The 57,671-nt window shown below is 68.3% G+C and carries 48 protein-coding genes (1 of these 48 running past the window's edge); 21 read left to right on the top strand and 27 right to left on the bottom strand.

Annotated features, from left to right (window positions below):
- From A8G15_RS11570 to dnaA, 7 genes are all read right to left on the bottom strand, one after another.
- Nucleotides 1-564: the beginning of a sensor histidine kinase gene (locus tag A8G15_RS11570; protein WP_068159206.1), read on the bottom strand. 2,919 nt of this gene lie to the left of the window's left edge; only the first 564 of its 3,483 coding nucleotides appear in the window; the start codon lies at nucleotides 562-564; its stop codon lies beyond the left edge, outside the window.
- A gap of 329 nt (nucleotides 565-893) precedes the next feature.
- On the bottom strand, nucleotides 894-2,930 hold the full coding sequence (gyrB, locus tag A8G15_RS11565) for a DNA topoisomerase (ATP-hydrolyzing) subunit B (RefSeq protein WP_068159285.1): 2,037 nt from the start codon (nucleotides 2,928-2,930) through the stop codon (nucleotides 894-896).
- Between the two features lie 158 nt (nucleotides 2,931-3,088).
- A complete protein-coding gene (locus A8G15_RS11560) occupies nucleotides 3,089-3,982 on the bottom strand; it encodes an alpha/beta fold hydrolase (RefSeq protein WP_068159204.1) in 894 nt (297 codons plus the stop codon).
- Nucleotides 3,983-4,119: 137 nt separating this feature from the next.
- The gene (locus A8G15_RS11555) at nucleotides 4,120-4,686 is read right to left on the bottom strand and encodes a DUF721 family protein (protein ID WP_068159202.1); all 567 of its coding nucleotides are present in this window, start codon (nucleotides 4,684-4,686) and stop codon (nucleotides 4,120-4,122) included.
- Nucleotides 4,683-5,900: a DNA replication/repair protein RecF gene (gene recF, locus A8G15_RS11550; RefSeq protein ID WP_068159201.1), complete on the bottom strand. Its 1,218-nt coding sequence runs from the start codon at nucleotides 5,898-5,900 to the stop codon at nucleotides 4,683-4,685. Before recF ends, A8G15_RS11555 begins: the two co-directional genes overlap by 4 nt.
- Nucleotides 5,901-5,925: 25 nt before the next feature.
- Nucleotides 5,926-7,110 (bottom strand): DNA polymerase III subunit beta, encoded by a 1,185-nt coding sequence (gene dnaN / locus A8G15_RS11545; protein ID WP_068159199.1) that lies wholly within the window; start codon nucleotides 7,108-7,110, stop codon nucleotides 5,926-5,928.
- A gap of 570 nt (nucleotides 7,111-7,680) precedes the next feature.
- On the bottom strand, nucleotides 7,681-9,285 hold the full coding sequence (gene dnaA / locus A8G15_RS11540) for a chromosomal replication initiator protein DnaA (RefSeq protein ID WP_068159284.1): 1,605 nt from the start codon (nucleotides 9,283-9,285) through the stop codon (nucleotides 7,681-7,683).
- Between the two features lie 588 nt (nucleotides 9,286-9,873).
- Here dnaA and rpmH point away from each other — a divergent pair.
- From rpmH to A8G15_RS11495, 9 genes are all read left to right on the top strand, one after another.
- A complete protein-coding gene (gene rpmH / locus A8G15_RS11535) occupies nucleotides 9,874-10,017 on the top strand; it encodes a 50S ribosomal protein L34 (protein ID WP_068159283.1) in 144 nt (47 codons plus the stop codon).
- A gap of 21 nt (nucleotides 10,018-10,038) precedes the next feature.
- Nucleotides 10,039-10,416 carry a ribonuclease P protein component gene (rnpA, locus tag A8G15_RS11530; protein ID WP_082899823.1) on the top strand — a complete coding sequence of 126 codons (378 nt, stop codon included), beginning with the start codon at nucleotides 10,039-10,041 and terminating at the stop codon, nucleotides 10,414-10,416.
- Entirely contained in the window at nucleotides 10,413-10,706 is a 294-nt protein-coding gene (gene yidD / locus A8G15_RS11525) for a membrane protein insertion efficiency factor YidD (RefSeq protein ID WP_068159197.1), read from the top strand. The genes rnpA and yidD overlap by 4 nt, the downstream gene beginning before the upstream one ends.
- Before the next feature lie 51 nt (nucleotides 10,707-10,757).
- Entirely contained in the window at nucleotides 10,758-11,855 is a 1,098-nt protein-coding gene (yidC, locus tag A8G15_RS11520; RefSeq protein ID WP_068159196.1) for a membrane protein insertase YidC, read from the top strand.
- Nucleotides 11,856-11,877: 22 nt separating this feature from the next.
- A complete protein-coding gene (locus A8G15_RS11515) occupies nucleotides 11,878-12,426 on the top strand; it encodes a Jag family protein (RefSeq protein WP_068159194.1) in 549 nt (182 codons plus the stop codon).
- A 114-nt stretch (nucleotides 12,427-12,540) separates the two neighbouring features.
- Nucleotides 12,541-13,221, top strand: a complete 681-nt coding sequence (gene rsmG / locus A8G15_RS11510) for a 16S rRNA (guanine(527)-N(7))-methyltransferase RsmG (protein ID WP_068159281.1) — start codon at nucleotides 12,541-12,543, stop codon at nucleotides 13,219-13,221.
- 674 nt (nucleotides 13,222-13,895) lie between these two features.
- The gene (locus A8G15_RS11505) at nucleotides 13,896-14,867 is read left to right on the top strand and encodes a ParA family protein (protein ID WP_068159193.1); all 972 of its coding nucleotides are present in this window, start codon (nucleotides 13,896-13,898) and stop codon (nucleotides 14,865-14,867) included.
- Nucleotides 14,864-16,054 (top strand): ParB/RepB/Spo0J family partition protein, encoded by a 1,191-nt coding sequence (locus tag A8G15_RS11500; protein ID WP_068159191.1) that lies wholly within the window; start codon nucleotides 14,864-14,866, stop codon nucleotides 16,052-16,054. Before A8G15_RS11505 ends, A8G15_RS11500 begins: the two co-directional genes overlap by 4 nt.
- A 57-nt stretch (nucleotides 16,055-16,111) precedes the next feature.
- Complete coding sequence (locus A8G15_RS11495) at nucleotides 16,112-16,807, top strand: hypothetical protein (RefSeq protein WP_068159189.1); 696 nt, start codon at nucleotides 16,112-16,114, stop codon at nucleotides 16,805-16,807.
- A gap of 97 nt (nucleotides 16,808-16,904) precedes the next feature.
- Here the strand turns inward: A8G15_RS11495 and A8G15_RS11490 are convergent, their stop codons facing one another.
- The 3 genes from A8G15_RS11490 to trxB all read right to left on the bottom strand — a co-directional run bounded on the left by A8G15_RS11490 (nucleotide 16,905) and on the right by trxB (nucleotide 19,566).
- On the bottom strand, nucleotides 16,905-18,080 hold the full coding sequence (locus A8G15_RS11490) for an N-acetylmuramoyl-L-alanine amidase (protein WP_068159187.1): 1,176 nt from the start codon (nucleotides 18,078-18,080) through the stop codon (nucleotides 16,905-16,907).
- A 153-nt stretch (nucleotides 18,081-18,233) separates the two neighbouring features.
- The gene (gene trxA / locus A8G15_RS11485) at nucleotides 18,234-18,557 is read right to left on the bottom strand and encodes a thioredoxin (protein ID WP_068159184.1); all 324 of its coding nucleotides are present in this window, start codon (nucleotides 18,555-18,557) and stop codon (nucleotides 18,234-18,236) included.
- Between the two features lie 40 nt (nucleotides 18,558-18,597).
- Nucleotides 18,598-19,566, bottom strand: a complete 969-nt coding sequence (gene trxB, locus A8G15_RS11480) for a thioredoxin-disulfide reductase (protein ID WP_068159182.1) — start codon at nucleotides 19,564-19,566, stop codon at nucleotides 18,598-18,600.
- Nucleotides 19,567-19,744: 178 nt separating this feature from the next.
- Here trxB and A8G15_RS11475 point away from each other — a divergent pair, with 178 nt between their 5' ends.
- A complete protein-coding gene (locus A8G15_RS11475) occupies nucleotides 19,745-20,437 on the top strand; it encodes a hypothetical protein (protein WP_156665345.1) in 693 nt (230 codons plus the stop codon).
- Here A8G15_RS11475 and A8G15_RS11470 read toward each other — a convergent pair.
- The 3 genes from A8G15_RS11470 to A8G15_RS11460 are packed head-to-tail and all read right to left on the bottom strand — an operon-like array spanning nucleotide 20,382 to nucleotide 24,580.
- On the bottom strand, nucleotides 20,382-23,048 hold the full coding sequence (locus A8G15_RS11470; protein ID WP_245687811.1) for an ATP-binding protein: 2,667 nt from the start codon (nucleotides 23,046-23,048) through the stop codon (nucleotides 20,382-20,384). The genes A8G15_RS11475 and A8G15_RS11470 overlap by 56 nt on opposite strands.
- Entirely contained in the window at nucleotides 23,045-23,344 is a 300-nt protein-coding gene (locus A8G15_RS31810) for an AfsR/SARP family transcriptional regulator (RefSeq protein ID WP_082899820.1), read from the bottom strand. Before A8G15_RS31810 ends, A8G15_RS11470 begins: the two co-directional genes overlap by 4 nt.
- A gap of 36 nt (nucleotides 23,345-23,380) precedes the next feature.
- A complete protein-coding gene (locus A8G15_RS11460) occupies nucleotides 23,381-24,580 on the bottom strand; it encodes an NADH:flavin oxidoreductase (RefSeq protein WP_068159175.1) in 1,200 nt (399 codons plus the stop codon).
- A gap of 105 nt (nucleotides 24,581-24,685) precedes the next feature.
- Between A8G15_RS11460 and A8G15_RS11455 the strand changes: the two genes are divergently transcribed.
- Nucleotides 24,686-25,237, top strand: a complete 552-nt coding sequence (locus A8G15_RS11455) for a TetR family transcriptional regulator (RefSeq protein ID WP_245687809.1) — start codon at nucleotides 24,686-24,688, stop codon at nucleotides 25,235-25,237.
- Between the two features lie 7 nt (nucleotides 25,238-25,244).
- On the opposite strand, the gene A8G15_RS11450 is transcribed toward A8G15_RS11455, so the two are convergent.
- The 5 genes from A8G15_RS11450 to A8G15_RS11430 are packed head-to-tail and all read right to left on the bottom strand — an operon-like array spanning nucleotide 25,245 to nucleotide 33,493.
- The gene (locus A8G15_RS11450) at nucleotides 25,245-25,931 is read right to left on the bottom strand and encodes a hypothetical protein (RefSeq protein ID WP_068159171.1); all 687 of its coding nucleotides are present in this window, start codon (nucleotides 25,929-25,931) and stop codon (nucleotides 25,245-25,247) included.
- Nucleotides 25,932-25,986: 55 nt separating this feature from the next.
- Nucleotides 25,987-26,568 carry an RNA polymerase sigma factor SigM gene (gene sigM / locus A8G15_RS11445; RefSeq protein WP_068159169.1) on the bottom strand — a complete coding sequence of 194 codons (582 nt, stop codon included), beginning with the start codon at nucleotides 26,566-26,568 and terminating at the stop codon, nucleotides 25,987-25,989.
- Between the two features lie 51 nt (nucleotides 26,569-26,619).
- Entirely contained in the window at nucleotides 26,620-30,558 is a 3,939-nt protein-coding gene (gene murJ / locus A8G15_RS11440) for a murein biosynthesis integral membrane protein MurJ (RefSeq protein WP_068159167.1), read from the bottom strand.
- A complete protein-coding gene (locus A8G15_RS11435; protein WP_068159165.1) occupies nucleotides 30,555-32,900 on the bottom strand; it encodes a DUF6049 family protein in 2,346 nt (781 codons plus the stop codon). Before A8G15_RS11435 ends, murJ begins: the two co-directional genes overlap by 4 nt.
- On the bottom strand, nucleotides 32,897-33,493 hold the full coding sequence (locus A8G15_RS11430) for an NUDIX hydrolase (protein WP_068159163.1): 597 nt from the start codon (nucleotides 33,491-33,493) through the stop codon (nucleotides 32,897-32,899). The genes A8G15_RS11435 and A8G15_RS11430 overlap by 4 nt, the downstream gene beginning before the upstream one ends.
- Nucleotides 33,494-33,568: 75 nt before the next feature.
- Here A8G15_RS11430 and A8G15_RS11425 point away from each other — a divergent pair, with 75 nt between their 5' ends.
- The 6 genes from A8G15_RS11425 (at nucleotide 33,569) to A8G15_RS11400 (ending at nucleotide 42,459) form a co-directional block, all read left to right on the top strand.
- Nucleotides 33,569-35,026: a CCA tRNA nucleotidyltransferase gene (locus A8G15_RS11425; RefSeq protein WP_068159162.1), complete on the top strand. Its 1,458-nt coding sequence runs from the start codon at nucleotides 33,569-33,571 to the stop codon at nucleotides 35,024-35,026.
- 190 nt (nucleotides 35,027-35,216) lie between these two features.
- Entirely contained in the window at nucleotides 35,217-39,302 is a 4,086-nt protein-coding gene (locus tag A8G15_RS11420; protein WP_068159160.1) for a bifunctional nitrate reductase/sulfite reductase flavoprotein subunit alpha, read from the top strand.
- Between the two features lie 88 nt (nucleotides 39,303-39,390).
- Nucleotides 39,391-39,795 (top strand): TOBE domain-containing protein, encoded by a 405-nt coding sequence (locus A8G15_RS11415; protein ID WP_068159158.1) that lies wholly within the window; start codon nucleotides 39,391-39,393, stop codon nucleotides 39,793-39,795.
- The gene (gene modA, locus A8G15_RS11410; RefSeq protein ID WP_068159157.1) at nucleotides 39,792-40,577 is read left to right on the top strand and encodes a molybdate ABC transporter substrate-binding protein; all 786 of its coding nucleotides are present in this window, start codon (nucleotides 39,792-39,794) and stop codon (nucleotides 40,575-40,577) included. The genes A8G15_RS11415 and modA overlap by 4 nt, the downstream gene beginning before the upstream one ends.
- A gap of 26 nt (nucleotides 40,578-40,603) precedes the next feature.
- Complete coding sequence (locus A8G15_RS11405; RefSeq protein ID WP_082899829.1) at nucleotides 40,604-41,404, top strand: ABC transporter permease; 801 nt, start codon at nucleotides 40,604-40,606, stop codon at nucleotides 41,402-41,404.
- A complete protein-coding gene (locus A8G15_RS11400; RefSeq protein ID WP_068159153.1) occupies nucleotides 41,401-42,459 on the top strand; it encodes a sulfate/molybdate ABC transporter ATP-binding protein in 1,059 nt (352 codons plus the stop codon). The genes A8G15_RS11405 and A8G15_RS11400 overlap by 4 nt, the downstream gene beginning before the upstream one ends.
- A gap of 42 nt (nucleotides 42,460-42,501) precedes the next feature.
- Here the strand turns inward: A8G15_RS11400 and A8G15_RS11395 are convergent, their stop codons facing one another.
- The 3 genes from A8G15_RS11395 to A8G15_RS11385 all read right to left on the bottom strand — a co-directional run bounded on the left by A8G15_RS11395 (nucleotide 42,502) and on the right by A8G15_RS11385 (nucleotide 46,332).
- Complete coding sequence (locus tag A8G15_RS11395) at nucleotides 42,502-44,001, bottom strand: glycoside hydrolase family 183 protein (protein ID WP_068159280.1); 1,500 nt, start codon at nucleotides 43,999-44,001, stop codon at nucleotides 42,502-42,504.
- A gap of 64 nt (nucleotides 44,002-44,065) precedes the next feature.
- Nucleotides 44,066-45,355 carry an MFS transporter gene (locus tag A8G15_RS11390; protein WP_068159151.1) on the bottom strand — a complete coding sequence of 430 codons (1,290 nt, stop codon included), beginning with the start codon at nucleotides 45,353-45,355 and terminating at the stop codon, nucleotides 44,066-44,068.
- A gap of 32 nt (nucleotides 45,356-45,387) precedes the next feature.
- Nucleotides 45,388-46,332 carry an NAD-dependent epimerase/dehydratase family protein gene (locus A8G15_RS11385; protein WP_068159149.1) on the bottom strand — a complete coding sequence of 315 codons (945 nt, stop codon included), beginning with the start codon at nucleotides 46,330-46,332 and terminating at the stop codon, nucleotides 45,388-45,390.
- Nucleotides 46,333-46,485: 153 nt separating this feature from the next.
- On the opposite strand from A8G15_RS11385, the gene A8G15_RS11380 reads away from it, so the two are divergent.
- Together A8G15_RS11380 and A8G15_RS11375 are read left to right on the top strand one after the other, a co-directional pair.
- Nucleotides 46,486-47,223, top strand: a complete 738-nt coding sequence (locus A8G15_RS11380) for a TetR/AcrR family transcriptional regulator (RefSeq protein WP_068159279.1) — start codon at nucleotides 46,486-46,488, stop codon at nucleotides 47,221-47,223.
- 21 nt (nucleotides 47,224-47,244) lie between these two features.
- Complete coding sequence (locus A8G15_RS11375) at nucleotides 47,245-47,853, top strand: YqgE/AlgH family protein (RefSeq protein ID WP_068159147.1); 609 nt, start codon at nucleotides 47,245-47,247, stop codon at nucleotides 47,851-47,853.
- A 63-nt stretch (nucleotides 47,854-47,916) separates the two neighbouring features.
- Here the strand turns inward: A8G15_RS11375 and gad are convergent, their stop codons facing one another.
- The 3 genes from gad to A8G15_RS11360 form a co-directional block, all read right to left on the bottom strand.
- The gene (gad, locus tag A8G15_RS11370) at nucleotides 47,917-49,272 is read right to left on the bottom strand and encodes a glutamate decarboxylase (protein ID WP_068159145.1); all 1,356 of its coding nucleotides are present in this window, start codon (nucleotides 49,270-49,272) and stop codon (nucleotides 47,917-47,919) included.
- A 143-nt stretch (nucleotides 49,273-49,415) separates the two neighbouring features.
- Nucleotides 49,416-50,378: a DUF1648 domain-containing protein gene (locus A8G15_RS11365; protein WP_068159143.1), complete on the bottom strand. Its 963-nt coding sequence runs from the start codon at nucleotides 50,376-50,378 to the stop codon at nucleotides 49,416-49,418.
- A 55-nt stretch (nucleotides 50,379-50,433) separates the two neighbouring features.
- Nucleotides 50,434-50,838: an SdpI family protein gene (locus A8G15_RS11360; RefSeq protein ID WP_068159141.1), complete on the bottom strand. Its 405-nt coding sequence runs from the start codon at nucleotides 50,836-50,838 to the stop codon at nucleotides 50,434-50,436.
- A gap of 105 nt (nucleotides 50,839-50,943) precedes the next feature.
- Here A8G15_RS11360 and leuS point away from each other — a divergent pair, with 105 nt between their 5' ends.
- A complete protein-coding gene (leuS, locus tag A8G15_RS11355; RefSeq protein WP_068159139.1) occupies nucleotides 50,944-53,793 on the top strand; it encodes a leucine--tRNA ligase in 2,850 nt (949 codons plus the stop codon).
- A gap of 177 nt (nucleotides 53,794-53,970) precedes the next feature.
- Nucleotides 53,971-54,357 (top strand): VOC family protein, encoded by a 387-nt coding sequence (locus tag A8G15_RS11350; RefSeq protein ID WP_068159137.1) that lies wholly within the window; start codon nucleotides 53,971-53,973, stop codon nucleotides 54,355-54,357.
- Between the two features lie 87 nt (nucleotides 54,358-54,444).
- Here A8G15_RS11350 and A8G15_RS11345 read toward each other — a convergent pair whose 3' ends face one another.
- The 3 genes from A8G15_RS11345 to A8G15_RS11335 all read right to left on the bottom strand — a co-directional run.
- On the bottom strand, nucleotides 54,445-55,482 hold the full coding sequence (locus tag A8G15_RS11345; RefSeq protein WP_068159135.1) for a crotonase/enoyl-CoA hydratase family protein: 1,038 nt from the start codon (nucleotides 55,480-55,482) through the stop codon (nucleotides 54,445-54,447).
- Nucleotides 55,479-57,137 (bottom strand): acyl-CoA dehydrogenase family protein, encoded by a 1,659-nt coding sequence (locus tag A8G15_RS11340; protein ID WP_068159134.1) that lies wholly within the window; start codon nucleotides 57,135-57,137, stop codon nucleotides 55,479-55,481. The genes A8G15_RS11345 and A8G15_RS11340 overlap by 4 nt, the downstream gene beginning before the upstream one ends.
- Before the next feature lie 14 nt (nucleotides 57,138-57,151).
- On the bottom strand, nucleotides 57,152-57,671 hold a 520-nt coding region (locus A8G15_RS11335), incomplete at its 5' end, for an enoyl-CoA hydratase-related protein (protein WP_245687808.1).

The raw sequence follows: 57,671 nt of genomic DNA, 5'->3' as shown, positions 1-57,671 counted from the left end.
GACCTGATCGAACAGGTAACGCTGGGTGGCCCAGGCATCGACGAGGCGGGTGCCCTCGAGCAACACCCCTTCGTCCTCGATGGGGTCGACGATCGCGCCGACGATGTTGGACATGTCGCTGCGGATCTCGGTGGTGCGCTGGTTCAGGTCGGTGATCGGGACCTGGCCGGCCTTCATCTGGTCACGGAGAGCTTCGGCGCTGGCCAGCACGCGGGTCAGATCCGCCGCGATGACCGGGTCGAGCTCGGGATTCATCGAGACGGTACGGACCTTCTCGAGTGTTTCGTCGAGTCGTGCGACTTCTTCCGGCGTGCTCAGTCCCGCCGCGGTCGTGCCCGCGAGAGTGCCGAGTGCGGTACCGAAGTCGACGAGTGCAGGGACGTGCGCGACCTGGTCGGCAGCCTGCGAGAAGTGGACAGCGTTGGACAGTTCCTCCTGGATGCGCAGACCACCGAGCACCATCGCCACCGTTACCGGGATAGCGAGTACTGCGGTGACCTTCCAGCGAAGACCCCACCCCTCGATGTTCCACCACCGCTGCCGGGGCGGCGAATCGTCACTCATGGATCAAGCTCTCCTTCCACCCCGATCACGACTCCGCACTGCATTCCACACGACACGATCGACGATCGAGCGCGAGGTACCGCGTGGATGCAGTCGAATGAGGCGTTCCTGGGTGAGGGCACCTTAGCGGGACATACAGGGAATATGGAAGAACCTCCCAACACCCCGGTCACCGCCGTCCCCCGATCGACAATCGCGAACACACGATCGCACCAGATAGTACTCACGGGTAACGTGGCCGCGCCATCGCGCCTGCCACCGACACGCTGAAATAGCAGGGTAAATGCTGTGATTTACGACACAACATCTACCCTGCTGTCACAGCAGCATCACACGTCGAGGAACCTGACGTCCTTCGCGTTACGGGTGATGAAGCTCCGGCGGGCCTCGACGTCCTCGCCCATCAGAACGCTGAAGAGCTCATCCGCCGCGGCTGCGTCGTCGAGGCTGACCTGACGCAGGATCCGCACGCTCGGGTCCATGGTGGTTTCCCACAGCTCGGTGGCATTCATCTCACCGAGACCCTTGTAGCGCTGGATACCGTCGTCCTTGTTGATCTTCTTGCCCGACTCGAGACCCGCCTTGAGCAGTCCGTCACGCTCGCGGTCCGAGTACGCGAACTCGGGCTCGGACCGCTGCCACTTGAGCTTGTACAGCGGCGGCTGCGCGAGGTAGACGTGACCGTTCTCGACCAACGGACGCATGAACCGGAAGAGCAGCGTGAGCAACAGCGTCGCGATGTGCTGACCGTCGACGTCGGCGTCGGCCATGAGCACGATCTTGTGATAGCGCAGCTTCGAGATGTCGAACTCGTCGTGGATACCCGTACCGAACGCCGTGATGATCGACTGGACCTCGGTGTTCTTCAGAACCCGGTCGATGCGGGCCTTCTCGACGTTGATGATCTTGCCGCGCAGCGGCAGGATCGCCTGGTACATCGAATCGCGGCCGGACTTGGCGGAGCCACCTGCGGAGTCGCCCTCCACGATGTAGATCTCGCACTTGCTCGGATCGTTGGAACGGCAGTCGGCGAGCTTGCCGGGCAGACCGCCGAGATCGGTGGCGCTCTTGCGGCGCACCAGCTCGCGGGCCTTGCGGGCCGCGACGCGGGCCTGCGCCGACGACACGGCCTTCGTCACGATCGTCTTCGCGTCGGCCGGATTCGACTCGAGCCAGTGCGTCAGGTGCTCGTTGCACGCCTTTTGCACGAACGACTTGACCTCGGTGTTACCGAGCTTGGTCTTGGTCTGGCCCTCGAACTGCGGTTCCGAGACCTTCACCGAGATGATCGCTGCGAGTCCCTCACGGATGTCGTCACCGGTGAGGTTCGGGTCCTTGTCCTTGAGGAGCTTCTTGTCCTTCGCGTACTTGTTGACCACGCTGGTCAGCGCCGCACGGAAACCTTCCTCGTGCGTGCCGCCCTCGTGGGTGTTGATGGTGTTGGCGAAGGTGTGGACGGACTCGGAGTACCCCGAGTTCCACTGCATCGCGATCTCGAGTTCGTGACCGGTACCGCGTGCGGTGAAGCCGACGACCGAATTGTGGATGGGCTGCTTGGTGCGGTTGATGTGACGCACGTAGTCCTCGAGCCCGCCCGGGTAGTGGTAGACGCGGGACTTGACCTTGTGCGGGGCCTCGGCCGACTTCTCCGACTCCTGCTCATCGGCGGTCTTCGGCGCCTCGGCGAGTTCACTGACGACGTCCTCGGTGACCTCCTCGGGGGCGACGCGCTCGTCGGTGAGCGTGATCGTCAGGCCCTTGTTGAGGAACGCCATCTCCTGCAGGCGGCGCGCGACGGTCTCGAAGTTGTAGGTCGTGGTCTCGAAGATCTCCGGGTCCGCCCAGAATCGGACGGTGGTGCCGGTGGCCTTCGTCTCGGCGCCCCGGACCAGTTCACCGGGCTTGGACGCGCGGTACGTCTGCTCCCAGTGGTAGCCGTCGACGTCGATCTCGACCTCGAGTTGGGTGGACAGCGCGTTGACGACCGAGATACCGACGCCGTGCAGGCCACCGGAAACTGCGTAGGCGTCCGAATCGAACTTGCCGCCCGCGTGCAGCTGGGTCAGGACGACCTCGACGGTCGGTGCACCGGAGGCGTGCATCCCGACAGGGATGCCGCGGCCGTCGTCGACGACCTGGACGCCGCCGTCCTCGAGGAGGGTCACGTCGACTCTGGTCGCGTATCCGGCCATCGCCTCGTCGACCGAGTTGTCCACGACCTCCCAGATCAGGTGGTGCAGACCACGTTCACCGGTCGAGCCGATGTACATGCCGGGGCGCTTGCGCACCGCCTCGAGACCCTCGAGGACGGTGATGGACGAAGCACCGTAGTCACTCTTGTTCTTGTTCGACTTCTGGGCAGCCACGGGTGGGTAGCTCTCCTTCTCCGCCTCGGCCTCGCGCGCGTTCGCGCCACGCATGTCCACTCATCCTACTTGCAGCAACGACAACTGCCGGGGGCGACACAGGACGGGCTTGCGGCACCGCTCATTGCCACGCAGCGGCGATCGCGCGGCTCGGCGCATCAAATTTGCCGCACCAACTCCGGCTCGACCGTCTGCCGGACGAACTCCCCGGTCAGACGGGCAAGGTCACCCGGGTGGGTCCGTGGCGACCAGTGTCCCGCATCGAGGTGTTCTCGTTGCAGATTCGGCACCCACCGGCCCGTGTCCTCGTATCCGGCGGGCCGCACCGCCCGGTCGCGGCCGGCAAGCACGAGCCGGACGGGCACGTCGGTGACGCGCTCGCGCGGCGAGGCCAGCCGACGACGAATGTTGGCGCGGTACAACTTCAGTCCGTGCACCATGTCGTCGGCGAGGGTCGGCGCCGACGAGATCACCGACGGATCGGCGCGGTCGAACAGGCCGACGAACCGCGGCCAGTTCCGGGCGAGCGCCCATCGCAGCACCGGGACCGGAACGCCGGGAAGCTGGAACGCCAGCGTGTACGCCGAGGCGACGGACTGCGCGAGCGGCCCCGCGAACCGGCCGGCGCGCACGCTTCTGCGCAACCACAGGCCCAGGTGATCCAGGTTCGGACCGGATACCGACGTGTACGAGGCGATGCGTCCGGCCGCGCCGGGGTCGCACACCGCTTCCCAGCACACCACCGCACCCCAGTCGTGGCCGAGCAGGTGCACCGGTTCGCCGGCGCCGACCGCATCGACGACCGCGAACAGGTCCTGCGCCAGTTCCTCGAGCCGATAGTCCCGCACGCGCGACGGGACACTCGAGGCCCCGGCACCGCGGTTGTCGTATCGCACGATGCGAAATTCGCCGACGAGGAGCGGCACGACGTGGTCCCACAGGGCGTGCGTGTCGGGCCAGCCGTGCACCAGCACGATCGTCGGACCGTGCGGATTACCCTCGACGACGACCTCGAGCCGGACCGAGTCGCGGGTGACGGCAAGTGTGGACACATGACCTCCCGAGTGAGATGGTCGACGAAAATTGGTGTATCACAAGATTTTTCGTCGCCGGTTGACGCCCGGCGGCCCACCACCGGCGCCGGACGATTTTTAACGTAACACTCGGTTATAGATAAATCTACGGTTCGTCAGCCGTAGGTGTCCCGCGGTCCGCGGCCGCGGATGTGCCGCTCGCCCTTGCGCCAGCTCGGCGCGGTCGGACCGGTGATCCGCAGCTCCTTGACCACCCCGTGCCCGACCGCCGCGGCGATCTTCGCGAGAATCTGGGACTGCATCATCCTCAGCTGCGTCGCCCACGCCGTGGACTCCGCCGACACGTGCAGCACACCTTCGCGCAACGTCGTCGGCGACGCGTGGGAGGCGATGTCCTCACCGACCACACGCGGCCAGCTGCCCAGCACCGTGCCCTCCGACACGTGCCCGGCCCACCCGCGCTGCTTCGACAGCGAGTTCACCAGCGCACCGAACGGCTGCGGGTCGCGCTCGTCGGGACCGGGACCGGACCATCCCCGGCGCCGGCGACGCGGCCGCAGCGGGCCCCGTGACGCACGTCCCTGCCCGACGGATTTGCCGCTCGCCTTCGCCGCCGCTCGAGCCTCCTCGAGAGCGCGTCGCGCAAGATCGATGCCGCGCAACGGTTCCTGTGGATCATCCTGTGGATGATGTGGAGAACTGCTTGCGTTCTCGTCACTCACGGCCGCACCTCCTCGACCTCGGTTCGGGTCAGCACCGACAGCCGGCCCCGATCGGTGTCCTCGGCACGCACCGAGAAGCGTGCACCCGACAGCTCCGTCGGCACGTCCTCCGGAACCGCCGCGGTGATCAGGACCTGTTCGGCCGACGCCGCCACCGCCGCGAGCGCGGTCCGCCGCCGCCGGTCGAGCTCGGCGAACACGTCGTCGAGCATGAGCACCGGATCGGTGCCCTCGGACCGAAGCAATTCGAATGCCCCGAGCCGCAGAGACAACGCATACGACCACGACTCCCCGTGGCTGGCATAGCCTTTCGCGGGCTGGTCGCCCAGGATCAACTCGAGTTCGTCCCGGTGCGGGCCGACCAGGCAGACACCGCGCTCGATCTCCCGGGTCCGGGCGGCCGCCAGCGCCGCGCCGAACGCCGCCTCGATGGTGTCGCGGTCGCCGGGTTCGGGACGGCGGGCCGGATCCGCGAACTCCCCGGGGAGGGCGTCACCGAGGCTGCTGCGGTAGCGCAGCAGTGCCGGACGCGATTCCGGCGCGATCGACCGGTACGCGGCGGCCACGTGTGGCGCCAGATCGTGCAGCAGCGCGATGCGCGCCGCGAGCAGTTCGGCACCGTGCGACGCCAGGTGGCCGTCCCACACGTCGAGGGTCGCCAGCGCTCCGGCACCGTCCGCCGATCGCGTACCCCGCCGGAGCGCGCCCCCGGCGGTCTTCAGCAGCGCCGACCGCTGCCGCAGCACCTTGTCGTAGTCCGCGCGGACGCCCCCCAGCCTGGGGATACGGGTGGTAAGCAACTCGTCGAGAAAGCGGCGGCGCTCACCGGGATCCCCGCGGACCAGCGGCAGGTCCTCGGGGGCGAACAGCACGGTCCGCAGGATCCCGAGAATCTCCCGGGGACGACGCGTCGGCGACTGGTTGATCCGGGCGCGGTTGCTCTTGCCGTCGTTGATCTCCACATCCAGGGCCAGCTCCCGGCCCGCGTTGACGACGTGTGCGCTCACCAGCGCCCGCGACGTGCCGGCCCGCAGCAACGGCGCGTCGCCGGAGACCCGGTGCGAGGTCAGGGTCGAGAGGTATCCCAGCGCCTCGAGCAGGTTGGTCTTGCCGTGGCCGTTGCGCCCGAGCAGCACCGTCGGTCCCGGAGCCAAGTCCATCGAGACGGCGTCCCAGGATCGGAAGTCGCGCAGTGAGAAGGTGCGAACGTACACGGGCCGCTCACCTGGTCCGTGCCGGTCAGCCCGGCAGACGCACAGGCATCAGCAGGTAGGTGTAGTCGCTCTCCGGGGCCGCGAACGTGCCCGACGCATCCGGCTCCGGCTCCTCGTCGAGAGCCGGGCGCAGCACGGCCGGACGGCTCGACGTGGTGAAGCCGAACGAGACCTTCTCGGTGTGGAGCGAGCCGAGGCCGTCGAGCAGGTACCCCGGGTTGAACGCGATCACGAGCGGCTCACCGTAGAACTCGGCGGGCAACGATTCCTCGGCGCGGCCGGCGTCGTCGCCACCGGCCGACAGCAGCAGGCCACCGTCGGCGAACTCGAGTCGTACCTGAGCGCCACGCTCGGCGACCAGCGCGACGCGTTTGATGGCGTCGACGAGCGGTGCGATCTCGACCGTGGCCATTGCGGTGTGCTCGTTCGGCAGCAGCTGACGGAACTTGGGGAATTCGGCGTCGAGCAGGCGTGTGGTGGTGCGGCGGCCGTCGGCGACGATGCCCAGGAGCCCGTCCGCACCGACCGCGGAACCGCTGCCCAGCGCGAGCTGGACCGGCGAGTTACCGGATCCGCCAACGGTTTTCGCTGCCTCGGAGAGTGTCTTGGCGGGAACGAGCACGGCCGAGCTGGTGGCCTCGGTAGTGGGCATCCACTCGACCTTGCGCACCGCGAGACGGAACCGGTCCGTGGCCGCGAGGACCATATCGGTGCCGTCGATCTCGACGCGGATGCCGGTGAGCATCGGCAGCGTGTCGTCCTTGCCCGCCGCGACCGCGACCTGGCTGATGGCCTCGGAGAACACGTCGACCGGCAGCGACCCGGTCTGCTGGGGCAGCTCCGGCAGCTGCGGGTAGTCCTCGACGGGCATCGTCGGCAGCGAGAACTTCGCGCTGCCGCAGTTGATGAGCACGCGGGTGCCGTCGAGCACGACGTCGACGGGCTTGTTCGGCAGGGCGCGGGTGATGTCCGCGAGCAGCTTGCCCGACACCAACACCTGGCCGGGGGTGATCACCTCGGCCGAGACGTGCACCTGCGCGGAGACCTCGTAGTCGAAGCCCGAGACGGTCAGGCCCTGCTCCTCGGCTGCGAGCAGCACACCGCCGAGCACGGGGACCGGAGGACGTGACGGAAGGCTCCGTGCCACCCATGCGACAGAGTCGGCGAAGTCCTCGCGAGCAACACGAAACTTCATGGTTCCAAGCTCCATCTGCCGGTGGATCCTCTCGTCCGAGCTGACGTGCTCCTGCGCACGTCCGGGGGCTGACAAGTCCTAAGAAGTCTGACACAAGGCCCCGACACCGGGACGCGGCATCGAGGATCGTCGCTTCACGTTATGCCTTCGGCTCCGGCTTGGAAAGCCGAGGGCTCGAGCGAGGACGCGCTCTCGAGAGGCCTGTGGACTCGAGTGCTCCACACCCCTGTTTTCAAAAGAGTTTTTCTTGAAAGAAACTCAAAAGCAGTAATAGGGGGTGTGGAATCTGTGGACCAACGACCGTCTACGCTGGTGAAGCACCGTCCGGCGGGGTGGATTACTCGAGGATGAACTCGAGGACTACTCGAGGATGAATGTGAACATCTCGAGACTATCCACGTTCGGTGCACCGTTCGTCCACAGAGATTCCACGTTCTGCACATGCTAGTCCACAGGTGTGAGGATGTTCTGCGATCTCGAGATTCGGGATGACCCACAGGTGTGCAGAGCCTGTGCACGGATTGTGGACAAACGGAACGGGTCCGGACTCGAGAGCCCGGACCCGTTCGATGTGTGATGCGTCTGTCAGCGCTTGGACCGCTGCTTGATGCGTGCCGTGAGTTCCTGCACCTGGTCGTAGACCTTGCGCCGCTCGGTCATCTCCTTGCGAATCTTCTTGTCCGCGTACATGACTGTGGTGTGGTCCCGGCCGAACGTCTGCCCGATCTTCGGCAGGGACAGGTCCGTCAGCTCCCGGCACAGGTACATGGCGATCTGGCGTGCCTGCGCCAGCGGCCGGGCCTTACCGGGGCCGCAGAGGTCGTCGATCGAGGTACCGAAGTACTCCGCGGTCACGGCCATGATCGTGGCCGAATTGATCTCGAGTGCCGTGGAGTCGGGGATGAGATCGCGCAGCACCACCTCGGCGAGTGTGAGATCGAGCGGCTGCCTGTTCAGCGACGCGAAGGCCGTGACGCGGATCAGAGCGCCCTCGAGTTCGCGGATGTTGCGTTCGATCCGGCTGGCGATCAGCTCGAGTACGTCGTGCGGGACGTCCAGCCGGTCCATCCGGGCCTTCTTGCTGAGGATCGCGATGCGGGTCTCGAGTTCCGGCGGCTGCACGTCGGTGATCAGGCCCCACTCGAACCGGGTGCGCAGGCGCTCCTCGAGCGTCGCGAGTTGCTTCGGCGGCCGGTCCGACGACACGACGATCTGCTTGTTCGCGTTGTGGAGGGTGTTGAAGGTGTGGAAGAACTCTTCCTGGATACCCTCCTTGCCCTCGATGAACTGGATGTCGTCGACGAGCAGGATGTCGGTCTCGCGGTAGCGCTTCTTGAACGCCACCTTCCGGTCGTCGCGGAGGCTGTTGATGAAGTCGTTCGTGAACTCTTCGGTGGAGACGTACTTGACCCGCATGCCCGGGAACAGGCGCTGTGCGTAGTGGCCGGCGGCGTGCAGCAGATGGGTCTTGCCCAGCCCGGATGCACCCCAGATGAACAGGGGGTTGTAGGCGCGGGCCGGTGCCTCCGCGATCGCGACCGCCGCGGCGTGCGCGAAACGGTTCGAGGCACCGATGACGAAGGTGTCGAAGGTGTACTTCGCGTTGAGGCTGCTGCTGCCCCCGGAAGGCGCCGGAGCGCTGTGGGTGGGCGGCTGGGTGAAGTACGACGGCCACGACTCACGGACCGCCGTGATGGCCTCCCGGTCGTCGTCGACCTCCTCGAGTTCGCCGGCCTCCACCTCGAGCACCTCGTGGTCGAGGGAGGCCAGGCGACGGTGCCGGAAGGGCGGGACCATGTCGCGCGGGCTCGGCTTGCGGGTACGCGGCTCGGCCGGCCGGGACTCGAGGGGCAGGCCCTCCAGCGGCAGGGTGTCGCGCGGGACCGCGTACGGGTCCTCGCTGGGGTTGGTGGTGTCCTCGGTGGGCTCGATGCGAACACCGAGTCCTTCCACACGATGGCCCAGATGACGGTTGAGCGAGCGCAGGATCGGTTCACGCAGGTCGCGTTCGATGGCCTCCTGCGCGAACGACGACGGCACCGACAGCAACGCGAATCCCTGTGCCAGTGTCAGCGGTTTGACCAGCGCAAGCCATGCTTTCTGGCCCTTGGTCAGTGCACCGCCGTCGACGGTGAGTTCGGCGACGACGTCCGACCACACATCGGCCAGCGCGTTCGGCTCGTCGGTCACGTAGCTGTCCTCCACTGTCCATCGGTTCGAATTTCCACACAATTATCCACAGGTGTGGACAAGCATGGTGCCACGCCCTGCCGCGACGCGCGGAGGTTGCAGGGTGCAGATAAACGATCTGTTTCGGGTGAACCTGCGGGCCCGGTGCGGCACACCGTCGGTGCCGCTGCTCGACGAACCGCCGTGCGGGCCCGGGACAGCGGTCCGATCAGGGTCGTTCTCGAGTGAGGCCCGGGACCGGTGGCCGGGCACATCGACGGTGGCACGGCGGCGACAACGGCGGCTGATGCGCGTGAAGATGCGTCCCCTGCGAAGCCATGAAGGGAGCCTACACCGCACGTGATCGCTATCACATGTATTGCGTGACATGGAGAACCGCTGCGGGGCGGCGTGTCGGGTTGCGTCCGCCGAGGTTGCGCGGTTTGATTTCGCGTCCCGCTCCGAGTAGCCTCGAACAGTCACTCATACGGCAGTGACGGATCCGTGCTGCGTTGCTTCACAGCCTCGTCCGGTGCGGGTCGTGCGATTTCCGTAAATGTTAGACCGCTGACGCCCGCAGGCGTCACAGAACTTCGAGGAGTGTCGACCGTGGCCAAGGGCAAGCGGACGTTCCAGCCGAACAATCGCCGCCGCGCGCGCGTTCACGGCTTCCGTCTCCGGATGCGTACCCGTGCGGGTCGCTCGATCGTGTCGGCGCGTCGCCGCAAGGGCCGCGCCTCCCTCACCGCCTGATCCCCGTAACGGGAGCTCGGGATGCTGCCTGAGCCGCACCGCCTGCGCCGTCGCGCGGACTTCTCCGAGACAGTCCGACACGGCCGCAGGCAAGGACGGCGCGATCTCGTCGTACATGCGATCGAGCGGGATAGGTCCGAGTTCGTGGTGAACAGCGACGGCCCTCGCTTCGGGCTGGTCGTGAGCAAGGCTGTCGGGCCGGCGGTGATTCGACATCGAGTCGCCCGCCGGCTTCGTCATATCTGCGCTGGGATCGTGAGCGACGTCCCGTCCGACGCCGACGTCGTCCTTCGCGCTCTTCCCGGTGCTGCCACCGCGACCTCCCGGGATCTCGACCGGCAGGTCCGTTCGGGTCTCGCCAAGCTCGGCCTGTTCGAGCCGTCGGAGCACTCGGCATGACTGCCGCCTGGTCGAGGATCCGATCCGCGCCGGCCCGGGCGCTGATCTTCTGCATCGAGCTGTACCGCACGTATGTGTCGCCCATGCGGATGCCGACCTGCCGATTCACCCCTACGTGCAGCGAGTACGCCGTGGAGGCGCTGCGCACGCGCGGTGTCGTCGTCGGGTCTTCTCTGGCGATCGTGCGCCTGCTCAAGTGTGCGCCCTGGCACCCTGGTGGGTGGGATCCGGTGCCCGATCGTCGGCCCCGCTCGCCCGACCGAGTTCTCGACGGGCGTGTGAAGACCTGAGACCGACGCCGTGGGTGGCGATCATGGACGACCAGAGGAGTACACAGAGCCGTGCTCGACTTCATCTACTATCCCGTGTCCTGGATCCTGTGGGTCTGGCACAAAGTTTTCGCCGCGATCCCATTCCTCGGTCCCGACAGCGGCATCACCTGGGCCCTGTCCGTGGTGTTCCTCGTGTTCACCCTCCGGGCGATCCTGTACAAGCCCTTCGTCAAGCAGGTGCGCACGACGCGGCAGATGCAGGAACTCCAGCCGCAGATCAAGGCGCTGCAGAAGAAGTACTCGAACGATCGCCAGCGGCAGGCGCTCGAGATGCAGAAGCTCCAGAAGGAGCACGGTTTCAACCCGTTGATGGGCTGCCTGCCGGTTCTGCTGCAGGTGCCGGTGTTCATCGGTCTGTTCCATGTGCTGCGTTCGTTCAACCGCACCGGTACCGGCATGGGACAGCTCGGCCTGGACCCGGTGACCAACGCCCAGATCGGTAACTACGCGTTCAGCCCGGAGGATGTGCAGTCCTTCCTGAGCGCCCGCCTGTTCGGCGCGCCGATCTCCGCGTGGATCACGCAGCCGATGGCCTCGCTCGAAGCGTTCGCGCCGTTCGGCGGTATCCCCACCCGCTGGCAGATCGCCGCCGTCGCGATTCCGCTCATGGTCATCGCCGGCATCGCCACGCACTTCAACTCCCGCGCGTCGGTCGCACGGCAGAGTGCGCAGGCAGCCGCGAACCCGCAGGCCGCGATCATGAACAAGCTCGCGCTGTACGTCTTCCCGCTCGGTGTGCTCGTCGGTGGTCCGTTCCTTCCGATCGCCATCCTGATCTACTGGGTGAGCAACAACATCTGGACGTACGGCCAGCAGCACCTCGTCTTCCGGAAGATCGACCAGGAGGAAGCCGAGAAGAAGGCGGCTGTGGTCGCGCGTCGTAACGAGAACGCGCCGAAGCCGGGCGCTCGGCCGGATCGTACGAAGAAGAAGGGCGGAGCCACCGCGACCTCTGCGGCCTCCGACGACGCGTCGAGCGACGAGGGCGAAATCTCGCTCGAGAAGCCCGCTGCGAGCGATGGACCGGTGAAGCCCTCGGGGGGCTCCGGATCGACGACGCAGAAGAATCAGGGCGGTTCCAAGAACTCCAAGCGCAAGCGGCGCTGACCGAAGTAGAAGAGGGCGAACCATGGCCAGTGACCTGGACAAGGCACAGGAGGACATCGACGTGACCGCCGAATCCGCGGAGCTCGACGCGGACCTCGACACCGAGGACGACGACTACCTGGTCGAGGAAGGCGAGATCGCCGGCGACTACCTCGAGCAGCTTCTCGATGTGCTCGATTTCGACGGCGACATCGATCTCGATGTCGAGGGCGATCGCGCGGTCGTGAGCATCGACGGCGGTTCCGACCTGACGAAGCTCGTCGGCCGCCAGGGCGAGGTGCTCGATGCGCTGCAGGAACTGACTCGGCTGGCGGTTCAGCAGGCCACCGGTGAACGCAGCAAACTGATGCTCGACATCGCCGGCTGGCGTGCGGGCAAGCGTGCGGAGCTGACCGAACTCGGCACCGCGGCGGCACAGCGCGTGCTGGAGTCCGGGGAGCGCGAGTCGCTCGCCCCGATGACGCCGTTCGAACGCAAGATCGTGCACGACGCCGTGGCGAAGGTCGCGGGCGTGTCCAGCGAGAGCGAGGGCGCCGAGCCGCAGCGACGCGTCGTCGTCATCAAGGACTGATTCACCACTGGAATTCGGTGACAACTGTCAGCGGAGGGGTACCGACGGCGACGTCGGGCCCCTCCGTTCGTATGAGGCCCCCGTTGTTTGTGGGCAATGGGTCGCCGGGAGAGGATGTTTCACGTGGAACATGACGAGGAACGCGTCCTCGAGGTCGCGCATCAGGTGTTCGGGGAGCGGTTCGCACTCGCGCAGGAGTATCACCGGTCGCTGTCGACCGATGGGGTCGAGCGTGGGCTCATCGGGCCCCGTGAGGTCCCGCGCCTGTGGGACCGCCATCTGCTCAACTGCGCCGTGCTCGGCGAACTCATCGAGAAGGACGAGACCGTCGTCGACGTGGGTAGCGGGGCCGGTCTTCCCGGTATCCCCCTGGCGATCGCGCGTCCGGACCTGAAGATCACCCTCGTGGAGCCGCTCCTGCGCCGCTCGGTCTACCTCGCGGAGTTCGTCGAAACCCACGGACTCGAGAACGTTCTGGTGGTCCGCGGGCGGGCGGAACAACCGGGGGTGTTGCAGGAGGCAGGCGGCGCGGACGTCGTCACCTCCCGTGCGGTCGCGCCCCTGGCGAAGCTCGCCAAGTGGTCGTTGCCCCTGATCCGTGAGGGCGGCCGGATGCTGGCGCTCAAGGGAAGCTCCGCGGCCGAGGAGATCGATCGCGACCGCGAGGAGCTCGCGCGACTCGGGGCCGGCGGCCTCGAGGTGCTCGAGTGCGGGGCAGGTCTTCTCGAAGTACCCACCATCGTGGTGAAGGCCGAACGGATGGCCCGTCCGGCTCGGCGACGCAAGAAGCGGTGAGCGCACGTTCCACGTGAAACATCGGACCCCTCCCCTCCCCACCGGGAAGCGGAGGGGTTCTTCTTGTGAGCGCGGTGCTGGATGCCGACTTCCGTGCCTCGAGGTTTTCCGGCGCGGCGAAACCTCGAGTTCCTCGAGCATCTCGAGCTCGAGTAATTCTCTCGAGATCTCCGTGCCGTGGTCTTCCGTAGGGTGATAGGGCGAAATCGGGATCGATCGCGGTGGTACCTCGGGGGTCGGTTCATTTCGTCACTGTGACGGCTACCTGCGGGCGCTTCGGTATCCGTCTCTACAAGAATCTTTGGAAGACAATAGATTTGACTATTCGAAAATCGAAAGATGTGCCTGCGCATCAGCTTTCGGTGATCCACGTGGAGTCCTGCCGTTCATGGCGCGACGGCGGCCCTGAAGTGGGCGGCCGTCCGACCATCCGGGGCGCATGTTTCACGTGAAACATCGATCCCGACTTCTGTGTGTTTCACGTGAAACCGAAAAGTCTGCGATGTCACCGTGTCGCCCTAGAATGCGAGATGGAATACTGAGCGAAAAGAGGGGACGACGCGACAACGGTGGTCGGCGGACCTCGGACGTCGCGTCGAGATGTTCGATCTCACGCCTCAACCACTTCAACGCCGACCGTCCCGGAGGGCGGGTCGACGATAAAGGAGCGTTCAATGTCGGGTGGATCCGAGTCCGCTGTTTCACGTGAAACCGAAGCCATCGACGACGATTTCTTCCCGGTGCCGTTCGACGGGATTTCCGCCGCGGACACTCCGATCGGGGCCGCCGCCCACCGTGCGAGCCAGGTCCTCCACCCCAGTTCCACGAACGCGTTGCCGAAGCCGACCGAACGACGAATCTTCACCGTTGCGAATCAGAAGGGCGGCGTCGGCAAGACCACGTCGACCGTGAACCTGGCGGCCGCGCTCGCGGTGCAGGGATTGAGCGTGCTCGTCGTCGATCTGGATCCGCAGGGCAACGCGAGTACCGCACTCGGCGTCCCGCACCACTCGGGAATCGCGTCGAGCTACGAGGTTCTGCTCGGTGAGGTGAAGGCCTCCGAGGCGGTCCAGCAGAGCCCGCACAGCGAGCGGTTGTTCTGCATCCCCGCGACGATCGATCTCGCCGGTGCGGAGATCGAACTGGTGTCGATGGTCGCCCGTGAGAACAGGCTCAAGAACGCGCTGACTCCGGCTGCGCTCGGTGACCGCGACTACGACTACGTCATCATCGACTGCCCGCCGTCGCTGGGACTCCTGACCGTCAACGCGCTCGTCGCGGCGAAGGAAGTGCTGATCCCCATCCAGTGCGAGTACTACGCCCTCGAAGGCGTGGGCCAGTTGCTCCGCAACATCGAACTCGTGCAGTCGCACCTGAATCCCGAACTGCACGTCTCGACCGTGCTGCTGACCATGTACGACGGGCGCACCAAGCTCGCTGATCAGGTCGCCGCCGAGGTGCGTTCCCACTTCGGTGACGCGGTCCTGCGGTCCGTCATTCCCCGCAGCGTGAAAGTTTCCGAAGCTCCCGGGTACGGAATGACCGTTCTCGACTACGATCCAGGATCGCGCGGTGCGATGAGCTACCTCGACGCAGGGCGCGAACTGGCGGCGCGAGGTCACCACAAGAATCAGGGGAACGAATGAGCGCGACACGCAAGGGTGGTCTCGGACGGGGTCTGGCAGCGCTCATCCCGACCGGGCCGGTCGAAGCACCTCCGGTCCCCGCGACCGCACCCGCCGGGACCCGGACCGCGACGGTACCGCCATCACCAGCGACCTCTGCGCCCGCACCGACCGCGCCGGTTCCCCCCGCCCCCACGGGGACGGCGCCGATCAAGAACACCGCCCCCGCCAAGAACACGGCTCCGGCCAAGAACGGCTCCTCGCGTAAGGCGGGCGGGGCGTCCGGTATGACGATCCCGTCCACCGGTCTCGGTTCCGCCGCCGCGGACGTGATCATCGGCGACGGAACACCGACCCCGGCCGTTACCACGGAGCAGCCCCTCCCCTCCCCCACCGGGGCGGTGTACGTGGAGGTGCCGATCGACCGGATCGAAGCCAACCCGAAGCAGCCCCGTCAGGTGTTCGACGAGGAAGCGCTCGGGGAGCTGGTGCATTCGATCCGTGAGTTCGGGCTCATGCAGCCCATCGTGGTCCGCCGCATCGACGACGACCGCTTCCAGCTCATCATGGGCGAGCGCCGTTGGCGGGCCTGCCAAGAGGTCGGTCTGGAAACGGTTCCTGCGATCGTCCGCGACACCGAGGACGACGCGCTGCTGCGCGACGCCCTGCTCGAGAACATTCACCGTGTCCAGTTGAACCCGCTCGAGGAAGCCGCCGCGTATCAGCAGCTGCTCGAAGAGTTCGAGGTGACCCACGAGGAATTGGCGACGCGCATCGGGCGGTCGCGCCCCGTCGTGACCAACATGATCCGGCTTCTCAAGCTTCCGGTCGCGGTGCAGCGCCGGGTGGCCGCCGGAGTCCTGTCCGCCGGACATGCGCGTGCCCTGCTGTCCCTCGAGGCCGGCGCCGACGCCCAGGAAGTCCTGGCCGCGCGCATCGTCGCGGAGGGCATGTCGGTGCGTGCCACCGAGGAAGCGGTGATGCTGGCGAACCGCGGCGACGGACCCGCCGCCGCGCCGGCACAGCGGCGCAAACCGATCCAGATGCCCGGTCTGCAGGATGTCGCGGAACGGCTGTCGAGTTCCTTCGACACCCGAGTCACCGTGAGTCTCGGCAAGCGCAAAGGCAAGATCGTCGTCGAGTTCGGATCGGTCGACGATCTGCAGCGCATCGTGACGATGATGGAGTCCCAGGTCGATCCTTCTTGACGGGCCGCCCATGCAGGACGACAGTCGAGAATACGGACGTGGAGGCGAAGTAGACCGGTGTCGACTCGAGTCACATCACTCACGCTGAGTGGAATCGACCAGTTGCCCGCGCATGCGCGGCGCTGTGTGTTCTGGGAGATGGATCCGGGAGCTGTCCGCGGTGCGCGCGACTACTGCGATCCGGAGTTCGAGAAGGAGGCGTGGCTGTCGATGGTCATGCTGCAGTGGGGCTCCTGCGCTCAGCTCGCGACGGTCGACGACAAGCCGGCCGGGTGCGCGTTCTACGCTCCCCCCAACATGGTTCCGCGGGCCCAGTTGTTCCCGACCTCACCGGTCAGCGCCGACGCCATCCTGCTGACGAGCATGCGGATCGAACCGCTCGCCGACGACCTCGATCTGGGGACCGGACTGATCCGCGCGGTCGTGGACGATCTGGTCCGCCGCAACGTGCGCGCGCTCGAGGCGTTCGGGATCCGCACCGTCGACGATGCCGAACCGAACACCGGGGTTCCCTCGGCGACGGCGGCACTCGACTGCTCCCCCGCCGAGTGCATGATCTCGGCGGAATTTCTCGAGGACATGGGGTTCGAAGTGGTGGCCCCTCATCCTCGCTTTCCCCGGTTGCGTCTCGAACTGGATCGGGACCACGGATGGAAGGAAGAGGTCGAGGCCGCACTCGACCGGCTCATCGAGGCCGCATCGATCACGATCGCGGAACTCGACGGCAGCCGGACCCCGGTCGGAGCTCGCTGATCGACTCGCTGTTTCACGTGAAACAAGCGGTGTCACGCAAAAGAGAAGCACCGCCGGCCCGGAGCCGGCGGTGCTTCGATGTGCGGGGTGAGACCGCTCAGCGCGTCTCGGTGATGGACAGTTCCTCGGCGAGCAACTCGGCGAACGTGTAGGTGCCGGTCGGCTGGTCGTCCTGTCCGAGCAGATACAGGCGCTTGACGGCGATGAGTATCGCCTCCGCGATGACGTCCCGCGACCGCGGATCCGCCAGCAGCGTCGCGTCGTGTGGGTTGGTCAGGTAACCGAGGTCGATCTGCACGGTCGGCATGTTGGTCAGCCGCAGCAGGTCCCACGTGCGGCCGTGGCTGCGGCAGTCCTGCAGCGCGGTGCGGGCGACGACCTCCCGCTGGATGTAGCCGGTGAGGACCTGCCCGATCATCGACTCCGAGCCGTGTGAGTTGCCGTAGTGGAAGCTGGCGATTCCCCGCGCGGACGGATTCGGACTGGAGTCGCAGCGCAGCGAGATCATCAGGTCCGCACCGAACGCGTTCGAGGTGCCGGCGCGTTCGATGTCCGTCGGGTTCGAGTGGTACGGCCGGGACAGGAATGTCTCCATGCCGGTGGCGGCCATCCGCCCTTCCAGCCGCCGGGCCATGTCCCACAGGATGTCCGCCTCGGAGATGGCACCGTGTCGGCTGCGGACGATCACGCCGTGGTCCTTGCCGCCGAGGCCGGGATCGATGACGATCCGCTTGCCGCTCAGCTGCGGACCGGAGCGGCGAACGAGCTCCTCCTCGCTGATCGCGTGCGGCGACCCGCCCGAGACGCGGGTGCCGAGCAGGTCCAGTGCCCGCAGTGTCTCGGGACCGCAGATACCGTCCGACGCGAGGCCGATCTCGCGCTGGAACGAGCTGAGACCCTCGTGGGTGCGCGGGCCGAAGTAGCCGTCGACCCGGTCCACGTAGAAGCCCAGGTCCTGCAGTCGTGTCTGGAGCGCTGCGACGTCGTCACCGTAGAGCGGGGCCGACAGCTGGTAGATCAGGGTGCGGGCGCCGAGACGGTACGACGCCTCCTTCAGTGACCGGTAGGTCGCGGGGCCGACGACCCCGTCGACGAGCAGGCCCCGCTGCTGCTGGAAGGCGCGCACGGCGCCGTCGAGTTCACGGTCGAACACGACGTCGGAACCGACCCAGTCGCGGGGTGCGGTGGCGTCGTGGAGAAAGCCCAAACCGGCGAGGGTGCTGCGGATCTCGGCGACAGCGGGTCCGTGGTCGCCGTGACGCAGTCGGTGCATGTCTCGGGCCTTTCCGTGCTGACCTGATGGTGCCCGGCGCGGGGCACGCAGCATCGCTCGATTGTCGCAGATGCGCCCGGAACTGGAGAAATCCGGGCGCATCCGTGGGCGAACCGCTGTGTCCTTCGCCGGGCGTCGATCGGTGGGACGCTACTACAGAACGTCGCCCAGGTCGCGCAGGAGCGCCGCCTTGCCCTTGGCGCCGACGATCGTCTTCACCGGCTTGCCGCCGGAGAACAGAATCATCGTGGGAATCGACATCACCTTGTAGTCCTGAGCCGACGACGGATTCGCATCGATGTCGAGCTTGGCGACGGTCAGCTTGTCGCTGTGCTCACCGGCGATCTCCTCGAGGACGGGGGCGACCATCTTGCACGGACCGCACCAGGTGGCCCAGAAATCGACGAGGACCGGCTTGTCGGACTGAAGGACGTCCTCGACGAACGAGGAATCGGTGATGGTGATGGTGTTGGCCACGATGTCTCCTGGATTCGGATGGGCGGAACGAGTGGGCGGATCAGACCTCGGCAGAGGCGGCGGACAGGTCGGCGACGGCGTGCTCGGCGAGCCAGCGTTCGGCGTCGATGGACGCGGAACAGCCGGTGCCCGCCGCGGTGATGGCCTGCCGGTAGGTGCGGTCGACGAGGTCGCCGGCGGCGAACACGCCCGCCACGGACGTCGCCGTGGTCGGCGACTGCACGCGAACGTATCCGGCGTCGTCGCGGTCGACCTGGCCGGCGACGAGGGAGCTGCGTGGGTCGTGCCCGACGGCGACGAACAGGCCCGTGACGGCGAGGTCGCTGCGCTCCCCGGTGACCGTGTCCTCGAGGACGAGGCCGGTGACGCTGTTCTCGCCCTGCACCTCGACGACCTGTGTGTTGGTGACGAAGCGGATCTTCTCGTTGGCGCGGGCACGCTCGAGCATGATCTTCGATGCGCGGAACTCGTCGCGGCGGTGGATCAGGGTGACACTGCGCGCGAAGCGGGTGAGGAAGGTGGCCTCCTCCATCGCGGAGTCGCCGCCGCCGATCACCGCGATGTCCTGATCGCGGAAGAAGAAGCCGTCACAGGTCGCGCAGGCACTGACGCCGCGGCCGAGCAGCCGCTCCTCGCCGGGCACGCCGAGGTACCGCGGCTCGGCGCCCATCGCCAGGATGATCGCGCGGGCACGGTAGGTCTCACCGTTCGCGACGACCGTCTTGATCTCTCCCGTGACGTCGAGCTCGTCGACGTCCTCGGTGCGGATGTCGGCGCCGAAGCGAAGCGCCTGCTCGCGCATCTGCTCCATGAGCTCGGGGCCCATGATGCCGTCCTTGAAACCGGGAAAGTTCTCGACCTCGGTGGTTGTCATGAGGGACCCACCGAACTGGGTGCCCTCGAAGACGAGCGGGGCGAGTTCGGCGCGGGCTGCGTACACCGCGGCCGTATATCCGGCCGGGCCCGAACCGACGATGATCAGGTCGTGGATCGTGGGCGGAGTGGTCATTCGGGCCTTCCGGTTCGTCTGTGACTGGTGGTGCGATGCGCGTCGTGCGCCGCGACGAAAGAATCAACAACAGGGTAGAGGGTCTTGTTCCGGTCGTGCCGTGCGTCACGCCACACTCCGCCGGTTCCGGCAGGCAGGCGGCAAGTTTTCGGCAAGTTCACCGGTCGATGCTCGTCGCATGACGATTACTCCTTCACTCCTGTATCGACTCGGCGCCGCGGCTGTGGTGGTCGCGTTCCCGGTGAATCTCGCGGGCGGGGTCATGCATCCGGTCGTCGACGGCGCCGCGCATTCGGTGGCGGCGCTCACCCTGCCCGTCAATCCCCTCCCCCAGTACCTGTTGTTGATCGGCACCTTGCTGCAGTTGCTGGGGCTGCCCGCGCTGTACGCGTGGGTGTCGCGGCGAGCGGGTGTTCTCGGCCTCGTCGCCTACGCCGTGTACATGGTGTCGTCGACCCTCGTCGCGTTCATGCACCTGGCGATCGAGGCCTTCGTTGCGGTTCCGTTCGCGCACGATCCGGAGACCGCGCATCTCGTGTCGGGCGCCGACACCCTCCTCGACAATCCCGCCTACGTGGCGCTGCAGCTGGGCAGTGGCCTGGTGATGATGGTGAGCATGCTGGCGTTCGGGGTCGCACTGATCCGCTCGCGAGCCGTGCAGGTCTGGATCGGCGTCACCCTCGCGGCGGGCGCGGTGGTGCTCATGTTGCCGATCCCGACGCTCCCGGGTGTGGCCGGACTGGTGATCGAGATCCCGCGGGGTCTCGCGTTCGCCGCGATCGGTGTCCACATTCTCGGTGCTGTGCGCGCCGGTGTCAGCACCACGACGCCCACGCCGGATCCTGCAACCGGCGTTCCAGTGCCGCGGTGAGGGAACCGGCCGCGCTCCGGTACCGGGCGGCGGCAGCGTCGTCGCCGAGCAGCTCCGAGGTCTCGGCGAGCGCAGCGTCCACCGGTCCGGCACAGAACGAACCGGAATCGAGGCCGGCGATGCGTCCGCTGAACGGCTGTAGTGCGTCGTGACAGGTCCGGGCGGTCTCGATGTCGCCGAGACGGGCGGCGGCCAGCGCCTGCAGCGTGGTCATCGCAAGCCAGTAGTAGTCGCGCGGATGCGGCCGGTGGGCTTCCCACAGGCCGCGTGCACGGTCCTCGTCACCGGCGTCGAGCAGCGCCAGCACGAGCGGGAACCTGACGCTGTGGGGCCGGGCGGTTTCGACGGCGGTGAGTTCGGCGACCAGCGGGGCGAGATCCCCGCGAAGGACCCCGGCACCGATACGCCCGATCGTGCCGATCCACTGAGCGGATGCGGTGCCCTCGGCGGTGAGCCGGGCGGTGATCGCGTCGTAGCCGGCGAGTGCTCCGGCAGCGTCTCCCGCGAGCAGGCGCATCACCGAACGGAAGAGTGCGAGCACACCGATCAGCTGGGTGAGCTGCCGGCCGGACGCGTACCGCACCGCCAGGTCTGCGTGCTCGCGTGCCTCGTCGAGCGCGGTTTCGGCGGCGGCCGCCAGGAACCACTGGAAATGGGCCTGTGCCTGGAACGCGGTGTCTCCGGCGGCCGCCGCCTCGGCGAGCAGGTCCGCGGCGATCTCCCGTCGTTGCCCGACCGGATCGGGCCCGTACGCGAGGTACCCGAGTGCGTTGAGGGCCCGGCACCGCACCGCCGCGTCGTTGCCCGCGCGGGCCAGCGCCCACGCCTGTCGCGCCGAGTCGAGCGCGCCGGCCGAGTCCGGTCCTTCGAGTTCGAAGGCCCGGGCGACGTGGAGCAGTGCCCGGTCCCGGTCGCCGAGCCCGGGTGTCGTGAGCACGGACTCGATCGGGTCCAGGATGTGCCGGTCGGCGCCGGGCTCCACGCGGATCGTCCACGTGACCGGAGCGGCCCATGCGGTGAGCGCCGCGATCGTTGCGTCCGTGTCGCGGTGACGACGGGCCACGTCGACGGCACGGGCCCGCGCCGCGCGTGCCGTGACGATGTCACCGCTGCGCGCGAGCGCTCCGGTCTGCGCGGCGAGCAGCGCGCAGAGTTCGGCTTCGGTGGTGCGTGAGGACATTTCGTGGGCGGCGACCGCCGAGTTCCACAGGGCCGCGGCGTCGAGGTACGTGCCGTGCGCGTCGGCCCGGCGGGCGGCCTCCACCAGATGTTCGACGGCGATGTGGGCGGTGGCGGGGGTCGCGGACAACGCAGCGTGGTGCGCGAGCGCCGAGACGTCGTGCGGACGCAGGTTCGCGATCGCGGCGAGCGCCGCGGCGTGCAACCTGACCCGCCGGCTGCGCGACTGGTCTTCGTACAGGGTGTCGCGGACGAGGCTGTGTGTGAAGCGGATCCGGTCGGGTGCGGGTTCGGTGAGCACTCGTGCGGCGAGCGCGGGCTCGAGCGCGTCGAGAAGGTGCTCGGGACCGGTGCCGTACATACCGGCGAGGACGTCCAGATCCGCGTCCCGGCCGATCACCGCCGCCGCCCGCAGTACCTGGATCGTCGTGTCCGGCAGGTGCCGGAGGCGGTGGCGGACGAGGTCGGCGATTCCGGCGGGAAGGCCGTGTTCGAGTGCCGCCGCACCCTCGTCCGTGACGAGTCGTGCGAACTCGGTGACGTACAGCGGATTCCGGTCGGATCGCTCGCACAGGACGGTGAACTCGGCCGGAGGCAGTCCCGTGACGCCGCACGCGCCGAGGACGGCGACGACACCGTCGTCGGTCAGCGGGCCCAACGGAAGATGCCGGCCGTCGCGGCCGCTCGCGGCAACCTGGACTGCCGCCAGGCCGGTGCCGGAAGCGGCTGTGCGGTGGGTCGTGATCATCAGGACCGGCGCGTCGTCGAGAACCTCCAGAACCAGGCGCAGCAGGTGCAGGGTGAGTTCGTCGGCACGGTGCAGATCGTCGAGGACCACGAGAAGCGGTGCGGGCCCTGCGAGTTCGGCGAGGAAGTTCCCGAGAGCGTGGCCGAGGCGGAACACGTCGACGGGATCCGACGTGGACGTGATCAGCGGTTCGAGATTCGCGGGCAGGTCCCCGTAGGCGGTTGCGGCGCGCCGCAGGAGTTCGGTCCACGGCCATGCCGGTGGCGCGCCGTCGCTCTCCGGGCAGTTACCGCGAGTGACGCGCCAGCCGCGGTGGGACAGTTCGGCCGTTGCGGCGCCGAGGAGATGGCTTTTGCCGGCGCCGGCGTCGCCGGACAGCCAGACGACGCGGGTGCCGTGGAGGGCGCGGTCCGCCTCGTCGAGCAGGGCGGCCAGTTCGTCGGGGCGGCCGGTCGGGACGGCCGCGGGTGTCGCCGCACCGGCGACAACGTCACCGGTGAGCAGATCCCGTTCGAGGGCCTGAAGTTCCTGGCCCGCATCGAGACCCAGTTCGTCGGCGAGGTACCGCTTCGACGCGCGCACCGTCGCGAGAGCCTCGGCCTGTCCCCCGGTCCGGTACCGGGCGAGCGCGAGCAGCCGTACGGCGCGTTCCCGGCCCGGGTCGGCGTCGACGAGGGCGCTCAGGGCAGGCAGTAGCGACGCGGACGGCGTGCCGGGGCGTGCGCTGCGCGGACGGGTTCGATCAGCCCGCGCAGATGGGAGATGTGGGCCTGCAGCGCGGCCGGGGCCTTGGCCGGTGGGGTTCCCTCCCACAGGTCGTCGACGAGCCGGTCCGCGGTCACCGGACGACCGTGGGCGGTCACGAGCCGCGCGAGGACCGCGAGCCGGCCGGGCCCGATCCCGCTGATCCGCTGCCCCGCGACGAGCACGGTGACGGGACCGAGCACGTTCACCTGTACGTGTACCGGTGGCGCCGTCACCGTGCCTCACCCATGGTGATGCAGGATAGCCCCGGATCAGACCGTCCGAGGCGTCTCGCGCAGCGTCTCGCGGATCACGCACCTGGTGCCGGTGTAGATGGTCGGCATGCACTTGTTGCAGTGGATGCACAGGCCTTCCTGGGCCTGCTCGGACCGGAACTTGTCGACCACCGAGGGGTCGCGCAACAGCGCCCGGCCCATCGCGACGAATTCGAAGCCTTCGTCGAGTGCGTGCTCGATGGTGTCGAGCCGGTTGATGCCGCCGAGCAGGATGATCGGCAGTTTCAGTTCGGCCCGGAACTGCCGTGCTTCCTGCAGGAAGAAGCCCTCCTCGAAGGGATAGGTCGGAAAGATCTTGGGACCGTAGAACTTCAGGCCCCAGCCGACGACCTTCGGCTGGGAGGCCATGAACTCTCGCAGCGGTACCTCGCCGCGGAAGAAGTACATGCCGTTGAGCAGCGAGCTGCCGCCGGTCAGTTCCATCGCGTCGATGTGACCGTCGGCTTCGATCATCTTGGCGATGGGCAGGGACTCGTTCAGCCACAGGCCCTTGGGTACGCCGTCGGTCATGTTGAACTTCGCGATGATCGCGATCTTGTCGCCGACGGCCTTGCGTACCGCCTCGAGCACCCGGCGCGGGAATGCGCTGCGCTTCTCGAGGGTTCCGCCGTAGCGGTCGCTGCGCTTGTTGAGGTTGGGGCTCATGAACGAGCTGAGCAGATAGTTGTGTCCGAGGTGCACCTCGAGCGCGTCGAAGCCTGCCTCGACGGCGTTGCGGGCGGCGTGCTCGTAGTCCTCGACGACCTGGTCGAGCTGTGCGAGTGTGGCTCCGCGGACGAGACCCATGGCGGGTGGGCTGATGCGGGTGGACGGTGCGAGTGTCTTGACGCCGTTGGAGATCTGGTTGGCGACGAGACCGGCGTGTCCGATCTGTGCCGAGGCGAGGGCGCCCTCGGCGTGGACGGCGTCGGTGAGGCGGCGCAGGCCGGGGATGCTGTCGCGGTCGAGGACGATGGTGTCGCGGTGGACGCGACCTTCCGGGGACACCGAGCAGTAGGCGACGGTGGTCAGTGCCGTGCCGCCGCGAGCGACCTCGGCGTGGAACTCGACGAGTTCGTCGGTGATCGCGCCGTGCGGCATGACCCCTTCGAAGGTGGCCGCTTTGACGATGCGGTTGCGGAGCGTGAGTGGTCCGAGTCGAGCCGGTTCGAACACTGTGGGACGCGACGGAGACATGGCCCTACTTTCGATGCCAGTGGTATCGTAAATGTCGTTCAACTATAACCCCTGCGCGATGCCGTAGATCACATCGCATACCGAAAAGATACAAACAGTATGTCCGTGGCTCCTCCCCCCGGCCGCCCGCGCGAACCGCGTATCGACACCGAAGTCCTCGCGGTGACCCGGGAAATGCTCGTCGAGGTCGGCTGGGAGCGGCTGAGCATGCGCGGTATCGCCGCCCGCGCAGGCGTCGGTCGCGCCGCCCTCACCCGCCGTTGGTCCGGCAAGGAGCACCTCGTGCTCGACGCCCTGCTCGGATCCGCGCCGGATCTCGAACCGTACGACGGCATCGACCGTCGCGGATGGATCGAATGGGTGGTCACCGGCAGCGCCGAACTCTTCGCCCGCCCCGACGTCCGGGCCGCCCTACCCGGACTGCTCACCGCGCTGCGCGACCACGAAGATCTGCGCAATGCTCTGTGGCGCACCTTCAGCGGGCCGAGCACCGCGCTGTTCTCCGACGGCACGGACCGGGATGCACTCGACGCGCGCGCGGTCCTCGTGATGGCGGCGGGTGCGGCGCTGTTCGGCAGTCTCATCGCCGCGGAGGACGACACACCCGCGCTGCGGGCCAGAATCCTCGAACTGCTGCTGCCGGTCGCGGATCGCTGATCGGGACTCACCCTATGGTGGTCACGTACAGGGTCTCGGGATGCGTTGCGTCGCACTCTGTTCCGACCACAACGGCGGTGAGCCGGGGAGGCGCCTCGCCGGGCACCAGCAGCACGACCGCGTCCCGGTCGCCGTAACCGATCGTCCTGGACCCGAGCACCGGGAGGGCGGGGTCGATCCCGTTGGCGGTCAAGCACTCCGCGAGCGCACGGTCGTCGGACAGCGGCCCGAGATCGGACGAGCCGACCAGGCTGCGCAGAGTGTCCGGTTCGAGTGCGGCGGCGTCGTCCGGACCGGCCGCGATCGGCGCGATCGGGCCGTCGCTCGCCGCCGGGCCGATCCCCCCGACGATCACGAACACCACCACCGCGACGACGGCCGCGGCAGCCCCGGCGACCGCCCCCGCGAACACGCGGCGCCGGCGCCGCCGGGTGCGCACGGCATCGAGGACGGCGTCGTCGAGTCGCATCGCAACCGCCGCGGGCATCGCCTCGGTGCCCGGTGTATCCGGATCCGCGAGAACCCGCAGGCGCTGCTGCACGCCGTCGAGAGCGTCGATCACGGCCATGGCGTCGGGATCGTCGCGTACCAGCGGCCACAGGCGCTCGGCGACATCGTCGTCGAGCACACCCGCGTGAAGGTCGGCGAGCAGGTCCGCAGGGTACGGCGGACGCGGCAGGTCGCCCTCGTTCATGCGAAGTCCTCCTCGGCTATTCGATGCCCTCTCATCACAATTAGACGGTCCGGAGTCAGGTTCGGTTCCCCGGGTCCTGCAGATCGCCGAGAAGCACGGCCAGTTTGTAGCGACCGCGCGCGCAGCGGCTCTTCACGGTGCCCTCCGGAACGCCGAGACGCCGGGATGCCTCCCGGATCGAGTAGCCCTCGATGTCGACCGCGACCACCGCGACCCGCTGATCCTCGGGTAGGGCAGCGAGTGCGGAGCCCACATCGAGTGCGGTCTCGGCCTCGGCGATGTGGTTGCGTGCGGACTGCGGCTCGTCGCCGTCCTCGAGATACAGGGAAACCGTGGGCCGGGCCCGGTTGCGGCGTATCCGGTCCAGGCAGGCATGAACGACGATCGTGTGCAACCAGCTGCGTACCGCCGCGTCCTGCCGGAACGACGACGCGGTCCGGTGCGCCGAGAGCAGCGCCTCCTGCAGGGCGTCGGCCGCGTCCTCGGGCGAGTAGCTGGTTCGCCGCGCGACCTGCCACAGATGGTCGTAGTGGCGGCGCAGCAGCGTTGCGAACGCCTGGTCGTCCCCGGCCGCATGCGCTGCCAACAACTCGGCATCGGACACGGCGATTTTTGCGATCCCCCCGAAAATTCGCACGCGCGGATGGTAACCGATCCGATCGAGGAATCGGTGGTGAGCGGCGAGAGGTTATTCGCTTGCGGTGAAGGTGACCTCGGCGATCGTGCTCTTGTTGCTGCCACCGCTGCTGGCGAGATCGGTGATCCAGAGCAGCACGTTCGAGGTACGGCCCTCGGCGGTGATCGGGATTTCGGTGACGCCGGAACCCAGGGTGCCCGAACCGATCACCTGTGTCTGATCGAGCGACGCCTGATCCGAAGGCGCACTGCGGATTTCGACGACGGTGCCCGGATCGTCGGTGGTGACCGAGACCGACTGCAGCGCTACCGGATCCGCGAGGCCGAACATCAGGCCGACGCCGTTCTTGAGCGAGGGGAACGGGTCGAAGTAGGCGTCGGTGCTCCACTGCGTGCCGGAATCACCGTCGATCGCCAGAGGCGCGGTCGCGGGCGAGTCCGGGGTTCCCTGCGGCGAGAACACCGTCACCGACGTCGCCTCGATCGGGCCGGCCGCGGCCGGGGCGGCGGTCGGTGCCGCAGCCGCCTCCGGTTCGGGTGCTTCCGCGGTGGGCGTGAGCCCGAATTCCTGGCTGGTGAGCGGCTCGTCGGAGTTGCCACCGGCCAGAAGGTTCGCGATCCACCAGCCGATCAGTGCGAGCAGCACCACGGTGGTGATGCCGAGTCCGACGAGTGCCATGAGCATCCGCTCGGACCGCTTCTTCTTCTCGGCGAGCGCTTCCGGGTCGGAGAGGGCATGCGGTTCGGAGCCCGCCCGCTGCCCGAGTCGCAGCGCCGGGATCATGTCAGTCTTCTGGTCGACGACCGAAGCCTGATCGAGAATGTGCTGCACGGTCGCCGCGGTGCGGATGCCCCCGTCGTTCTGCAGCGCCCGGACCGCGACCGCCGAGATCTCGAACGGCACCTCGGGCCGCAGGACCCGCGGTTCCACGGGTGTGCCGTCGGCACCGTGGTCGGCCGGTGTCATCCCGCCGACGGTCCCGCCCTTCGGTGCCGCTGTTCCCGGTGCCGTCGCATCGGGAAGCGGCCACCTGGCGGTGATCAGCCCGTACAGGCTCGCACCGAGGCCGCGCACGTCGGACACCGCGTCGGAGTCCGCGAAGGTCGCGGGGAAGGCGAGGACCGCGTCGCCGGCGACACTGATACGGATCCGGTCGGGATGGTCGATCGACAGCGCGCTGCCGGCACGGTGCGCCGACTCCGCTGCCGCGGCGAGCGCACGCACGGCGCGAGCCGCGCCGATCGGGGACGGTTCGGTGCCGGACATCTCCCGCAGCGAGCGTCCCGGTGTCCATTCGGACACCACGATGCCGCCCGAACTGCCGCGGACCACGTCCAGGACGCGGGCCAGGCCGGGCGAGCTGATGCGGCCGAGCCGGAGGGTGCGCGACAGGATGGCCTGCGGTCCGTCGGGGCCGGTGACGTTCGCGGAGCGCTGCTCGGCGTCGACGAACGTCAACGCGACCTCACGATCGAGCTTGACGTCCTGGGCCTGCCAGAACCGCAGCCCGCGGGCACCGCCGTGCGGGGCGAGCAGCCGGTACCGGCCACCGGCGACGGACGCACCGGGGATGAGCTCGGGTCCACGCATCTGCGGTCGCGGGGCCGAACCGGAGACGCGCAGCGGAGGAAGCTGCGGCGAGCCGATCGGGATCACGCCGGTGTCGTAGTTGGGGTCGCGTTTCGGGCGTGCGGTGCTCTTCGGTGCGGGACGCTTCGAGCCGTCGGCTCCGGCGTTCTTCGCCGCCGCGTCCGCCGGGCCCGCCTTCGCGGTGCCTCGCTGCGCGGCGCCGTCCGAGGATTCGGTGGCGTCGGCCGGCGGTGTGGCCTGCGCGTTCTTCGCCGGGGCGGACTCGCCCGCGGGTGCGGACGGGTCCGCAGGTGCGGCGGCATCGATCGTGGACTTGCCGGCAGCGTGGTCGTCGCTCACCCTGACTCCTTCTTCTTCGACTCGTCCACCTCGTGCGCGGAAACGGGCATCGCCCGGCCCCGTGAACTGCTGCGACCCGTAACCCGGGGGCCGAACCTGCCGGTGCCCAGGGTACGGGAGGTGCTGCTGAGCATCGAGTTCCCCGGGCCGGTCCCGGATGACGGGAATGACTTCTGTGATCGCGTCGTACGGCGAGCCGCCGTACGAGAGGTAGTCGAGACGCGGCAGCACGATCGTCTTCTCGGCGTCGCTCTCCGGGTAGGGGCGACGGGCCGGGACCGGACGATTCGCCGGCAGCGCCCGGGTCGCGTCCGCATCCGTTGTCTCGGAGGTCTCGGGTGGTGCACCACGTCCGCGCAGTGCGTCGACCTTCCGGCGCACCGCGGCGGTGATCGCGAGGATCTCGGGCACCTTGAGCACCCACATGACCGTGACCGCGACGAGGATCATCAGCACGCCGGTGATACCCACGCGGACGATCGATCCGACACCGCCGAAACGTTCGCTCAGCGCGTCGAGTTGCAGCAACCGGTCCGCGAGCAGGATCGCCGCGGCGGCCGCGGCGGATGCGATCACCACGTTCCACACGGTGCGGCCCACGTTCGACATCTGCAGGTTGCCGAGCGTGCGATGCAGCAGGAAACCGCCGATGCACGCGCCGACGGTGAACGCGATGCCGGTGGCGACGCCGAGCAGCAGGACCACGTGTTCGTCGTCGCTCGCCAGCGCCGGTGCCGCGGCGGACAGGGTGATCTTGACAGCGGTGATGCCCAGGATGATCCACGTCGGCGTCCACGCCTGCTGCCGCGCGTAGAACACTCGCAGGTGGATCAGGACCAGTGAATACGGGATCAGCGTGAACGCCGACCAGCTCACCGCCTGCCCCAGCAGATCGGCGTTCCCGGAACCGAAGCTGCCGTACCCGTACAGGGCAGTGCCGATCTGCGGGCCGGCGATCGTGAAGAACGTGACGATCGGGATCAGCGCGATCATCGTCAGACGGGTCGCGACGGACAGATCGTCGACGACCGCCGGAGTGTCGTCCTCCGCGGCGTTGCGGCTCAGCCGCGGCATGATCGCGGTCAGCAACGTCACGCCGAGCACGCCGTACGGCAGTTGCAGCAGGGCCCACGCGTTGTTGTAGATCGCGGGACCGGCCTCGTCGGCACCCGACGAGATGTGTGTGGCGAAGACCGTGCCCGCCTGGCTGATCAGCACGTACAGCACGATCGCGGCGGCCATACCGCCGAACTGCCGCAACCGGTCGTCCAAACCCCACAGCGGCTTCAGGCTGATCTTCTCGCGCCGCAGCGCGGGAACCAGCGACATCGCCTGGGTGACGACACCGAGGGTGACGCCGATGCCGAGCAGAAGCAGCTTCGGATCGCTCATCCGCACCGGATCGAGGGTGATCTCACCGGGCAGCAGGAAGTACAGGATCAGTACCGCGAGCACCACGAGGTTGTTGAGCACCGGCGCCCACGCACCCGGTTTGAACACCTGCCGCGTGTTGAGGATCGCTGTGAGCAGCGCGGACAGACCATAGAACAGGATCGCCGGCAGCAGCAGGAACGTCAGCGCCGTCGTCAGCGACGTCGAGACCTTGCCGGTGTCGTCGAGGAAGAACCGGGTCACCAGGAACGGCGCCGCGGCGGTCGCGAGCAGGGCGGCGATCGCGAGGACCGTCACGGACAGGGTGAACAGACGACGGACGAAGGCGGCGCCGGCGTCGGGGTCCTCCCGTTCCGCACGGACCAGCACGGGAACCACGATCGAGGTGAGCACGGCGCCCAGCACCAGCTCGGAGATCATGTTCGGGATCTGGTTCGCGACCGTGAACGAACTCGCGACCCCCGCGCCGAGCAACGTCAGCAGCAGCACCTGCTTGAAGAAACCGGTGATCCGGCTGACGAGTGTGGCGATCGCGATGGAGCCGGTCGCGGCGAGCAGACCCGAGGTCTTACGAGTCGAAACGGGGACCGGTGCGGTATCCGCGCCGTGTGCCGACGCGACGTCCGCCGTGGACGCTCCGCGACCGTCTCGGGCCGGGTTCCCGGTCATGACTTCTCGTACCCTTCGTCGGCTGGATCCGGTTCACCGCGGAACCGGTGCAGAAGTCGCCGGCCTGCCAGGAACAGCAGGAGCGCCCCCGCACAGCCGGTGACGATGGCGAGGATCTGGCCGTATGCGTTCGAACGTACCGTCACACTCGTCGGCGTGCCGAGAGACAACCCGGACTCGGTGGTGAGAGCGAACTCGACACCGAGCTTCCGCGAGTCGCTGATCTGCGTGGGCACCGTCAGTGTGCGGCTCCCGCGCGGCGGCAGCTGGGTCGGCCCGATGTCGGTGATCTCCATCTCCGGGGGCGCGTCCACGTGCAACCGCACGGTGATGCCCACGGGCAGATCGTTGCGCGCGACCAACACTAGGGGACTCTGCTCGGACGTCAGCGTGTAGACACCGCCCGGTGAGAGGACCGTCACGCCTTCGAACATCCGGTCCACGGCCTCCCCCACGGCCGTCGACCGTGTGTAGGCGGCGTGCTCCGCGGCCCCCGGATCGGGTCCGCGGCGGCCCGCCAGACTCATCGACCTCAGCATGTCCTCGCGCAGCGGGGCCAGGAACCTCTGGGGGGTGAGCTGGGCCTGCGGGTCCTCGACGAGTGCGAGCTGCAGCGCATCCAGACGCGGTGCCTGTTCCGCGACGTGTCCCACCACGACGTTCGACGCACCGTCGACGATCGCCTGCTCCGGATACGACAGGAGCGCGGCATCCGGGGCGTCCACGGTGGCAGCGGCGGCACCGACGACCTGCTCGAACGGGCGCGGCACCGCCAGTCCTGCCCGGACGAGGGTCTCGAGCAACGACAACAGGTCGGTGGCCTCGTCCTCGGTCGGGGTCCACGTTTGCGAAGGTGCGAACAGGACGGAACGGTCCGCCGCGCCGGCCGCGTCGGTCCCGTTCAGCGCAGGCCAGGCGATCGCCCCCAGGGCATCCTGCAGACGAGCGGTCGCCGAATCCTCGCCCAGGTCGTAGCGCGCGGACTCGGGCACGAAGGACGGTGTCGACGGCCGATCTCCGACCGCGGCGAGCGCCGCCGCAGCCGAGCTGTCGAAGAGTGCGGCGGTGAGTCCGTCGACACCGGACACCCGCGTGGCGGGAGACGCGGCGGTGGAGGTGTCGACGGCACTGTCGGCGAGGAGCGTGGTCACCGGACCGTCCTGGGCGAGCAGCAGCCCGGCCTTCTCGGTGAGAACACCGGAGTCCGGCCACACCACATCGCGCACGGACGTGACGCCGAGGATGTTGTCGACGATGTCCGCGGGTGCGGTGAGCGCCGCCGCGGTGAGCGACGCCCCGGCCGGCGACGATTCGGCCACGTCGGCCAGCGCCACGGGATCTACCTGCGCGAACGGCACCGCGACCGTGCACATCGACGACGCGACGGTCCGCAGCCGGTTCAGCCAGGAGGTGGCGGCATCCTTGCCTTCACCCTCGCGCGCGTCGCCCAGCGGATCGGCGGGATCGTCGACGACGAGATAGTCGCGCGTCATGTTCGCCACGGTCACCAGCAGATCGGGGTCCACCGCCAGGCACAGGGCACCGGCGAGGCGACCCTGGTTCTCGTCGCCGGCGACCGATTCCACGGCCGTGAGCAGCCCGTCGAGGCGGCCCCCGGGCGCGAGGGACGTGGCCAGTTCGTCGTCGACGAGCCGCACCGGTTCGGTCACGGATCCGGCCACACCCGCCGCGAGCCGCGGCTCGTCGGCCAGCGGCCACAGCATCGTCACGACGGCCGGGGATCCCTGCGGCGGTGCCACCGGCGGCAGGTCATCGCCGTCACCGGGCACCGCGAGCACCGGGAGCAGGAACCGGGCGTCGTCGAGACGTGCCTCCCCGCCGTACTCGGGTGTGCCGTTGATGTTCACCAGCAGCGGATACACGCCGGGCGTGTCGATGCCCAGCGACGGTTCCGACGCCGACCGCAGCGGCATCTCGAGGGAGAAGTGCTCGTCGTCGCCCTGTTCGAGCAGGTCGGCGATCGATTCGAATTCGCCGACCGTGTCGAAGCCGCTCTGGTCGAGGGTCAGGGTCGTCCGCAGTTCGGTGGTGTCGGTGACCATGGGTGCGCGCTGCAGTCGCACGCTGACGTCCGAGACGTCCCGGTCCCCGATGTTGCGCACGGTCCCCGACACCTTCACCACCGGTTCGCCGCCGTCGGTCACGACGGACGGGGTGACCTCGTCGATGTCCAGTTCCAGGAACCGGGAGGTGTTGTCCGATTCCGCGCGTGCGGTGGCGCCGCCCATCGTCGCGAGAACGACGGTGCCGCCGACCGTCGCGAACACGAGTGCGAGCACGACAAGGACCGCGGCACCGGCCCGGTGCATCAACAGCGTCATCCGAGACGGGCCTCCGGTCCGCCGGCGCCGAGCCGCCGCCACGTGGGGCTCATCTCGGCGATCAATTGATCCGCGACGTCGGCGAGTTTGCGTTCGTCGGCGTAGGCGAGCCGCGACCGCAGCTCGGTCAGGGGCACCCACGCGACCTCGGTGACCTCGATGTCGGCGTCGGACAGTTCGCCACCGAGGTAGCGGAGCAGATAGTGGTGCACGGTCTTGTGCACGCGCCGGCCCTCGGTGACGAACCAGTAGTCGATGCTGCCGAGTTCGGCCAGGACCTTGCCGCGGATGCCCGTCTCCTCGTGGACTTCGCGCATGGCCGTTTCCTCGGCGGTCTCACCCTTCTCGATGTGCCCTTTGGGCAGCGACCACAGAAGTCGCCCGCGCCGGTCGGTGCGGCCGATCAGCGCGGCACACAACTGCTCGGGAGGACCACCGAGACCGTCGACGACCAGTCCCCCGGCGGAGGTCTCCCGCACCGTCCTCAACTGGGGTTTGGCGGGATCCGACCCGGAACGGACGGCTGATCCGCCGCTGCCGCCACGCCGCCGCGAGCTGCGGCGGTTGCGGTTGGCACGTTCGGCGGGCGACACCTTGTCGATAGTAGTTGGCGTGACGTCGCTGCCGGTCGAACCACGCGTTTGCCCGGCTCGGTAAGGTTCGAAGACGTGAACTCTCCCTCCGCAGATGCCGATCGGCGCACCCGGTTGCTCGCCGGCGCCGATGTCACGCTGCGTGCCCTGTCGGATGTGCTGGCGCCGCTCGGTGAGCGTTTCGCCGCCGCCGGTCACGAGCTGTACCTGGTGGGCGGCAGCGTCCGCGACGCTCTGCTCGGGCGTCTCGGCACCGACCTCGACTTCACCACCGACGCGCACCCGAGCCGGGTTCAGGAACTGCTGCACGGCTTCGTCGACCACCAGTGGGACACGGGTATCGACTTCGGGACGGTCAGCGCCGTCAAGGGAGTCGAACAGATCGAGATCACCACCTTCCGCACCGACGCCTACGACCGGGTCACCCGGCATCCCATCGTCGAATACGGCACCCGGCTCGAGGACGACCTCGTCCGCCGTGACTTCACCGTCAATGCGATGGCGGTGCGGATCGGGCCCGACGGCGTCGGGGACTTCGTCGATCCGCTCGGTGGGATGGATGCGCTGCTCGCCGGTGTCCTGGACACCCCGGCGTTGCCGCAGGACTCGTTCCACGACGATCCGCTGCGGATGCTGCGTGCGGCACGGTTCGTCTCGCAACTCGGCTTCACCCTCACCGAACGGGTGCACACGGCGATCGAGCAGATGGCCGACGAGATCCTGCGGATCAGCCCCGAGCGGGTGCAGGCCGAACTCGACAAGCTGATCCTCGGTGACTATCCCGTCGACGGCATCGAATGCATGGTCGAGACGGGACTCGCCGAACGGGTGCTGCCGGAGATCCCGGCGATGAAACTCGAGATCGACGAGCACCACCAGCACAAGGATGTCTACTGGCATTCGCTGACCGTGTTGCAGCAGGCCATCGATCTCGAAGACGGCGACCCCGACGCGGTGCTGCGCTGGGCGGCGCTGCTCCACGACATCGGCAAGCCCGGAACCAAACGGAACGAGCCGGGCGGCGGGGTCAGTTTCCACCATCACGAGGTCGTCGGCGCGAAGCTCGTGCGCAAGCGCCTGAAGGCACTGAAGTACTCGAAGCAGATGGTCGAGGACATCGGGCAGCTCGTGTACCTGCACCTGCGGTTCCACGGCTACGGCAAGGCGCAGTGGACGGACTCGGCGGTGCGCCGGTACGTACACGACGCCGGGCACCTGCTGCCGCGGCTGCACAAGCTGGTGCGCGCGGACTGCACGACCAGGAACAAGCGCCGCGCGGCCGCGCTGCAGGCCACCTACGACGACCTCGAGAAACGGATCGTCGCGCTGGCCGAGAAGGAGGACATGGCCAAGGTCCGTCCCGATCTCGATGGGAACGCGATCATGGAGATCCTCGGTATCCCGGCCGGTCCGCAGGTCGGCAAGGCATGGAACTTCCTCAAGGAACTGCGCCTGGACCGCGGCCCGCTGGAGCGGGACGAGGCCGAGACCGAGCTGCGGCGCTGGTGGTCGGAGCAGGCCACCGCCGGCTGAGCCGATCGAAACCGCCGAGCCGGACCTTCGGGATCCTTCGGGCCTGTTTCCGATCCCTCACCCGCTCCCCTGTGATTTCGTGAGCCAGATGTCACGGGGGACTCACCCCTGTTAATGCCCCCGCAACACCGCATCCGCAGCATGGAACACGGCCGGAATCGGACGGTCTGCCGGGACGAGGGGCGGTGCAATGCAGGGCGACATCACGAAGGTCAGGACTGCGTGCTCCTACTGCGGCGTGGGATGCGGCATGGTGCTCGACGTCACGACCGATGCGGTGACCGGCACCCGCCGTGTACTGAAGGCGTACGGCGACAAGGACCACCCCACCAATTTCGGCAGGCTGTGCACGAAGGGCGCCACCAGCGCCGAGATGCTCGCCGCCGGCGGCCGCCTCGAGACCGCATACCGCCGGGAGGAGCGCGGCGGCGCTCCCCTGCCGGTCCCGGTCGCGGCGGCGATCACCGAGACCGCGCAGCGTCTGAGAAGCATCGTCGACACACACGGTCCCGACGCGGTGTCGCTGTACGTGTCCGGACAGATGTCCCTCGAGGCGCAGTACCTGGCGAACAAGCTCGCCAAGGGTTTCATCGGCACCAACCGCATCGAATCGAACTCGCGGCTGTGCATGGCCAGTGCCGGCACCGGTTACAAGCAGTCCCTCGGCTCGGACGGTCCGCCCGGGTCGTACGAGGATTTCGATCACGCGGACGTCTTCTTCGTGACCGGCGCGAACATGGCCGACTGTCATCCCATCCTGTTCCTGCGGATGATGGACCGCGTCAAGGCCGGTGCGAAGCTCATCGTCGTCGACCCCCGCCGCAGCGCGACCGCGGACAAGGCGGACCTGTTCCTGCAGATCTCCCCGGGCACCGATCTGGCTCTGCTCAACGGGCTGCTGCATCTGATCGTCGAGAACGGGCACGTCGATGACGAATTCGTCGCCGAATTCACCGACGGCTGGGACGCGATGACCGGGTTCCTCGCCGACTATCCGCCCGCGACGGTCGCGGAGATCACCGGGATCGCCGAGGAGGATCTGCGAACGGCCGCGCGGTGGATCGGTGAGGCCGGCGACTGGATGAGCTGCTGGACGATGGGCCTGAACCAGAGCACCCACGGCACCTGGAACACCAACGCGATCTGCAATCTGCACCTGGCGACCGGCGCGATCTGCCGGACCGGCAGCGGACCGTTCTCGTTGACCGGCCAGCCGAATGCCATGGGCGGCCGCGAGATGGGCTACATGGGACCGGGACTGCCGGGACAGCGCACGGTTCTCGCGGAAGCCGATCGCGAGTTCACCGAGGACGTCTGGGGAGTTCCGCGCGGAACGCTGAGCACCACCGTGGGTGGCGGCACCGTGGAGATGTTCGAGAGGATGGCGGCCGGCGAGATCAAGGCGTGCTGGATCATCTGCACCAATCCCGTTGCCAGCGTCGCGAACCGGAAAACCGTTCTCGAGGGTCTCGAGAACGCGGAACTGGTGATCACGCAGGACGTGTTCCTCGAGACCGAAACCAACGCGTACGCCGACATCCTGTTGCCGGGCACGCTGTGGGCCGAATCCGAGTACGTCGCGGTCAATTCCGAACGGAACCTGACCCTGCTGCAGCAGGCCGTCGACCCGGTCGGCGAGGCACTGCCGGACTGGGAGATCATCGCGCGGGTGGCGTGCGAGATGGGGTACGCCGAAGCCTTCACCTACGCGAGCGCCGAGGAGATCTTCGAGGAACTCAAGGAGTTCTGGAACCCGAGGACCGGGTACGACCTGCGCGGCGTCTCCTACGAGCAGTTGCGCAGCAGCCCGGTGCAGTGGCCGTGCCCACCGGATGCCGGCAGCGACCGCAACCCGATCCGTTACCTCAACGACGGGACCAGTCGCTCGCTGCTGGTCCGGGATGACGGCACCGTCCCGCGCCTGGCCTTCGCGACCGGCAACGGGCGTGCGATGTTCTTCGCGCGTCCGCACATGCTGCCCGCCGAGATGCCCGATGCCGACCATCCCATCGTGCTGAACACCGGTCGTGTGCAGCACCAGTGGCACACCCTGACGAAGACCGGGAAGGTCGCCAGGCTCAACAAGCTCGATCCCGGACCGTTCGTCGAGATCAATCCCGATGATGCGCAACGGTATTCGATCACCGACGGTGACCGGGTGGAGATCGCGTCGCGTCGCGGGAAGGCCGTGCTGCCTGCCGTGGTCACCGACCGGGTGCTGCCCGGCACGGCGTTCGCACCGTTCCACTGGAACGATGTCCACGGTGAGTACCTCGCGATCAATGCGGTGACCAACGATGCGATCGATCCGGCATCGCAACAGCCGGAGTTCAAGGCGTGCGCGGTGTCCTTGACGAAGGTCGCGTCGGCCCCTGAACCGGCGAAGCCGAAGGCACCGGCGGTGGACCGTCTGGCCGCGGCCCTGGGAATCGACGAGCAGGCCGCACCGGTGTTCGACGGCGACGAGCAGGTCTATCTGGCCGGTCTGCTCGCCGGCCTGCGCAACGCCCCGGCCGAGGCGGTCCCGGTGTTGCCGGAGTCCGCGCCGTTCCCGCCCGCCAAGCGGGTGTGGCTCGACGGTTTGCTCGCGGGCCTGTTCTCGCATGCCCCCGTCGCGGTGAGGTACTCGAATTCCGATTCGCAGGAGGAGATCCCGGCTTCGCCGATCGTGGTCGCCTGGGCTTCGCAGACGGGTAACGCCGAGGAGTTCGCGCACCTGTGTGTCGACCGCCTCCGGGCATCCGGACGGGCCGCGACCCTCATGGGTATGAACGACATGGACGTCACCTCGCTCTCCGAGGTGGAGGATCTGCTCGTCATCACCAGCACGTTCGGTGACGGCGATGCCCCGGACAACGGAAGCGACTTCTGGAGGGCGCTGAGCCGGGAGGATGCTCCCAGACTTCCCGGAACACGTTATGCGGTCCTGGCATTCGGCGACTCCAACTACGACGATTTCTGCGGTCACGGACGACGTCTCGACGAGCGGCTCGCGGAGCTGGACGCGACCCGCCTCACCGACCGCGTGGAGTGTGAACCCGACTACCAGGATGCCGCGTTCGCGTGGCTCAACGGCGTGGAGGAGATGTTCCGGGGAACCGGTACGGGGGCAGCCGGATCGACCTCGTCGGCGGCTTCGGCATCGGTGCGTGAAGCTGTGTTCACCCGCAGGTCCCCGCTCGTGACCCGGCTGACCCGCAACGTACCCCTCAGTGGGGCGGGATCGTCGAAGGATGTGCGGCAGTTCGGATTCGAACTGTACGACCCGGCCTTCGAATACGAGGCGGGCGACGCCCTCGGGGTGATGCCGACCAACGGGCCGGCGACCGTCGACGAGTGGCTGCAGGTGTCCGCGCTCGACCCGGAATCGCCGATCGAACTCGGCGACATGCCGACCATCCCGCTGCGCGAGGCCGCCACCCGGTTCCTCGACATCACCCGCGTCACGAAGGATCTGCTGCGGTTCGTCCAGAAGCAGAGCGACAGTTCGGAACTGGGCAAGCTGCTCCGGCCCGGCAACAAGATCGAACTGCAACGGTGGCTGTACGGCAGGCAGGCGATGGACGTGATCTCGGAGTTCCCGTTCAAGGCCCCCGTCGAGGAATGGATGCCCGTCCTCACCCGGATGCAGCCGCGCATGTACTCGATCTCGTCGAGCCCGAAGACCGATCCACGCGAAGTACAGCTGACCGTCTCGGTGGTGCGGTACGCGTACGAGGGGCACGAACGCGCCGGTGTGTGCTCGAGCTTCCTCGCCGACCACAGCAAGGGCGTCGACATCCCCATCTTCGTACAGCGCAGCCCGCACTTCCGCCCGCCGTCCTCCTCGGACACCCCGATGATCATGATCGGGCCGGGTACGGGGATCGCGCCGTTCCGGGCGTTCCTGCACGACCGTCGCGAACTCGGGCACACCGGTTCGAACTGGCTGTTCTTCGGCGACCAGCGATCCGACACCGACTATCTGTACCGCGACGAGATCGAGTCGATGCATTCGGACGGGTTTCTGACGAAGCTGGATCTGGCGTTCTCCCGGGACCAGCGGCAGAAGGTGTACGTGCAGGACCGTATGCGTGAGCACGGCGCACGGCTGTGGAAGTGGCTGCAGGACGGTGCGCACTTCTACGTGTGCGGCGACGCGAGCCGCATGGCCAAGGACGTGGACGCGACACTGCGGGAGGTCGTGCAGACGCACGGACGCCTCGACGCCGATGCGACCGACGCGTACGTCGAGAAGCTGGCCTCCGACAAACGCTACGTCCGCGACGTGTACTGAATCGCATCCACGGGTATATTGTCTGATCTGTGACGCATATGCGGATGGGCAGGGCCTGTTTGAGCGCAGGTACGGATAGGGCTCGGTCGTGACGACGCTCCGGATCCGCGATGCCGCGGCGTTGCTCGGTGTCAGCGACGACACCGTCCGCCGGTGGATCGACCAGGGTGCACTCGCCGCCACCAAGGACGAGTCCGGCCGCAAGATCGTCGACGGCAAGGTCCTCGCCCAGTTCGTGCGCGGCCAGGCCGACGCCGCTCCGGACCTGCTCGGTGTCGGTAGTTCGGCCCGCAACCGGTTCGTCGGCATCGTCACACGCGTGGTCGCCGACACCGTCATGGCCCAGGTCGAGATGCAGTGCGGTCCGCACCGCGTCGTTTCCCTGATGAGCACCGAAGCGGTGAACGAACTCGGTCTCGAACCGGGCAGCATCGGGGTAGCCGTCGTGAAGGCGACGACCGTCATCATCGAAACCCCCGGAGGAATGTCGTGAAGCGCGTGAAATTCGTTGCAGCCCTTGCGGGAACCGTTCTCGCTCTGACCGCGTGCGGAACGAGCGACGACTCGGCGTCGACGACCACCGGCCCCACCGCGGAGAACGCCGAAGCGATCACCGTGTTCGCCGCGGCGTCACTGAAAGCGACGTTCACCGAACTCGGCACGCAGTTCGAAAGCGCCCATCCGGGAACCACCGTCGAGTTCAACTTCGCGGGCTCGTCGGATCTGGTCGCGCAGATCACCCAGGGTGCACCCGCCGACGTGTTCGCCTCCGCCGACACCGCGAACATGGACAAGGCGGTCACCGCCGGTGCCGTCTCGGGCGAGCCCGAGAACTTCGCGACCAACACCCTCACGATCGTCACCGAACCCGGAAACCCCAAAGGCATCACGTCGTTCGCCGACCTGGCCCGGCCCGGCCTGAACGTCGTCGTGTGCGCGCCGCAGGTGCCCTGTGGCAACGCGACCGCCCGGCTCGAGACCGCGACCGGCGTCGACATCACGCCGGTCAGCGAGGAGTCGTCGGTGACCGACGTGCTCGGCAAGGTGACCTCCGGCCAGGCCGACGCCGGACTCGTGTACGTCACCGACGCCACGACCGCCGGCGACAAGGTCACCGCGCTGCCGTTCCCGGAATCCGCCGATGCCGTGAACACCTACCCCATCGCGCTGCTCGAGGATTCCCGGAATCCGGAACTCGCATCGAAGTTCGTCGGGTACATCACCGGTGACGAAGCCCGGGTGGTCTTCGCGGAAGCCGGATTCGGAGCTCCGTGAGATCGCGGGCGGGCAACCCGAGGGCCGTGAGAGTGCGGACGAGTGCTCCGACCGGTCTGCCGGCCTGGATCTACCTTCCGGCCGCTGTCGGTGGTGTGTTCGTCGTCTTGCCGCTGCTGTCGATGGTGCTGGCCGTCGACTGGTCGCGGTTTCCCGAACTCGTCACGTCCGAGGCGTCCCTGCAGGCGCTGGGGCTGAGCCTTCGCACCGCGCTCGCCAGCACGGTGCTGTGTGTCCTGTTCGGTGTGCCGATGGCGGCGGTCCTCGCGCGCAGTACCTTTCGGATCATTCCGGTCCTGCGGTCGCTGGTGTTGCTGCCGCTGGTGCTGCCGCCCGTGGTCGGCGGTATCGCGCTGCTCTACACGTTCGGCCGCCGCGGGCTGCTCGGCGAGCACTTCGAAGCGTTCGGTCTCCGAATCGCGTTCTCCACCACCGCCGTCGTCCTCGCACAGACGTTCGTCGCGCTGCCGTTCCTCGTGATGAGCCTCGAGGGCGCGTTACGCACCGCGGGCCGCCGCTACGAAACCGTCGCCGCGACCCTCGGGGCGCGGCCCACCACCGTGTTCCGGCGCGTGACGCTGCCGCTCGTGCTGCCGGGCCTGGCGTCGGGAGCGGTCCTCGCGTTCGCCCGTGCGCTCGGTGAATTCGGCGCGACCATCACGTTCGCGGGCAGCCTGCAGGGCGTCACCCGCACCCTGCCGCTCGAGATCTACCTGCAGCGCGAGACCGATCCCGACGCCGCGGTGGCGTTGTCGTTGTTGCTCGTGCTCGTCGCCGTCGTGATCGTGGTCGCCGCGCGCGGACGACGCATCGCAGGTGCGCTGTGAGTGCCCTGCACCTGCGGGCCCGCGTCGCGGCGCGTGGCGTCGACCTCGCCGTCGATGTCGAATCCGGTGGTGTCCTGGCGATTCTGGGTCCCAACGGTGCCGGGAAGTCGACGCTGCTGAATCTCGTCGCGGGCTTGCTGCGCCCCGACACCGGTCGCGTCACCCTCGGTGATCGGGTCCTCTCCGACACCGCAACCGGCGTCGATGTGCCGCCGCACCGCAGGTCCGTGGCCATGCTGGCGCAGGAAGCGCTGCTGTTCCCGCATCTCACGGCGGTCGCCAACGTGGCGTTCGCGCCGCGCAGCACCGGCACCCGCCGAGGGCAGGCACACCGCGAGGCGATGCGGTGGCTCGAAGCCGTCGATGCGACGGAGTTCGCGGACCGCCGTCCGTACGAGTTGTCGGGAGGTCAGGCCCAGCGCGTCGCGATCGCACGCGCGCTCGCCGCCCGGCCGCACCTGCTCATGCTCGACGAACCCATGTCGGCGCTCGACGTCACCGCCGTACCCGCGATCCGCTCGTTGCTGCGCCGGATCCTGCGCGAGCAGGACCGCACGGCGCTCGTGGTGACCCACGACCCGCTCGACGTGTTGGCTCTGGCCGACCGCGTCGCGGTCGTCGACGGTGGCAGTGTTGTCGAAACAGGTTCGGTCCGTGAGGTTCTCACCCGTCCGCGCAGCGCATTCGCGGCGCGTATCGCCGGTGTGAACCTGGTGGCCGGCACCGTGGTCGCCGACGGCCTCGACACCGGCCTCGGCGTCGTCCACGGCACCGTCGACGAGGGGTGCCGGCCCGGCGAACGTGCGGTCGCGGTGTTCTCCCCGGTCGCGGTGGCGGTGTATGCCGACGAACCGCACGGCAGCCCCCGCAACAGTTTCCGCGTGACCGTCGCCGATCTCGAGGCCCGGGGAGCCACGGTGCTGGTCCGTGCCGCCGGTTTCGGTCTCGCCGCCGAGATCACCGCCGCCGCGGTCGCGGACCTCGTCCTCGCACCCGGTTCCCCGGTGTGGTTCGTCGTCAAGGCCACCGAGGTCGGTATCCACCGGTCGACGTGATATCGGTCGACGCGCAACGCTTTCCGCTGCGGAACAGGGTCCTCAACCGGTGACGCGGGCCCGCATGAGGTAGACGTTGTAGCTGTCCCACTCGGACATCGTGAAGTACAGATCGTCGCCGTCCGACCAGGGGTGGATGAACCCGCCGTACGCCTTCGGGTAGTCGGAGGTGCGCACCAGAACGGCCGGGTCGGACCACTCGCCCTGTGGGGCGGCGGCGTGACGGAGCACGATGGACCCGGCGACCGGGTCGAGGTAGGCCATCTGCCAGCGACCGTGTTCGTCGTCGTAGCGCACCGACAACTCCGACGCGACGCCCGCGAACAAGGGGGTCGCGACATGCTCTGCGGCAGGCACCCATTCGCCGTCCACCCAGTACTGGTACGCGGTCGGATTCAGGACGTCCGCGGTGGGGACGCGGGCCAGTCCGACGGTGCCGATGCGCCCGTTGGGGGTACCGAACATGTAGACGTGGTCTCCCTGCGGGACCATCGTCGCGACCTGGAACCGGCCGATGCCGAACAGATTGTCCCATCGGGCGTGCTGATCTTTCGTCCACGTCTGCCCGTGGTCGTCGGACCACGCGATACCGCCGAGGTTCGTGTACCACATGCCGGGGATGATGCTCCATCGCCGCACGGACATGTAGCTGAGGTACTGCCGGTCGCCGATCGCGAATCCCGAGGTGGGGATGACGGTGGTCTCGAAGTTGTGCACGTGCCGCGAATCGAGGATCTCGGCGGCGTGGCACGGGCCGTCCTGGACCATCGAATCGATCGTCATGCCGTCGGACAGGTCGGTGTCGGTGCTGAATGCGAGAACGTTGCTGCGCCAGTCGCCGCCCGCGCCGCCGGGAGGTTCCCACTCGTGGCCGAAGGTGTCGCCGAACGCGACCGCCACCTCACCGGGCGCCGATTCCCAGAAGATCCCGAGGTCGGTGCCGCTGACCTGCCAGCGGGCGTCGGTGCGGTTCTCCGAGCCGGGACCGGTCAACTGGGACACCAGGGTGACCGCGCCCACCTCGGGTGTGCCCGGCCGTCCGACGGGCGGTCCGGGTTCGACGGGCGGGGTGACCGGGACCGGTGCCGGCTGGGGCGCGGGGGCCTCCCCGCCGGGAATCGGGATCGGGATGGTTTCGGGCCGCGGGTCGATCTCGATGCGCGGGAGATAGGAGGAACCGGCGGAACCGCTCGAGCCGCTGCCTCCCGGGGCGTCCCCGATCGGATCGGATTCCGGCGCGGTCTCCGGGCACGGGTCCGTGCACGGGTCCGCGGGCAGTGGTGCCTGCGGCACCCGTGTGGTGTCCGGTGCGGGACCCGGAACCTCGACCGGCACGAACTCCGGGTACGGCACCGGCAACTCCAGGACGCGCGGTACCTCGATCACCGGCCCCCCGGATCCGGGCTTCTCGGCGGCGGGATCGAAACCGGTCTCCCCGCAGGAGTTCACCGGACCGGCGCCCTCGGCGTTCGCAGGCACCGTGAGAAGCGGCAACGTCAGGGATGCGAGCGCCAGTGAGGTGAGCACCGCGCGACGGGACATGGACGCCTCCTGACGGAACTGCACTCGTGTGCCGAACCAGGAGAACCTAGCAAACCGGGCTTGTTCACATCCGGAGGCGGCGCACCGCGAGCACCCCGGCGAGTCCGGCGAGATAGATCCCGACGCCCGTGACGGCGAGGCAGGGCGACCGGCCGTCGGGGGCGACGAACACGGCTGCACCGGCGATCGCGGCGAGGAACGCGATGTTGAACACCGTGTCCTGGAGTGCGAAGACTTGCCCGCGCCGGGCGTCGTCGATCTCGATCTGCATCGCGGCGTCGCCCGAGAGCTTGACGATCTGCCCGGCGAGACCGAGCAGGAAAGCCGCGACGAGCAGCGCGGTCTGGGTGAGGAGGGTGACGAACAGCAGCTGCACGATCGCGGCCGTCAGCAGTGCCCCGGTGATCGTGCGGGGCCGCCCGGCTCGGGGCAGGAGGATCGGGGTGACGATCGCGGCCACGAGCATGCCCGCGGCGGTCGCCGCGACCGCAACACCGAATCCGGCGAGCCCCTCGGCCGCGGAGCCGGCGTCGCTCCCGCGCAACACCAGGACCATGATCAAGGTGTTGATGCCGAAAACGATTCGGTGGGTGCCGATTCCGATGATGGCGACGGTGACGCCGGGGGCCTGCCAGACCGCGGTGGCGCCGGTGCGGAGCCCGTCGACGACGGAGCGGAGTGCCGAGCGCGGCAACGTCCGGTCCGGGCCGAGGCCGTGCCTCGCGAAACCTCCGGCGGCGGCCGCCGCGACGACCGAACCCGAGGCCCCCAGCGCGACCGCGACTCCCGATCCCGTGTCACCGGCGCCGACGATCCCGATGGTGCTCACCGCGACCGCGGCGCCCGCGGCCGAGACCCCCGAGCCGACGGTCGCGAGCACGGAATTGACGGGTACCAGCCAGGATTGCGCCACGGTGTGCGGGAGCGACGCGGAGACCCCGGCGAGCACGAACCGGCTCACGCCGACCGCCGCGAGCGCCAACAGCAGAAGCGTGGTCTCCCCGCCGCCGGTCAGCAGGACCGCGGCGGCGGCGAGGATGAACGCGCCGCGCAGCGCGTTGGCCCACAGCAGCACGAGGCGTCGGTCCCACCGGTCGAGCAGGGCACCGGCGAACGGTCCGACGACCGAGTAGGGCAGCAACAGGACTGCGAACCCGGCGGCGATGGCGGCCGGATCGGTGTGCCGTTCGGGATTGAACAGGATCGCGCCGCCCAGGGCCGCCTGGAACAGTCCGTCACCGAACTGGCTCGCGAAGCGGACAGTGGTGAGCCGGGCGAGGTCCGGTGAGTGACGGAGAGCCGTCGCTGTGGATCGCCATGCCTGCCGCTTGGACTCCTGCACGATGCACGACATTATCCCCCGCCGCGCGCTTCGAGACACGGGTGTCAGGCCGCGGTTCGCTGCTCGCGCCACCACCGCACGGTTTCGGCGGCCGCCGTCGGCAGCGGTGTCGCCGTCACGCCGAGCGCCTGCTCGCTGCGCCGCGAATCCATGACGAACGGATCGGTGAACTGGTACATCATCTCCGCCAGTTCCCGCAGGTCGCGGTTGACCAGTCCCCCGCCGCGCAGAACCCAGGCGGGAATGGTGCCCACCTTCGGGACGGGCACGCCCGCCGCGGTGGCGAGGGCGGTGACCATCTCGCGCTGGGTGACCGCGGGTGCGGTGGGTGCGTGCACGACGGTGTTCCACACGGCGGGGGTGTCGGCGGCGGCGATCATCGCGGCGGCCAGGTCCGGTACGTAGGTGAACGAGTGCGGTACGTCCGCCGCGCCGAGCACCCGCGGGGTGCGGCCGGCGAGGATGGTGGGAACCATGCGTTCACCGGCGTGGGCGTTGAGGGCGCGGGGACCGAAGTAGTCGGATGCGACGACGCTGACCGTCGGCGTGTCGTGTGCGGCCCGCTCGGCGAGCAGCCGGGTGCGGATTCCGCGCTTGCCGGTGGTCGCGGTGCGCGGCGAGTCCTCGTCCATGAGCCGGTCCGGTTCGCTGTACGAGTAGAGGCTCTCCGGGAAGACGACGACGGCCCCGGCTCGCCCGGCCGCGTCGAGGACGGCGCGTTCGGCGGGCGGGAGTTCGCGTTCCCAGGCATCGGCCCGGTAGGCGGATCCGTGGATGCACATGTGGACGGCGGTGACGGTGTCGTCGCCGAACGCCGCGGAGAGGGCGGCGGGGTCGGAGACGTCGGTGCGAACCCGTTCGACGAGCGGATGGTCCGGCCCGCTCCCCGAGCGGGTGAGGACGCGGACGCGTCGTCCCCCGTCGGCGAGCTGCTGGGCCACGGTCCAGCCGATGGGTCCGGCGCCGCACACGATCTGGAGATTCGTCATGGTGTCCTCGCTCTGCGTTCGAATTGTGAGCACTGCTCTCGGAATGGATCGAGCATGCTCCACCCCGCACGCGCTGTCAAGAGCAGTGCTCACATTTGCTTACGGTGCTCGCATTTGTTGACAGTGCTCACAGAGAAGGGCAGGCTCGGCACCATGGCAACGACACCGCGCGCCCGCGCCAGGGCGCAGACGATGGCCGACATCCTGCGCATCGGCCGCGAACACCTCGCCGTGCACGGCGCCGCCGCGTTGTCGCTGCGTGCCGTCGCACGCGACCTGGGCGTCGTGTCGTCCGCCGTCTACCGGTACGTCGCAAACCGCGACGAACTGCTCACCCTCCTCGTCGTCGACGCCTACGAGGAACTCGGCAATGCCGTCGACACCGCCGTGGCCGTCGTCGACCCGAACGACGCGCCCGAACGCTTCCGTGCACTCGCCCGCGCGGTCCGGCGGTGGGGACTGCGCGAACCCGCGCGTTACGCGCTGTTGTTCGGCAGTCCCGTGCCCGGGTACCGCGCGCCAGCCGAACGGACCACCGAGCCCGGTACCCGGGTCGTGGTCCGTCTCGTCGCGATCCTCACCGGCGCCTACGCGGCCGGCGCGCTGGATGTGCCGGCCGCGGCCGAGATCCCCGGCGCCCTGCACGCCGATCTCGACCGGATCCGCGCCGAAACCGGCACCGATCTCCCCGACGCGGCACTGACCCGGGCCGTGCTGCTGTGGACCGCACTGTTCGGGACGGTGAGTTTCGAAGTGTTCGGCCAGTACGGCGAGCGCACCTTCACAGCTGCCGACGAGCTGTTCGAGCACCACCTCGCGATCCTCGCCGGGACGGCCGGGCTCACGACCGCACCGGCAAATCGTGAGCCGGGCTTACGAGCATCGGAGTGACGACAGTGGGATGATGGTCCGGTGGCGCAGCACCAGGACGAACCCGAGGACCGAACGGCGCCGGCAACACCGAACGTGCGGGCCGGGAGCCTGCTGGTGTCGGCCACCGACCTCGTCGAACCCACCTTCCGCCGCACCGTCGTCTACATCGTCGAACACAACGAATCGGGCAGTTTCGGTGTGGTGCTCAACCGTCTGAGCGACACCGCGGTCGGTGCGGTCCTGCCCCGGTGGGTGCCCCTCGCCGCCGAACCGAAGGCCCTGTTCGTCGGTGGCCCGGTACGGCGCGACTCGGCACTGTGCCTGGGAACCCTCCGTGCCGGGGCAACCGCCGACGGCGTACCCGGACTGCGCCGCATCGACGGTCGCGTCGTCATGCTCGACCTCGACTCCGACCCGCACGTCGTCGGACCGCTCGTCGAAGGCGTCCGGATCTTCGCCGGCTATGCCGGGTGGAGCGCCGGCCAACTCGACGGCGAACTGAAGAACCGCGACTGGATGGTCCTGTCGGCGCTGCCGCAGGATCTCCTCGTCCCGGTCGGTCCCGATCTGTGGGCCCGCGTCCTGCGGCGCCAGCCGCTGCCGCTGGCTCTGCTCGCGACGCACCCCATCGAGGTCGAACGCAACTGACGTGGGCCTGCGGCCCGGTGTGCCTTTTCGGCGCCGGGAGCCGCCGAAAAGGCACACCAGCCGTCAGTGGGCGAAATGCTGTTCCGTCGAGTGCTTTCCGGGTCCCTTGGCGCGCAGTTCGTCGCACACCTCCACGAGGTCCAGGTGCAGCATCCGGGCCAGATCGGCACTGAACCCCTCGCGCACGACGATTCGCAGCACCGCGACGTCCTCGGCCTTCGCCGGCATCGTATACGCGGGAACCTGCCACCCCCGGGCCCGCAGTTCGTGGGAGACGTCGAAGACCGTGAAGCCCGGATCGCCGGTGAGTTCGAAGGCGATGACCGGGATGGCCGTGCCGTCGGTGATCACGTTCATGCCCTCGATCCCGGCGATCTCCCGGGACAGCCGGATCGCGGTGGTCCGGAGCGTGGTCATCACCCGCTGATAGCCGGCGTGCCCGAGCCGCAGGAAGTTGTAGTACTGGCCGACGATCTGGTTGCCGGGGCGCGAGAAGTTCAGGGTGAACGTCGGCATGTCGCCACCGAGATAGTTGACTCGGAACACCAGGTCCTCGGGCAGTGCCTCGCGGTCGCGCCACACCACGAACCCGATGCCGGGATAGGTCAGGCCGTACTTGTGGCCGCTGACGTTGATGGACGCCACGCGCGGTACCCGGAAGTCCCATTCGAGCTCGGGATGCAGGAAGGGCACGACGAATCCGCCGCTGGCCGCGTCGACGTGCAGCGGCACGTCGGGGCCTCCCGACGCGGCGACATCGTCGAGGACCGCGGAGATCTCCGACACCGGTTCCAGCTCACCGGTGTACGTGGTGCCGAGGATGGCGACGACGCCGATCGTGTTCTCGTCCACTGCTTCTCGTACCTGCTCCGGCGTGATCGAGTAGCGTCCGCGTTCCATCGGAAGATACTTCGGCGTCACGTCGAAGTATCGGCAGAACTTCTCCCACACCACCTGAACATTGCTTCCCAGAACAAGATTCGGCCGGGAGGTGTCCCGTCCGGCCGCCTCGTGACGTTGTCGCCAGCGCCACTTGAGTGCGAGTCCGGCGAGCATCACCGCCTCGCTCGAACCGATCGTCGAGACACCCGTCGCCGACGACGGATCGAACTCGGTGAGCCCCGGCGCGTTGAACAGGTCCGCGACCATCGACACGCAGCGTTCCTCGATCGCCGCGGTCGACGGGTACTCGTCCTTGTCGATGAGGTTCTTGTCGAACGTCTCCGCCATGAGGCGGCCCGCTTCCGGTTCCATCCACGTCGTGACGAAGGTCGCGAGGTTGAGCCGGGAACTGCCGTCGAGCATCAGTTCGTCGTGGATGAACCGATACACCGCGTCCGGTTCCATCGAAACCTGCGGCAGTTTCGCTGCGGGAACCGGGTCGGTGTCGAGGCGGCTCGTGTATGCGGGGGCGAGCATTCCGTCGGGATGTGATCGTTTCCGATGACTCACTGGAACCTCCGGGGGTCCGGTCGACTGTGCTCCATGGAAATTCGTGTTCCATTGAACCGGACCGGCCCGGGCGCCGTGCCCCGTTTCCGCCGCTCGATCCGTGCGAGGGGTCAGCGGACGCGCGCGTCGGCGAGGCTGTTGAGCGCCCCCGCGATCTCCTGCGCCCGATCCGTGGTGACGGTGAACTCCTGCCCGCCGGCGGTGGTGAACACCAGGGCCGGGCCCGTGTTCGTGACCAGTCCGTACCGGCCGCGACCTTTCGACCGGAGCCCCCAGCCACCCCAGTCCTGGAACGGCCGGGTCTCGGTGACCTTCGCGCCGATCATCTCCTCGAGGCCGTAGTCGATCGCTGTCATGCCCAGGTTGCGGACGCGGATGCCGGCCTCGTCGACGGTCACGCGGAACCGCAGCAGACTCAGCACCAGCACCCCCACCGGCAGGAAGACGGCGAGCGGCCACCAGGATCCGGCGGCGGCGCACACGATCACGGCCGGTCCCAGCACCACCAGAGCCAGCACCGCGGTGGTGCGCGTGCCCGTCCCGACCTGATCGACGATCGGCAGTTCGACGCGACCGCGCGGCAGCCGGGCGTCGGGCGCGCCGGCCGCCGGCACCCGCTCCCGGTAGTCCCGCAGCAGCGCGGCCCCCACGAAGCCGGTCGCGACACCGATCAGGATTCCGAGACCGATGGACCACATCGGCAGTTCCGCCTGCGTCGCGTCGGGCAGGTCCAGCTGAGCTGTCAGTATCGTGACGTGGAGTGTGGCCAGCAGCCCGGTGACGCCGAGACCGACGACGAGCATGTAGCGCCGCATCATCAGCAGGGCCTGCGCGAGGGCCGCGATGGCGCTGCATCCCCCGCCGACCAGCACGATGATCAGGGCCATCGTCCACGCGTTCGACATGGGTGAGGAGAACCCGTCCGGATTCGGACCGGACCAGTGCGTCGCGATCTCGGCGGGGAGGCGAGGCTCCCACACGACCGTGAGCAGTACCGCGGCCACGGCGGTGACGAGCGGAAGCGCGATGCCGAACAGGGCACCGGCGGGGTCGATGATGCGGTGGGTCGTCACGGGCTCAGCGTAGGGACTGCCGGACGATCCGCGAACGTTCCCGGCTACCGGGTCGTCATGCGGTGGGTTCGCACGCGCCGCGGAGGCTGCACGCCCCGCAGGAGGTGCCGCAGCCCGCGGTCTCGTCGGGCTTGGTCGCCGCGGCCACACGTGCCGCGATGGATCCGCCGGCTCCGGCCGTGGCGAGCGCCGCCACGACAGTGACGACGACAGCGATCACACCGGCGACGGTCGGCAGGGTCAGTGCGGCGACACCACCGGCGACGAGCAGCACGGCGGAACCGAGAATGCTGGGGGCCGCGACCTTGTTGGCCAGCGCGAACGTCTCGTCGTCGCGCAGGGTGTCGGCGGTACGGACACCGGCCCAGCGGTTGCGCCCGAGCCGTCCGGTGAGCCCGGCGACGGCGACGACACCGACAGCGAGCGCGAGTACGAACAGCACGATGGCGACGATCAACACGGCGACCAGGATACCGCCCTGACGCGGGCACCGGTCCGGTCGGGTTCGGTGACGTTCTACCCTGGTCGGAGGTAACAGACGTCAGCCAAGTAGATAGCGACCGCCGTGACTCGTCCTGATCAGACTTCCACTCCGCCGTCCGACGCCACCCCGCAGCATCGGTACACCGCCGAGCTCGCCGGGCGGATCGAGCAGCGCTGGCAGGAACTGTGGCGCGACCGCGGCACGTTCGACGCGCCGAACCCGGTCGGCCCGCTGGCCGGTGACGTGCCGGCCGACAAGCTGTTCGTGCAGGACATGTTTCCGTACCCGTCCGGTGCCGGCCTGCACGTCGGGCATCCGCTCGGCTACATCGCCACCGACGTCTACGCGCGCTACCACCGGATGCAGGGCCACAACGTTCTGCACACTCTCGGCTACGACTCGTTCGGCCTGCCCGCCGAGCAGTACGCGGTGCAGACCGGTACGCATCCGCGGACCACGACCGAGGCGAACATCGCCAACATGAAGCGGCAGCTGCGCCGCCTCGGCCTCGGCCACGACGAGCGTCGCGCCGTCGCGACCACCGACGTCGACTTCTACCACTGGACCCAGTGGATCTTCCTGACCATCTACAACGCGTGGTACGACCCGCAGGCCGGTAAGGCCCGCCGCATCTCGGAACTCGAGTCCGAACTCGAGTCCGGCGTCCGTTCGCTCGACGACGGCCGCGACTGGGCTGCGCTGTCGGACGCCGACAAGCTGGCCGCGCTCGACGGCTACCGCCTCGTGTACCGCTCGGATTCGCTGGTCAACTGGTGTCCCGGTCTGGGCACCGTGCTCGCCAACGAGGAGGTCACCGCGGACGGCCGCTCCGAGCGCGGCAACTTTCCGGTGTTCCGGAAGAATCTGCGGCAGTGGATGATGCGCATCACCGCGTACTCCGACCGTCTCATCGACGATCTCGAGTTCCTGGACTGGCCCGACAAGGTCAAGACGATGCAGCGCAACTGGATCGGCCGCAGCCACGGCGCCCAGGTGAAGTTCGCCGTCGACGGCCACGGTGACGCCGCGATCGAGGTCTTCACGACCCGCCCCGACACGCTGTTCGGTGCCAGTTACGTGACGCTCGCACCCGAGCACGCCCTGGTCGACGAGATCGTCGCCGGCGCATGGCCCGAGGGTGTCGACGAACGCTGGACCGGTGGCGCCGCCGCCCCGGCCGAGGCCGTCGCCGCATACCGTGCATCCATCGCCGCCAAGTCCGATCTGGAGCGGCAGGAGAGCAAGGAGAAGACCGGCGTCTTCCTCGGCGCGTACGCCGTGAACCCGGTCAACGGTGAGAAGCTGCCGGTGTTCATCGCCGACTACGTGCTCACCGGCTACGGCACCGGCGCGATCATGGCCGTGCCCGGCCACGACCAGCGCGACTGGGAGTTCGCGACCGCGTTCGGCCTGCCGATCCGCGAGGTCATCGCCGGCGGCGACGTCACCGCCGAGGCGTACACCGGCGACGGCGCGCTGGTGAACTCGGACTACCTGAACGGGCTCGACGTCGCGGACGCGAAGAAGGCGATCGTCGCGAAGCTCGAGGAGTCCGGTGCGGGCACCGGCACCATCCAGTACAAGCTGCGTGACTGGCTGTTCGCGCGGCAGCGCTACTGGGGCGAGCCCTTCCCGATCGTGTACTCCGCCGACGGCCGCCCGCACCCGCTGCCGGAATCGATGCTGCCCGTTGAGCTTCCGGATGTGAAGGACTACGCACCGGTGTCGTTCGACCCGGACGACGCCGCATCGGAGCCGTCGCCGCCGCTCGCGAAGGCGACCGAGTGGGTCGAGGTGGACCTCGATCTCGGTGACGGCCTGCAGCGCTACACCCGCGACACGAACGTCATGCCGCAGTGGGCGGGCAGCTCGTGGTACCAGCTGCGCTACATCGACCCGACCAACCCGGACGAGTTCTGCGCCAAGGAGAACGAGGCCTACTGGACCGGTCCGCGACCGGAGATCCACGGCCCGAACGACCCGGGTGGCGTGGACCTGTACGTCGGCGGCGTCGAGCACGCCGTGCTGCACCTGCTGTACGCGCGCTTCTGGCACAAGGTGCTGTTCGACCTCGGCTACGTCACGTCCTCGGAGCCGTACCGTCGCCTGTTCAACCAGGGCTACATCCAGGCGTACGCGTACACCGACGCGCGCGGCGTCTACGTTCCCGCCGACGAGGTCGAGGAGCGCGACGGCGCGTACTTCCACAACGGTGAGCAGGTCGACCGCGAATACGGGAAGATGGGCAAGTCCCTCAAGAATTCCGTTGCGCCGGACCAGATCTGCGACGACTTCGGAGCCGACACGCTGCGCGTGTACGAGATGTCGATGGGGCCGCTGGACCAGTCCCGTCCGTGGGCGACCAAGGACGTCGTCGGTGCCCACCGATTCCTGCAGCGGGTGTGGCGTGCCGCGATCGACGAGGAGACCGGCGCGCTGCGCGTCACCGACGCCGACCCGGCGGAGGACACGCTGCGTGCCCTGAACCGGACCATCGAGGGCGTGTCCGACGACTACGCGCATCTGCGGGACAACACCGCGATCGCGAAGCTCATCGAGTACACCAACCACCTCACCAAGACGTACCCGGACGGAGCGCCGCGCGCCGCGGTCGAGCCGCTCGTGTCGATGCTCGCGCCGGTGGCTCCGCACCTCGCGGAGGAGCTGTGGTCGCGGTTCGGGCACACCGAGTCGCTCGCGCACGGCCCGTTCCCGGTCGTCGACGAGAAGTGGCTCGTCGAGGACAGCGTCGAATACCCGATTCAGGTCAACGGGAAGGTGCGCAGCCGCATCACGGTTCCGGCCGACGCGAAGCCCGACGCGATCGAGGCGGCGGCGCTGGCGGACGAGAAGATCGTCGAGTTGCTCGCCGGTGCCGCGCCGCGCAAGGTGATCGTGGTGCCCGGCAAGATGGTCAATGTCGTGAAATAGCGTGGTACGCCACGTTCGAGACCGCGAGGGACCCTGTGCGACGGACTGTCGCCGGGGTCCCTCGCCGTCGGCGACCTACTTGCGGATCGGGAGACGAGGCGGTACTTCTGGATACAGCGTCGCGTGTCGATGACGGACTGCGTCAGGCATGGAGGCGTCGAACTGCAAGGGGTTTCCTTGACCATCTCGCTCGATCACACCATCGTTGCCGCGAAAGACAAGCAGCACTCGGCGTACTTCTTCACCACCCTGTTCGGGCTTCCGGACCCGGTGCCGGCCGGTCGTTTCCTCGCGGTCCGGCTCGCCAACGGTGTCACCCTCGACTTCGCCGAGCCTCCCGGCGACCTCGACATCCATCCGCAGCACTACGCGTTCCTGGTGTCGGAGAACGACTTCGACGACATCTACGGGCGAATCCTCGAACGCGGGCTGGAGCACTGGGCCGATCCCCGGCAGTCGGCACACGGCATCAACCGCAACGACGGGGGCCGGGGCACCTATTTCCTCGATCCGGCGGGGCACTACCTCGAGATCATCACCAGGCCCTACGGCTCGGGCGGCTGAGCGCCGGACGCTCACAGGAGGCTCTGCCAGTCGGTACTGCGGTCGGGTCTGTTTCGAAGGGCGCCCTCGTGCCGGGTCGATGTGCGGTCACAGGTCTGCGCCTCGGTTCGGGCCGGCGTCCGGATCGGTGCGGTGCCTGGCCTCCCCGTACGGCCCGTCCCGCTCATCCACGGCGTTGCGGAAACCCGTTCGGGCCGATCGGAGCTGGAAGGCATATCCCTCGCTGGTGTGGCGAGCGATACCGTCGAAAACGGTGCTGATCATGCCGGAGTTGGCCACTCCCTGCGCCAGCAGGGCGCTGTTGAGGGCCAGTTTCGTCATGATCAGCTGATTGATCGGTACGGCTGCGATGCGGGCCAGGAGGTTCTCGGTCCTCTCGTCGAGCAGGTCCGCCGGTGGGGCCTCGACCGCGAGTCCCCATTCCGCGGCCTGGGCTCCGGTGATGCTGTCACCGGTGAGGAGCAGACGTTTGGCACGTTGATCGCCCAGTCGGTGGGCCCACATCCCTGCTGCGGGCACGCCCCACACGCGCGTGGGTGGGTAGCCGATTCGGGTGTCGTCGGCGCAGATGATCTGATCGGCGTACAGAGCGATGTCTGTGCCGCCGGCTATGGCGAAACCGTGCAGTTTCGCGACGGTCGGTTTGTTCGCGTACAGGAGGCTGGCGAAACCGCGATTGAAGCGACTCATCATCTGATAGTCGATCATGGGATCCCATGTGCCGGACGGATCGTGATTGCGTGCCTGCACCACCGGGTCGATCACGGTTCCGGCGAGATCGGGCCGTTCCTCCGGGGAATCCGCGTTCTCGGCGTACACGGACAGGTCGTAGCCACCGCAGAAGCCTTTGCCGCGCCCGGAGACGACGATGACATGGACACGTGGGTCGAGATCGGCGTGCTCGACCGCGGCCGCGAGTTCGACGGGTGTATCGGCGGTGATGGCATTCCCGTGTTCGGGACGGTTGAAGGTGATCCGCGCGATCCGGTCGGTGACCCGGTAGGTCAGGGTCCGGTAGTCGATGCTGCGGTCGGCCGGCGTTCGGCCGGCGAACTGGCTCCTGCCGGTGAGAGGTTCGCGCCAGGCGGAGGGCCGGGCGCCGGGGTTGTCGTCGAACGAGGTCATCGGTGTGCTCCTGTCTTCGGGGTGGCGCGGTCGATCAGAGTGCGGGTGTCGACGTGGCAGGGCAAGGTACCGAAGACGTCTCCCCGGTCCCCCTCGAGGCGGGTCCTGGTGAACGCGTCCGCGACCGCGGGATGGCCGAACCGCACGAGAAGGGAGCCCTGCAGAACCGCAGCCATGTCGCCCACGATGCGGCGAGCGCTGTACTGCAGCGCGTTCGGGTCGGCGGGATCGACCCCGGACAGGCTCCTTTCGAGTCGGGCCACTGCGTTGTCGAGGTGCCGGTCTGCGCCCGCCGCGCTCTTGACTTCGTCGAGGAGGACGCCGAGTGTCTCGGGTTGCCTGGCGAGGGCGCGCAGGGCGTCGAGTGCGGCGACGTTGCCCGAGCCTTCCCAGATCGACATCAGAGGTGCCTCCCGGTAGAGGCGAGGCATCCGGGACTCTTCGACGTAGCCGTTTCCCCCGAGGCACTCGAGAGCCTCTGCCGCATGGACGGGCCCCCGTTTGCACACGTGGTACTTGGTGACGGCGAGACCGATTCGTCGCAGGAGGGCCGAGCGATCGTCGCCGCCGACGGCGCGGTCGGTGAGGTGGGCGAGCCACAACGCGACCGTGGTGGCGGCCTCGGCCTCGACGGCGAGGTCCGCCAGTACGTTTCGCATCAGCGGTTGCTCGTTGAGACGCGCCCCGAACGCCGAACGGTGGGCAGCGTGATGCGCTGCCTGCGCGACACCGGTCCGCATGGCGGTGGCAGTGCCCAGGACGCAATCGAGGCGGGTGAGGTTGACCATCTCCACGATGATCTTCACGCCTCGTCCCTCGTCGCCGACCGGCCAGCCGATCGTCTCGTCGTACTCGACCTCACTGCTGGCGTTGGAGCGGTTGCCGAGCTTGTCCTTGAGCCTCTGCAGGTTGAAGGTGTTACGGGTGCCGTCCGGCAGAACCCGCGGGACGAGGAAGCACGACAGCCCGTTCGGCGCCTGAGCGAGGACGAGGAAGAGATCGGACATGGGGGCCGAGGTGAACCATTTGTGGCCGGTGATGCGGTAGGTGCCGTCGGAACAAGGGAGCGCATCCGTGGTGTTGGCCCGAACGTCGGAGCCGCCCTGCTTCTCGGTCATCGACATCCCGGCGAGGAGGCCGCGTTTGGTCATCGGCTCGCGCAGCTCCGGATCGTACCGAGTTGCGCACAGAAGCGGTTCGTACAGGGACGCCAGCGACGGGGCCGCGCGGAGAGCGGGAACGACGGAGTAGGTCATCGATATCGGGCACCCGTGTCCGGCGTCCACATGACTCCACACACTGAACTTCAGCGCACGGATCAGGTGCGCGTCGGGGCGCGGATCCATCCACGGGGCGGCGTGCAGCCCGTGGCGCACCGCATGCCCCATCAACTGGTGGTATGCGGGGTCGTACACCACCTCGTCGATGCGATTGCCGTAGCGGTCGTGTGTTTTCAGGACCGGAGGGTGTGCCTCCGCCCGATCGCCCAGGGCGAGCGCTTCGGCGGAGCCGGCGAACCTGCCGAGGGCGCGAATCTCCTCCACCGACGAGGCGTCCATTCGGGATCTGCGCAGCGCGCCGGCGATCACCGGTGAGTCCGTTGCGTCGACATCGACGAGCGGTGGAACCTGATTGGTCACCTGATGTGTAGGCAATGTCGTTGCTCCTTCTACCGGTGGTCGATCGATCGGTCGGTGAACTCGCCGTGGCGCCCGGCATCGTCGGTGAAACGCTGTGCGCCCGCGCGTGCGTCTGCGGTCACCGACGCGACGGGACGGCCGGTGAGGATCGGATCCATCGCCCGGCTCGTACCGATGAGGCGGGGAAGCCGGACGGTGCCACCGTCGATGAGTGGGACTCCCCACCGTCGGCAGAACAGGCCGAGGACCGCATCGGCGGAGGCGACCCGCAGGTCCGCCCACCCCGCCGGTTCCAGCCCGCCCACGACGGCGTGACCCTCGATCGCGGCGATGACCGGCTTCGTCGGTTGCATCCGTGTCACACCCAGAGGAGCGTCGCCGTCGGGAGCGAACCGATTGGGCAGCCCGCCGGCAACCGACTTCAGATCGGCACCGGCGCAGAATGTTCCGCCCATGCCGTGGAGAACGGCCACGGTCGCGTGCTCGTCTCCGTCGAAAACCCGGAAGGCGTCGGCCAGCGCTTCTGCGGTGGTGCAATCGGCGGCGTTG

This window comes from Rhodococcus phenolicus, from assembly GCF_001646785.1.
GTDB classification, from domain to species: domain Bacteria; phylum Actinomycetota; class Actinomycetes; order Mycobacteriales; family Mycobacteriaceae; genus Rhodococcus; species Rhodococcus phenolicus.
The sequence above is the reverse complement of the archived record's forward strand: the minus strand, read 5'-3'. Positions and strand labels throughout refer to the sequence as shown.

Bases quoted from the DNA above. Each gene is read 5' to 3' on its own strand.
- dnaN (WP_068159199.1), bottom strand. From the start codon at position 7,110: ATGGAGCTTGGAACCATGAAGTTTCGTGTTGCTCGCGAGGACTTCGCC.
- rnpA (WP_082899823.1), top strand. From the start codon at position 10,039: ATGCTGCCTGAGCCGCACCGCCTGCGCCGTCGCGCGGACTTCTCCGAG.
- yidD (WP_068159197.1), top strand. From the start codon at position 10,413: ATGACTGCCGCCTGGTCGAGGATCCGATCCGCGCCGGCCCGGGCGCTG.
- A8G15_RS11515 (WP_068159194.1), top strand. From the start codon at position 11,878: ATGGCCAGTGACCTGGACAAGGCACAGGAGGACATCGACGTGACCGCC.
- rsmG (WP_068159281.1), top strand. From the start codon at position 12,541: ATGTTTCACGTGGAACATGACGAGGAACGCGTCCTCGAGGTCGCGCAT.
- A8G15_RS11505 (WP_068159193.1), top strand. From the start codon at position 13,896: ATGTCGGGTGGATCCGAGTCCGCTGTTTCACGTGAAACCGAAGCCATC.
- A8G15_RS11500 (WP_068159191.1), top strand. From the start codon at position 14,864: ATGAGCGCGACACGCAAGGGTGGTCTCGGACGGGGTCTGGCAGCGCTC.
- A8G15_RS11490 (WP_068159187.1), bottom strand. From the start codon at position 18,080: ATGCACCGACTGCGTCACGGCGACCACGGACCCGCTGTCGCCGAGATC.
- trxB (WP_068159182.1), bottom strand. From the start codon at position 19,566: ATGACCACTCCGCCCACGATCCACGACCTGATCATCGTCGGTTCGGGC.
- A8G15_RS11475 (WP_156665345.1), top strand. From the start codon at position 19,745: ATGACGATTACTCCTTCACTCCTGTATCGACTCGGCGCCGCGGCTGTG.
- A8G15_RS11460 (WP_068159175.1), bottom strand. From the start codon at position 24,580: ATGTCTCCGTCGCGTCCCACAGTGTTCGAACCGGCTCGACTCGGACCA.
- A8G15_RS11450 (WP_068159171.1), bottom strand. From the start codon at position 25,931: ATGAACGAGGGCGACCTGCCGCGTCCGCCGTACCCTGCGGACCTGCTC.
- murJ (WP_068159167.1), bottom strand. From the start codon at position 30,558: ATGACCGGGAACCCGGCCCGAGACGGTCGCGGAGCGTCCACGGCGGAC.
- A8G15_RS11435 (WP_068159165.1), bottom strand. From the start codon at position 32,900: ATGACGCTGTTGATGCACCGGGCCGGTGCCGCGGTCCTTGTCGTGCTC.
- A8G15_RS11420 (WP_068159160.1), top strand. From the start codon at position 35,217: ATGCAGGGCGACATCACGAAGGTCAGGACTGCGTGCTCCTACTGCGGC.
- A8G15_RS11395 (WP_068159280.1), bottom strand. From the start codon at position 44,001: ATGTCCCGTCGCGCGGTGCTCACCTCACTGGCGCTCGCATCCCTGACG.
- A8G15_RS11390 (WP_068159151.1), bottom strand. From the start codon at position 45,355: ATGTCGTGCATCGTGCAGGAGTCCAAGCGGCAGGCATGGCGATCCACA.
- A8G15_RS11385 (WP_068159149.1), bottom strand. From the start codon at position 46,332: ATGACGAATCTCCAGATCGTGTGCGGCGCCGGACCCATCGGCTGGACC.
- A8G15_RS11380 (WP_068159279.1), top strand. From the start codon at position 46,486: ATGGCAACGACACCGCGCGCCCGCGCCAGGGCGCAGACGATGGCCGAC.
- gad (WP_068159145.1), bottom strand. From the start codon at position 49,272: ATGCTCGCCCCCGCATACACGAGCCGCCTCGACACCGACCCGGTTCCC.
- A8G15_RS11345 (WP_068159135.1), bottom strand. From the start codon at position 55,482: ATGACCTCGTTCGACGACAACCCCGGCGCCCGGCCCTCCGCCTGGCGC.